The organism is Pseudomonas sp. FSL W5-0299 (assembly GCF_005930655.1).
Lineage (GTDB): Bacteria > Pseudomonadota > Gammaproteobacteria > Pseudomonadales > Pseudomonadaceae > Aquipseudomonas > Aquipseudomonas mandelii.
The window spans coordinates 226,455-283,780 of record NZ_RXHX01000005.1; the positions used below are offsets into that span (position 1 = coordinate 226,455).

A 57,326-nucleotide genomic window follows, 5' to 3' on the forward strand; every position below is an offset into this window, starting at 1 on the left:
ACTCGATCGCTGGGTGCTCGTAGGTTGAGGACAATACGGCGCTGAGTCGATCGCCCAACAGATTCCAGGCGCGTTTCTTCTCTTCGGCATAGTCGTGATGCAGGTAGTGGCGTCTCACCCGAGAGCCGGCCAGCACATGGTTTTGACAGCGATCGATGACGTCCAGGCTGACACTCAAGGCCTGCATCATGGTCGCTCCCGTTCGGCGCAGGTCATGCGGTGTCCAGTCACCGTTCTGGCCGTTGGCAAGGACCAGCGTATCGTCATGACGCCGCCTGGAGAGGGCCTTGCGGTTTTTGAACCGCGCCTGGCGATCGCCGACCTGTTTACTCACCACTTTTACGTCCACATGCCCATCATCCAGCTTGTTCGGGAAGCACCATTGGGAATGTCCCGTTAGGGTCTTCAGTTCCTGAAAGAAATGCAGGGCGAAGGGGGAGAGGAAGACATGGTGGTCCTGTTTCTTGCCCCGGGTACCTTTGACGTTTTCACTGGGGAGGAACCAGGTTTGCTGTTCCAGATCGACATTTTTCCATTCGGCCTGGAGCAACTCGCCAATCCGGCACAAGGTGCCCAGGCTGATCCAGAGCGCGAGCTGCGTTTCCTTCTTTAGCGGCCGAATGCCGTCGTATTTTTGGCCCGCGGGGAGGGCGTCGTAATCGGCGGTCATTTGCTGGAAGCGGTTGTGCAGTTCCAACAGCTCAGCCGGCGAAAGGATGCGGCTTCGTTCGGCTTCGTAGTCGGCTGGGATCAGAGGGGAGATGTCGACCAGCTCCGTCGGATCTCCCTCAACCAGCAACGCCCGCCAAGGTTGGCGCTTTCTGGCCCAGCTGAACATCTGGGTGAGGTCGGCGAAGAAGCTGATCGCTTGCCGGTGAGCGCCGCGGTTGACCACGGTGCGGATCAGCGCCCGAATATCGTGTTCGGAAACATTGTTCACCGCGGTCTTGCCGAGTGCTGGGTAAAGGTCCTTACTAAAGCGCCGTTGCAACTCGGCATTGCCATCTTTGCGCGCCACGCCGTCCAACAGCCAGGCTTTGGCCAGATCCTGGACGGTCAGCGTTTGCACCTTCGCCGTTTTTACCTGCTCGGCCTCTGCGTTCGTTGCGGCATGCGCCTGTGCCTTGGCGGTTTTCTTGTGTTCGTTGGGATTGATCTGCTCATCAATGAGCGCCCGGGCCTGGTTGCGGGCCTTGCGGATGTCCGTCAGGGATTTGCGCGGCCAGGACCCGCAGGAGTACTCTTTGTTCTGGTCGCCCCACCGATAGCGATAGAAAAAGCTGACCGACACGCCGTCCTTACGGATTGAGATTCGACCGGCGAGATTGCCGTCCTCCCTGAGGATCCGGCCGGCATCATCGGCGGTCAGCGACTCGAGTTCTTTGATGGTGATTTTGGCCATAAAATGAGTTCCCCCTACTTTTCCCCCCACAAAAACGTCGGCTCTTGATGGACGTTACTGGACTCTCGTAGAGCAGAACACCGCTGGAGCTCAAGTAAATACTAGCTTAGAAAAATCCAGAGTAAAATTTTGGAAGCTTTCAAGAAGTATGAAAAAGGAGATGGGGTGCTAGGGGTCGAGTGTTCGAATCACTCCGTCCCGACCATATTTTCTGAGTAGAATCAGACACTTAAGCCGATCATATAGATCGGCTTTTTTGCGTCTGCGCAAAACCCGCGCAAAACTGGCGCAAAACTACCCGGTGATTTCGCTGATATTCAGGTCCGGAATTGCTTCGGACCAGACGATTTCCTCGTGGTCTCGCTGGTAGTTTCTGGTCATGCCCTCGCTCGCATGGCCCGCAATTTTTTGACCATCCTTTCCGGCTTTCTTGTAAAGGTGCAGCGACAGCGCACTCGCACTTTGTGAAAGTCCGGCAACTCTTCCTCCTCCATCCCTTGTAGCAGTCTGCCGCCTCCCGGGCGTCCTTGAAGGCTCGAGTCAAATACCTCTCTTCAATCTTCGTCCAGTGGTCCTTCGTCTGCGCATGTTTCTATCAGCTTCTTATCTGGGGTTTCTCGGCCTCTTCCAGTGAACGGCGACGTCGCTGTATCGAACTCATACCACCGCTGAATACCTCAACGAGCCCTATGAGCGCGTCGAAGGCCTCCACTTCTGTTTCACAATCAACTGCACCAAACGCGCCGTTCTTTATCGTCGTAAACCAATTTCTTGTGTTGGCAGGAAGACGCTAGGCGTCGACTCATCCCCGTGGCTCCTTTTAGATGAGCCAGGCCATGTAGGCGAGGGCGACGATAGGGACGATCACGGAATCGACTGCTTGAACGGAACCGCCCAGACCCAAGGGTTGGAATCCCAGTTACCGCCAATTCGTTCCGGAGTGACCGCACTTGCGGGCGCGGTAACTGTAGGTTGTGCGTCGAAAGTCAGAGGAACAGCGGAAGGGTAGGCTTGGAGTGCAGGAATGCAGCACACTTTGGGCCATAAGTGGTCGGTGACAGGCCAGTGGCAAATCGAAAGCAAGCGGGGGGCGCTATCACCGAATTAACTAAATCTTATAGCGATGCCCTAACCACCAATGGACAATCAACTGGCTGGGCTCCCGATACGTCGAGGGTCTCTATCAGGTGCCGTGCAGCCTTGCGACCGATCTCGTAGTACGGCAGTTGCACCGTGGTCAGCGGCGGGATAAACAGCTCAGCAATACCGATCATATTGTCGTAGCCGAGCACGGCGACATCGTTGGGAATTTTCAGGCCACGGCCCAACAACAGCTGATAGGCACAAAAGGCAATGCGGTCATTGCCGCAGATCAGAATATCAAATTGGGGACGACCATCAATGACGTGCCGGTCGAGGATAGCTGCTGTTTCACAATAGGCATCATGATCGGAAAGGTCGTATTGCAGGAGCGCGTCAGGCGCCAGTCCGAATGCCTGACAGGCGCGCTGCATGCCTTTTTGTCGCAGGCCCCAGGCCAGACTCTGTTTTGGCAGATTGATACACAGAGGGCGCTTATAGCCGAGGTTCAACGCGTAGTGTACGGCCCGATACTGCCCCATTTCGTCGTCTGGTACATAGCTGACGAGACGGCTGTCATCTGCCAGGCAATTGGCGAGCACCAGCGGTTTGCTCTTCAATCGCTCGGGAATGCACACCTGGCGAAACCCCATGGCGCTGAAGATCAAGCCGTCCGGACGGTGCGATAGCATCAGGTCGATGTTCTGGTCGGTGGGCGGGTTGCTTAACAGGTTGAGGATAAATACATTCCAGCCGGCTTGCTGCGCGGTCTGCTCGATGGACAGCAGCAGCTCGACCGCGAATGGTGTGGTCGCGGTGTCCAGCGCGAACACACCGATGGTTCGCGACTGGAGGTTGTCGCCGCGCATCTTGCGTGCCGACAGGCTCGGTACGAATTGCAGTTCATCAATGGCACGACGCACCCGCAGAAGAGTTTCGGGGCTCAGTTTTTCCGGAGTGTTGAGCGCTCGAGAAACCGTCATCAGGGACACGCCGGCCAGCTGTGCAACGTCTTTCACTGAAGTCATGCGAAGTGAGGCCGGTCAGGTTGACGCAGAATCATGACACATGGCCCGCGCTTCTCGCGACCCGAATGACGCCGCTCATAGCCATCCCGAGTCGAGAGGCCATGCCTTGGGAATCGAGACACGCCCGCCACTCCCGCTTGCTAGCAGCTTCACGCCCAGACTGTCGGGCCGCGGATAGAGGCGACTGCTGAGGCTGAAGCGTCCGTTTTCGTCGAACACCTCGATGGACGAGCGATCGAGGAACACGCGCAGTTCCAGTCGATCTTGTATCGGGTCTATCGATACGCTGCGCTGGCCTGTGACTTGCGCACCCGAGCGGCTGCGGTCAAGCACCAGGCGATTCAGTGATGCATCGTAGTAGAGCAGGGTTTCTTCACGGCCATCGTCGCTGCAACGCAAGGCGACTCCCAAGTGGCCGTCGGTGCACCCGAACAAATCCAGATGCACATGGATTTCGAGCATATCGCCATTCACTTCCGGCACCCACCGGGTTCCCGACTCCTCCCACCACGGCGTACCAGGCAATTGCGTCATTCGCAGAGCGGTGAGCTCCCGTGCCGGATACACGAAAAGGCGATCTGCGCACAGTTCAAGTTCGCGTGGCAATCCGAGCATGCCGCACCAGTGATGGGCCTGGCTCGGCATCGGGCTTTCCCACATGTCGAGCCACGCCCACACGAGGCGTCGACCATCGGCGGCCAATAGCGTCTGCGCCGCATAGAAATCGTGGCCGTTATCCAACTCGATAAAAGGCCCGCCGGTGAAGTTCCACTCGTTGTCGAGTCGGCCCACTCGGTAACCAGTCTGGAACTTGTTAAGCCGTTCGTAGCCATGGGGTAGCATGCCTTGGGGGGAGTACAGCAGCACATCGCGTCCGTTCAGTCGAAACAGATCCGGGCACTCCCACATATAGCCATCGCCCTCGCTGCCGCTGGACACATAATCAAGGAACTCCCAAGTATGCAGATCCGTGGAACGGTACAGCGGAAGCAGCGGCATATCGCCCAGACGTGCGCCGACAATGAGGTACCAATAGTCATCCTCCTTCCATACCTTGGGGTCACGAAAGTGCATGATAGTGTCTTGCGGCGCGGTCTCGATGACTGCGCCATGCTTGACGAACCGGATGCCGTCGATGCTGGTGGCCAGGCACTGGACTTGTCGGATCAAGCGTTCATCACCCACTTCCCCCAGCCAGGTGTGTCCGGTGTAGATCAGTGCCAAGGTGTCTCCACACACCACTGCGCTACCGGAAAAACATCCGTCACGGTCGAAGTCATCGCCGGGTGCCAGCGCAATGGGCAGGTGCTGCCAATGAACCAGATCGGCACTCTTGGCGTGGCCCCAATACATCGGGCCCCATTTCGCGTCGAAGGGGTGGTGCTGATAGAAAACGTGATATTCGCCACGAAAGTACACTACCCCATTAGGGTCGTTCATCCAGCCTGCCGGCGGGGAAATATGATAACCGGGTCGATAATCCTGGATGACGCGAGACAGGCTGTCTCCCAGTGCGCGCTGCGCAAGGTCAAGGGACGAAGACATTGGATCGCTCATGGTATTCAAAGATAAGGTCATAGGGCGCCTGCTCGGACTGAGCGTGGAGAGACGTCATCCGGCAGGGTTTCAATGACTTGTGGGTGGCGCCTCAAGGCCGTGCCGTCGGCGTCGAACAGGTGCAGGTTGTCGAAGTCCAGCTGCAGTTCGACCCGATCGCCTGCCTGCCATCCGGCGTTGACTTCACAACGACAGATCAGTGGCTCGTCCTGACCTGTATCCAGGTGCACATAGGTTTCACTGCCCAGGTATTCGACCGCGGTAACGACGACGCCGGCAGTTCCCTGCGCCGCCTTGAGCGACATGTGTTCCGGGCGAATTCCCAGGCTAAGCGGGGCGTCTGCCGCCAGGTTCGAGCTGTCGAAGGGCAGGGAGGTCATACCCAAAACGGGAGTATCGACCAGGCTGGTTTCGCCCGGGGCATGCAGGCGCGCCGTCAGAAAGTTCATTCTGGGCGAACCGAGAAAACCGGCGACAAAGCGGCTGGCCGGGCGTTCATAGAGTTCGCGCGGTGAACCGACCTGCTCTACGCGACCGCCGTTGAGTACAACAATTTTGTCGGCCAGGGTCATCGCTTCCACTTGATCGTGAGTGACGTAGATCATCGTCGAGCCCAGTCGATCATGCAGCCGGGCAATTTCGTTGCGCATCTGCACCCGCAAGGATGCATCCAGATTGGAGAGCGGCTCATCGAACAACAAAATGTCCGGTTCGCGCGCCATGGCTCTGCCCATTGCCACTCGCTGACGCTGCCCTCCAGACAGTTCTTTTGGCTTGCGTTGCAGCAGTTTGTCCAACTGAAGGATTTGCGCTGTTTTCAGCACGCGCTCGCGCAGGCTGCTCTTTTCAGTCTTGGCCAGTTTGAGACCAAAGCTGATGTTGTCGTAGACGCTCATGTGCGGGTACAGCGCATAAGACTGAAACACCATACCGACGCCACGCTCGCGCGGTTCCAGGTCGTTGACCCGTCGCCCGTCGATCAGCAGGTCGCCGCCGCAGATCGAATCCAGTCCGGCAATCAGTCGCAGCAGGGTCGACTTTCCGCAGCCAGAAGGGCCAACGAACACCACGAATTCACCCGCAGCAATCTCCAGGCTAACGTCGCGAAGAATCCGCACGCCGCCCAATTGTTTGTTCACGTTGTCCAGTTTCAATTTGATCACGATGCTGTTCCTTGTACGTGTTGGGCATCAACCCTTTAACGCGCCGGTAGTGAGACCGGAAACGATTCGGCGCTGGAAGATCAGCACCAGAATCACCAGTGGGACGGTGACCAGCACCGAGGCGGCCATCAACAGCCCCCAAGGCAACTCATGGGGGCTACCGCCGGAAATCAAGGCGATGGCGACCGGTACTGTGCGTTGCGTGTCTGTGAGGGTGAAGGTCAAGGCAAACAGGAACTCGTTCCAGGCTGCGATAAAGGCCAACAGGCCAGTGGTGACCAGTGCAGGCCAGAGCAGCGGCAACAACACGCGGGTCAGCGTGACCCAGGGCGAAGCGCCATCCATGATTGCTGCTTCCTCCAGTTCATGGGGCAGTTGCCCCATGAACGTGGTCAGCACCCACACGGTGAAGGGCAGGGTGAAAATCGTGTAGCTCAGGATCAACGCCAAAGACGTGTTGTACAGACCCAGGGCGCGGATCACTTCGAACAGCCCCGACAGTACAGCGACTTGGGGAAACATCGACACGCCGAGAACCATCATCAATACCGTGCCACGTCCACGGAATTTCACCCTTCCCAAGGCATAGGCGGCGGTCAGGCTGAGAAACAGCGCCAGCGTCACCACGCACAGCGCGACCAGCAGCGAGTTACCGATAGCCCGTAGGAATGAGGCTTGATGGAGTACCGCCGCGTAATTGGAGAAGTCGGGGTTTTCGATCCAGTAGCTCACCTTGAACAAGGCACTGGACGGCTTTAGCGAAGTCACGATGGCGTAGTAGAAAGGGAAGACCGCATACAGCAGCAACACCCCGATCAGACACCAGAACCCGAGGCGCCACAGCGCTTTTTTCAGTAGGCGCTGGCTCATGACCGAACCTCCAGTTGACGGCGTCCGAGGTAGAGATAAAGCATGGCGATTACCGCAACGACCAGAAACAACAGAGTCGAGGCCGCGCTGCCATAGCCAACATCCTGGAACTCCACCAGGTGCTGGCGGGCATAGACCGACATGCTCATGGTGCTCGATGAGTTCGAGGTCAGCACATAGATGACGTCGAAAACCCGCAGCGAGTCGAGGATGCGGAAGATCGCCGCCACCAGCAGTGCGGGCATCAGCAGGGGAAGCGTGACACGCCAGAATACCTTCAGCGGATGAATGCCATCGACCCTGGCGGCTTCGTAGCAATCGCTCGGCAACATCTGCAAGGCCGCCAGCATCAGCAGCGTGACAAAAGGGACGGTCTTCCAGACGTCGACGATGATCACCGCCCACATCGACAGATCCGCGTCTGCTGTCCAGGCCAGGGGAGCGTCAATCAGGCCGATACTCAGCATCAGGTGATTGATGATGCCGAACTGGTCGTTGAGCATCCATGACCAGATCTTCGCCGAGACAATGGTAGGAATCGCCCACGGAATCAGAATCAACGCACGCACCAAAGAACGGCCGGTGAACTTGATGTTCAACAGCAACGCCACCAGTAGCCCTAGTACGACTTCCAGTCCCACCGACACCACAGTGAAATGCAACGTGTTGCGCACAGCGTTCCACCATTGTGGATCGACCAGGATGCCCGACCAGTTGGAACCGTTGTGGAACAGATAATTGCTCAAGCCTACGAAGGATCCACCACGGGTGTCAGTCAGGGTGGCGTCAGTCAGGCTGAACCAGAATGTACGCAGTAGCGGCCAGGCGGCCACGAGGGCCAGACACATCAACATCGGTGTCAGAAACAGCCAGGCGGCGCGTACTCGGCGACGCTGTACAGGCGTTTCCCTGGTGACCAGGAGCTCGTCACAGGGGGCATGGGTAATAGAGACAGACATGGTGAATTCCTTCCTTGTGGCTTACCAGTTCCGGCGTTTGATGCGCGTGAGTTCGCTTTCCAGTTCGGCCAGCGCCTGATCGACCGGCAACTCGCCTGCCAGCACGCCATGCACTCGATCGAAGAACGCGTTGGAGACCCGTGGATAGCGCTCGGCTGTTATTGAGGCGGGGCGCATGACCCCTTCGTTGAGAATACTGAGGAGTTGACTGTAATAAGGCATGGCCGCGAGCAGCTCGGGGTCTTGATATAGCGACTCGATAACCGGGTTATAGCCGCCTACTAAAGCTCGATGTTTTTGCTGCCGGGCACTGGTCAGGTAGGTCACCAGTTCTGCGGCAAGTTTTGGATGGGCGCTGTAACGCGATACCGCCAGGCCCCAGCCACCGAGGGTGGAGGCATGGGTGCCGGTCATGCCGCCTCGGGGCAGGGGAGCGACGCCGACTTTATCTTTTACGGCACTATCCTGGCTTTGTACCAAGGCCCAGACATAAGGCCAGTTACGCATGAACAACGCATTTCCCGACTGGAATACGCCTCGTCCTTCTTCCTCGGTGTAGTTGAGTACGCCACGCGGGGAGATGTCTCCTACCCAGCTTTTCGCCAGGGTCAAAGCAGTTCTCGAGGCCTGACTGTTGACCACGATATCTCCTGCTGGATTGACCAGTCCGCCTTCCGGTTGGCTGCTGATCCACTCCAGCGCATTACACGTCAGCCCCTCGTAAGCGCGTCCCTGAAAGATGTAACCCCATGCATTGGGGTTCCCGGCAGTGCGCTCTGCTTGTTGAACATCCCTGGCGGTAGCGGTCATTTCCTCCCAGGTCTGGGGAACCTGCTTGGCGTACTTCTCAAGCAAGTCCTTGCGGTAATACAGCAGGCCCGAGTCGGTGAACCACGGCATCGTCACCAGTCGTCCATTCACCGTGGCGTTATCCACCTGTGTCTGGAAGTAACCTTGAGTCGCGTTGGCGGGCAGCACCTCGCGCAGATCCATCAGATGTTTGGCCAGCATTCCTGGCCACACCATATCGATTTGAATGATGTCGATGTCGGTGGACTGAGCACTGAGGATCTGTTGGTAGAACGACAACCTCTCGGTTGCCGAGTTAGGCGTGGAAACTACCTCGACGTTGTTGCCGGTCTGTTTCGACCACGCCTCGACAGCCTCCTTGCACAGTTGTAATTCGGCCCCCACTGCACCGCACGAAATCGTCAAATCGGCTGCGCTCGAGACGGATGGAAGTCCGGCACAGAGGGTGATTAGTGCTGCAGGAAGGAGAGATTTCAGATGTTTCATTGAGCACCCTTTATTTTTGTTTTTAGAAAAGTTAACGTTAACATCGCCAAATGTAGCAGCGTATTTGCGATGAAGCATCCATTTTTTCGTCGATTACCACAATTTACAACTCACGAAAAATGGATGGTCGCGGGAATTACACAATAAAAACAAAACAGGGAATCCACATGCAGAAAGCATCAAGCTGGCTACTCGCAGGTGTGCTCGGCACCTCGGCGGCGACCTCTCAGGCCGCGACTCTGGAAGAACGCATGGCCGCGTTTGAAGTCCGTGCCAGCGCAGCGGAAAAGCGCGCAGCCGCAGCTGAACAACAAACCCAGGCACTCGCCAGGGAATTGCAGCAGATCAAACTCGCCACTCCCGCCGCGCAGCCTGTTGCGTCCACTGCGACAGCCATTGAGGCGCCTGGGTTGGACACCCGGCTGGCAAAACTGGAAGCCCGTCAGCAAAGCATGGAAAAGCAGGGCAGCAGCGGCCACCTCTCGGACGGCTTCAGCTTTAAGGGTTATGCCCGTTCCGGATTGCTGATCAACGATGGGCTAGGTGGTGGTCGTGGCGGCCCTTATACAACCCCGGCCGGTTCAGTCGGTGGCGCCGTCGGGCGACTCGGCAATGAAGACGACACCTACATGCGCATCGACCTGTCGAAAGAGGCCTATGCGCAGAACGGCACCCGTTCCAAATTCACGGTTTCCATCGCCGATGGAGTGGAAAGCTCCAATGACTGGACGGCCGACGAAAGCAACCTGAACGTGCGTCAGGTATTTACAGAGCTCGACCATCTCGCTGCATTCAAGGGTAATTCAGTGTTCGAGAACGCGACCTTGTGGGCAGGTAAGCGATTTGATCGAGATAACTTCGATATCCACTGGCTGGACTCGGACGTTGTCTATCTGGCTGGTACCGGGGGGGGAATCTACGATGTGCAGATGAACAAGAGTTGGCGCTCGAATTACTCCTTGGTCGGGCGTAACTACGGGGATTTCAGTGAAGGCGGCATCAACGCAGACGTGGAAAGCTACATTCTGACCTCCAACCAGTTCTTCGATAATGGTCAGTGGCAGTGGATGTTCAATGCCATTGGCTCCAGGAAAAACGACATTGGCACCCGCAGTAATGAAGCGGGGCTGACACCAGCAGATTCCGGGTTGCACAGCATGCTGGCCAATCACCAGAAAAACTTTTTCGGCCGAGAAGGCTTCTTCAAAACGGCACTGCTCTATGGGCAAGGTCTGGGGGCAGAGGTCAAGAACGTCGGCTCGGATGGTGAACTGATTGACGATGCCCGCGCTCTGCGCCTGGCACTTTACGGCGAGACACCCATAGCGCCTGGTTGGCGCATCGGCCCCAGCTTGTTGGTCGAACAGAGCAAGGATAGATACGTTAAAGGTGACAATTACCGTTGGATGACCCTGAACATGCGTTTGGCCAATGCAATCAACAGCAATTTCGAGATGGCCTACGAAATGAGCTGGCAAACCATGAACCTCGACCCGAAGGGCTATCTACAACGTAATGCGGTCGACGGTAACTTCTGGAAATTCACGATCGCGCCGACATTCAAACCTGACGTTGGAGACCTGCTCACTCGTCCCGAACTGCGTGTGTTCGCGAGCTTCATGAATTGGTCTTCGGATCTGGACAGATACAGTACCTCAGACTCCTTCGGCAAGACGGACTTCAACGCCGGAGGTGTGTGGCAATACGGGATACAAATGGAAACCTGGTTTTAATGTTTGAACGCGTCGGCCAACACGCCTTCAGCTCATCGATCCCTGCTTTTCACCAAGCGTATTGAGTAATTGATTACCGGTCAAAACTGATCAGCCAGCAGTTATCCCTAAAAAAAATGAGGAAATGACGATGGTATTACCTCGCGCAGTAGTATTTGGCGAAGCCCTGACCGACCTTGTCCAAGGCACTCCTGGACATTGGAAAGGTTACCCAGGCGGTGCTCCCTGGAACGTTGCACGAGCGCTAAGTCGCTTGGGTGTTAACAGCGTTTTTGCTGGGGCGGTGAGCATGGATTCACTGGGTGACGAGATAGTTTCGCAGTCGGAAGCGGCAGCATTAGATATGAGGTTTATCCAACGGGTAGACCGAGATCCTTTGGTCGCCATCGTTCCATCGAGCCGTCCTCCAAGATACTTTTTTGCTGGAGATGCTGATCTGTTTTTTGATCCGGATCTGATGCCAGAAGGATAAATCAAGGGTTGGTTGTGAAGGCGGGAGGCCAGATACTTCCACCTGTGGACCCATTCATTGTGGCGACTGGAATCCGACCTGACATGAGCCTGCTCGCCGAGTTGCGTATCGCACTTGATCCCGCAACTCAAAGCGTACCTCGCCGGTTTGCTGCAAAGGCCAGTGCGCAGCAACCTGACCCGCCCTCGATGACCGGGGCGGCATAGGGGCGACCTTCCTATTTTCTTTTGCACATCCAGGTAGTCCTTGAGCCAAGGGCGACCTATTTCTGCGTGAGTGACAGATTTATTACAGAAACCATATATACATCGTCGCAGATATTTTAAGAGGCACGGAAGGCTGGCTAGCGCCTTGATACAAAGCTTTCATTGAAGGTGCTCGGCGGCGTCCAATCGTTTTGATGGATTAATGTTCGTTGGCTCTTTACCTTACATACGGGAAAACATATATTCGTCAAACCGCATATGAGCTGAGGCTTCACAATGACCAGCAAAGCCCGTGTTCTGTTTGTCTGTACTGCCAACGCTGCACGCTCCCAGTTGGCCCAAGCGTTGCTGAGGCATACCGATTCGGAGCATTTCGAGGCGTTCAGCGCCGGCACAACTCCAACTCAGGTAGATCCGCGCACCTTCGAGGCACTTTCACACATCGGTGTGAGCACCGAAGGATTACGTAGCAAGTCGATAGACGAGTTTCGTGGTGAGCGTTTCGATTACGTCATCACCTTGTGTGATAAAGCCGCTGCGCAATGCCGGTCTTTACCTGGAGCGGGTGAGGCATTGGCCTGGAGTTTTGAAGACCCGGTCACCAGCACCAAACCCGATGCCTTCCGTCACACCCTTCACGAAATTCATGAGCGCATCAAGATGTTCGTCTTGGTCAAAAACAAGCACTGAGAAAACGATATGGCTGACCATCTGACACCGACCACTGTTTTCAAATGCCTTGCTGACGACACTCGGGTCCGCACGATGATGCTCATCACCCGTGAAGGAGAGCTTTGTGTTTGCGAGCTGACCTGCGCGTTGAACGAGAGTCAGCCAAAAATCTCCAGGCACCTGGCGCAACTGCGTACTTGCGGCCTGTTGTCGGACCGTCGGCAAGGCCAATGGGTGTATTACCGACTTCACCCGAATCTCCCTGATTGGGTTCATCAAGTGCTGACCACCGTGCTGGAAAGCAACAAACACTGGTTGAGCCCTGATGCCAAACGCCTTGATGAAATGGGTGACCGTCCTGAACGGGCAGCCGTGTGCTGTGAAAGCAAAATCGCCTGATTCCGTCTTCGACTATGAGATCACTCGATGAAAATCCTGTTCCTCTGCACGGCCAATAGCTGTCGCAGCATCCTTTGTGAGGCGGTTTTCAATCACTTGGCACCGCAAGGCATGAAAGCCTACAGCGCGGGCAGTCAACCCAAAGGCGACGTGCATCCGCTGAGTCTCAAAACTTTGGAAAACGCTGGTATGTCGACGCTCGGGCTGTTCAGTAAGTCCAGCGATGTCCATGTGAATTTGGCACCTGATTTCGTCATCACGGTGTGCGACAAGGCAGCTGGTGAAGCTTGCCCGGTATTTTTTGGACCCGCCACCAAAGCCCACTGGGGGCTGGCTGACCCTTCGGAATACCACGGGACGCAAGAAGAGATCGGGGCGGCTTTTGAAGCCACCTTGGAGCAGATCCAAACCCGTATTGAAGCTTTCTTGGCTTTACCGCTTGCCCGACTGAGTGCCGAACAGCTCAAGGCAGAACTGGCCCTGATTGGCAGGCTGTAACCACAGGAACAATGACCATGAGTAAAAATCGCCTTTCCTTCCTGGGCCGATATCTGGTTGAAGGGCCGTTGGTTCGATGACTCCAAGAGCGCTGTTGCGCAGGACAAAGACTATGTTTGAAGACGACATCCCCCAACTCGATACCGACCTGGTTGATCTTCCGTCGGCTGACAAGCTGGGCATCGAGAAGACCTCCATCCACAAGCCGCGCATTTTGCTGCTGTACGGATCGACCCGTGAGCGCTCCTTCAGTCGCCTGATGGTCGAGGAGGCCGCTCGACTGCTGGAGCACTTCGGCGCCGAGGCGCGGATTTTCAATCCGTCCGGTTTGCCGCTGCCAGATGACGCCCCCGACAACCATCCGCGCGTGAAGGAGTTACGCGAGCTGATGTTGTGGTCGGAAGGGCAGGTCTGGTGTTCCCCGGAGCGTCACGGTTCCATGAGCGCGGTCTTCAAGGCGCAGATCGACTGGGTGCCACTCGCAATGGGTGCGGTACGCCCGACCCAGGGCAAAACCCTCGCCGTCATGCAGGTGTGTGGTGGCTCGCAGTCGTTCAACGTGGTCAATCAGCTGCGAGTGCTGGGACGTTGGATGCGCATGTTCACCATCCCCAACCAATCCTCCGTGCCAAAGGCCTATATGGAGTTCGACGATAACGGCCGGATGAAACCTTCTCCGTTCTACGACCGCATCGTGGATGTGATGGAAGAGTTGGTGAAATTCACGCTGCTGCTTCGCGACCGTCAGGACTATCTGGTTGATCGTTATTCCGAGCGCAAAGAGTCGGCGGAAGAACTCATGAAACGTGTCAATCAGCGCTCCATCTGAGGATTTTTCACCGTGCAACACCACCCTTATTCGGTACTTCCCTTGGCACAGTTCAATGGCCAATTGATCTTCACCCCGCAGCGGCTGACCGAAGGGGACACCATCGCCATCCATTGCAAGGGCGGATCGGGTCGTACCGGTTTGGTCGCCGCTCAACTGTTGATCGAGAGCGATGTGCCATTCAGCGATGCCATCCGCGATGTTCAGTCGTTGCGTCCACGCGCCATTCAACATCCTGCCCATATCGAATACATCGGCCAGTTCGACACCCAGTCGAACTCCCACTGACAACAGATACAGAGCACAACAACATGACTATCAAAGTTGGCATCAATGGTTTCGGTCGGATCGGTCGCCTCGCGCTGCGAGCAGCCTGGGGCTGGCCAGAATTCGAATTCGTGCAGATCAACGATCCAGCGGGTGACGCGGCGACGCATGCACACTTGCTGAACTTCGACTCGGTGCATGGTCGTTGGCACCACGAAGCCAGCGCGGAAGGCGATCAGGTGGTGATTGGCGGCAAGCGCATCAAGGTGACCGCTAACAAAGCGATTGCCGACACCGACTGGTCGGGTTGCGATCTGGTGATCGAGGCCAGCGGCAAGATGAAAACCGTGGCGGTGTTGCAAGCCTACCTGGATCAGGGCGTCAAGCGTGTGGTGGTTTGCGCTCCGGTGAAGGAAAAAGGGGCGTTGAACGTCGTCATGGGCGTCAACCATCAGTTGTTCAAACCGGCTGAACATCGCATCGTTACCGCCGCTTCGTGCACCACTAACTGTCTGGCGCCCGTGGTGAAAGTCATCCACGAGAAACTGGGCATTCGTCATGGCTCGATCACCACTATCCACGACCTGACGAACACCCAAAGCATTCTCGATCAACCGCACAAGGATCTGCGTCGTGCGCGTGCTTCGGGCATGAGCCTGATTCCAACCAGTACCGGCTCGGCCACCGCCATTGCCGAAATCTTCCCGGAACTGCGCGGACGCCTGAATGGTCATGCCGTTCGTGTGCCGCTGGCCAACGCGTCGCTGACCGACTGCGTCTTTGAAGTCGAGCGTGCCACCACTGTTGAGGAGGTGAATCAACTCCTCAAGGACGCCTCCGAGAACGAGCTGAAAGACATCCTCGGTTTTGAGGAGCGTCCGTTGGTGTCCATCGACTACCGCACCGACCCGCGCTCATCGATCATCGATGCACTGTCGACGATGGTGATCAATGGTACTCAAGTGAAGATCTATGCCTGGTACGACAACGAATGGGGCTATGCCAATCGCGCCGTCGAACTGGCCAGACTGGTCAGTCTGGCGGACTAAGGAGCGGTCATGAAAGCGTTGTCAGCCCTCGCTCCGGAAGTGCGGCAGTACTTGCTCGTCACGGGCAACTATTGGGCCTTCACCCTCACCGACGGTGCCTTGCGCATGTTGGTGGTGTTGCACTTTCACGCGTTGGGCTACAGCCCATTGCAAATCGCGGCGTTGTTTCTGTTCTACGAAATCTTTGGCGTGATCACCAACCTGGTGGGTGGCTACCTCGGCGCCCGGCTGGGCCTGAACCGAACCATGAACATCGGCCTGGGTATCCAAGTCGTGGCGCTGTTGATGCTGACGGTTCCTGTCGCTTGGCTAACCATCCCATGGGTGATGGGCGCACAGGCGCTGTCGGGGATTGCCAAAGACCTGAACAAGATGAGTGCCAAAAGCTCCATCAAGCTTCTTGTTCCGGATGGGCAACAGGGAAAGCTCTACCAGTGGGTGGCAATCCTCACCGGCTCGAAGAACGCACTCAAGGGGGTCGGCTTCTTTCTCGGCGGAGCCTTGCTGGCACTGATCGGCTTCAAAGGTGCATTGCTGGCCATGGCGGGTGTTCTGGCGCTGATCTGGATCAGCAGCTTGATACTGCTGAAGAAGGACCTGGGCAAAGCCAAAGCCAAGCCCAAGTTTCGCGACATCCTGTCCAAGAGCCGGGCGATCAATATCCTCTCAGCGGCGCGGATGTTCTTGTTCGGAGCCCGTGATGTCTGGTTTGTGGTGGCCTTGCCGGTGTACCTGAGCAGCGTGTTCGGCTGGGACTTCTGGAAAGTTGGCGGCTTCCTTGCGGCGTGGGTGATCGGCTACGGCATCGTGCAGTCGTTTGCGCCCAACATCACTGGCAAGAAACGCGGCCACGTACCGGATGGTCGTGCGGCATTTCTGTGGGCCCTTGCACTGGCAGGCTTGCCTGCGGCAATTGCTCTCGGGCTTAACACTGCTTTGTCGCAGCAGATGATGCTACTCGGCGGATTGATGGTCTTTGGTGCGCTGTTCGCGGTGAATTCGTCGCTGCACAGTTACTTGATCGTGTCCTATGCCAAGGAAGATGGCGTGTCGCTGGATGTGGGGTTTTATTACATGTCGAATGCGATGGGAAGGCTGATAGGTACAGTACTGTCCGGGTGGGTTTATCAGGTGTATGGGCTGCAAGCGTGCTTGTGGATATCGAGCGCATTCGTTCTGCTCGCAGCACTGATTTCTATCGGGCTGCCAAGGCATGCCGAGGCGATATGAAACTGTCAGGCCGATGAGCCTCTTCGCGCTATGTGCGTTTGGGGGGGTAGAGCCTGAATCAGCAGCTGTCGGAGGTACGCCATGGGCAATTTATCCACATCCCCGCACTGTCTTTCGTGGTGATTGCAGCGTTCGCATTGAGCGCTTGTGATAAAGGCGAGACACCCTCCAAGCGTCCGTCCGGTATGGACAAGACGATTGAAGGGACATGATTTACAGGTGAGTGGCGCAATAACCAGGGGGATGAGGGATATCCTCCTTCAGCGCATCATTGCGCAGTCGAAATCCAGCCCTGGATATCCGCAACAGTCGGAATCTTCCCGCTGCTTACAACCTTCTCGTTGATCACCAGAGCCGGCGTGGCGAGGATGTCATAAGTCATCATCTTGCCCATGTCGGTGATCTTTTCGAATTCGGCCTGGATATTTAGATTCTGCGTGGCTTGACGGGCTACAGCCTCAAGCTTCTTGCAGTTGGCGCACCCTGAACCGAGGATTTTGATGTTCAGCATTGGAAGCTCCTTAGTGTGTAAGTCAGCTTGCTGTTTGTTTACGCTGATAACGTATCAACTGGTAAATTGCAGCGGTTATGGCCAGTGAGGCCGCCATTCCTGCACCAAGGGTAAGCCAGCCGGTGCCGTCGACCCAGGCACCAAATAGCAGGCCTGCCACGATGCTGAACGAAGCGACTAACCCAACATAGGCTGCGGTCTTCTTGCGACCAATCACCGCCGCCACCATGAGCATGCTCTGCAAGCTAAGTTCAGGATCCGCCATCAAGTAGGCCAAGAGCGGACCAGGATGCATGCCGAGATCAAGGAACATGCGGGCGACGGGCACTTCTACCAGGGTTGGGAAGTACATGAACACGCCGAACCCTACCGCTATGGCATTGGCGAGCACTGTGTTGCTGCCTGCAAGGCTTTCAATCCACTCGGGTTGAATCACCTGGCGAACCATGCCGACAATGAATACACCCACCACCAGCACAACAAATATCTGCTTGACGAAGCGCCAGGCTTCCCACAGCCAGCCTTGCCAGTCTTCGGCTGGCAGTTTTCGGGCAAAGTACCCAACAGACAGTATGGTCAATGCGACACCGAAAACACGACCCGTGAAGGTAAAGGCTAATGTGCCAGGTTCTGGCGTCAGTCGCATTGACGCGATCAGCAAGGTACTAGCGGTCAGACCCAGCGCAACCCATGTCCAGTTGTTGGCACCTTCAGTGATGTTATCCAGACCACGTTTGGCCGTGGCGGCAATCATCAGGAGTAGGGCGATGAGAACAGACCCTTGGAAGCTCACGCCTTCTTCTCCTTTACTGGCGTCGTATGGAACCCAGTCAAACAAGGTTTCCTGCCACGCCTGGGGCCAGAAAAGCGGGACTTTGAAACTGATCAGATCTGCGGTCAGGGGCCACAGTTTCAAGGTGCCCGCAATCAGCAAGGCCACCAAAGATAGCAGTACGCCCAGTGCAGGCCCGGAAACGCTGGCCTTCTCTGCGAACAGGGCATCCGCCTGTGCGTCGTGGGTCAGGTCGTCTTTCCAGAATAGGGTAGCCATCAGCAAGCCAATACCGATGCCGAAGATCAGGCAGAGGATCAGACGGGCGATTGCAAACTCCGCTCCCAGAATATTGCCGGTATAGGCCAAGGCCATGATGTTTCCTGCGGGAGCAAAAAACAGGAAGGTGATCGCCGGGCCGATACCTGCTCCTTTGCGGTAAACGCCCGCGAACAAAGGAACAATTGTGCATGAGCAGACGGCAATCAGTGACCCGGCTAATGCCGCCGCAGGGTAGGAAACGTAAACAGGTGCATGTCGACCTAGCCAGTGAGTGATGCTGGCTTTAGGAATAAGTGCTGTCATGGCCCCGGCGATAAAAAACGCCGGCAACAGGCAAAGAAGGACGTGGGCTGCCAAGTAGGAAGCCAGACTGCCGGCTCCGCCATTGAATAGCTTAAGTACGAGGTCCATGGAGAGCCCTCAATCCTTAGCGTTAAGGTCAGGTTTTATGGTATCCGCTGTGCGTTGACCGGGTTTGACTTCGATCAGTTGCACGCAGAAAAATTTTTCAAGGATGTGGTGCTGAAAGACCGATTCAGGGGCGCCTCCAGGGTGGCTATCACGATCAACCGGAATCGCTGCGCATAGCCTCCGTTGTGCAAGGTCGACCTCTGCCTCTATAGCGTGTGACGCAGGTGAAAAGGTCGGGTTATGACTTTTCGGGCTTGTTTTGCCGGCGGTCTGCTTTTTTATCCGAGTTCACACTGCCGTTCGTCCAGTGCCCGGCACTAGCAAGGCCTGGCTTCTCTCTGATGTTCATGCACCGACATCCCGTGCATCAGAACGGAGAGCCAGCATGGACATTGATGAAAATGCCCCAGGAAACAAATCCCAACAGGGCGTCACGGGCGGCACTGATAACGAAACAGGCCATGATCCAAAGGAAAATGAACCTGAGGTTCCGCTGCCAGGGGGCGATGAGGCGCCTGTCGATGAAGAAATGGCCGATGTGGATGCCAATAATTCAGTATCGAGCGAGCATCCCAAGCCTTAAGTCGATTGAAAGTTGATAAGCCCGGCCACTGCGTCGGGCTTTTTGGTTTGTGTAATTCAGTTTTATCCAGATATCCGTGTACCATCGCTTTGGCATTATTTGGCCATCATGGCGTGATAGGGATATGGATATGAACAAAGCTGCATTTGCGATTGTGCTTTCTATGGCGTGCGCTTCAGCGACAGCCGCGACCAACGAGTGGCAATCTGGCTGGGGCCAAGGGAAGACTGAGTTTTTTGCCGGCGATGAAGCTAAGAGTTATCTGAACTTCGCCTGTGACGAAAATGACGAGATGAGTCCGGTAAGTGGTTCGGCCACTATTTCGGGCAAGCCGTTCTACTCGCACAACGATAAAGGCGGTTTCGACGTCATCGTTGACGGCGTCGAGTACAGCAATCCGTTTTACGTTGAGTGCAACGCCTGTTCCAGTAACTTTCCTGCGTTCTGGGCTGCAATGCGCAAGGCAAAAACGATTGAATTGAGGGCTGAAGGCTTGACTAGTTCAATCCCGGCCAAAGGATTCAGCAAATTGACCAAGCCTTATGCTTCAAAAGAAAATCCTTGTGGCACGGGTACCTGGTAAGTCACCTGCTGTTTGCGAACCCCGCCAGAGTGCGGGGTTTTTTGTGTCCGGGTTTTGAGTGTGAGAGCCCATACAGCCGGCCGTGGCGCATCAATTGACTTGCGCTATGGCGCTGACCGGGTTTGCTAAGAAGGGGGCGCCAGGGGCCAATTGTCATGAAATGAAAAGCCATTGTCGTCTGATGAAAAGCAGCTGGCCAGGCGGCGTCCTACAGTCCAATCAGCGTAAATCGACGCTGCACAGACTGGAGAATAAGAAAAAATGGCCAAAGCCGTACGCTTCTACGAAACCGGTGGTCCCGACGTTCTTTGTTATGAAGAGGTCGATGTCGGCAAACCCGGTCCGGGCCAGGTCCGTCTTCGTCATGTGGCGGTCGGCCTGAACTATGCCGACACCTATTTTCGTAATGGCACTTACCCGATCCCGATGCCCAACGGCATGGGGGTTGAAGCGTCCGGTGTGGTCCAGGCCATCGGCGAGGGTGTGACTAACGTTCAGGTGGGGGATCGCGTCACCTACACCGGATTTCTCAATACCTTGGGCGCCTACAGTACCGAGCGACTGATTGCGGCCGCGCCGCTGATCAAGCTGCCGGAAACCATCAGTTTCGAGACGGCCGCCGCCATGACCATGCGTGGCCTGACGTCGTCGTACCTGATGCGGCGCATTTATGATTTCAAGGCCGGCGACAGCATTCTGCTGCACGCCGCTGCCGGTGGCGTGGGGCTGATCGTTTCACAGTGGGCCAAGCTGCTCGGCCTGACCGTCATCGGCACTGTGTCCACCGAGGTCAAGGGTGAAATTGCCCTGGCCCATGGCTGCGACCATGTCATCAATTACAGCCACGAAAATGTCGCCCAGCGCGTGCGCGAGCTGACTGCCGGCGTGGGAGTCAACGTGGTGTTCGACAGCGTTGGCAAAAACACCTTCATGGGATCACTGGATTCGCTCAAGCGTCGGGGACTGATGGTCTGCGTTGGCACCGCATCCGGTCCGATTCCGGCTTTCGACCCGGTGATGCTGGCGATGAAGGGCTCACTGTTCCTGACCCGTCCGGCGCTGGCCGACTACATCGCCGATCCGGCAGAGAAAGCTGCCCTGGCTGGCGAGCTGTTCGACCACGTCGGCAGTGGTCGGATCAAGATCGAGATCAACCAGCATTATGCGTTGGAGGACGCCGTACAGGCCCATCGCGACCTTGAGTCACGCAAAACGACGGGCTCGTCGATTTTCGTCATCTAAGGAGCGATCTGCCATGAAAGTCGAACAATTGACCTGCAACATTGGCGCCGAACTGATCGGCGTAAATCTTGCCGACGCGGTCCATGACGACGGTCTTTTTTGCGAGATTCGTGCTCAGTTGCTCAAGCATCGGGTGGTGTTCCTGCGCGATCAGGACATCACTCGCGCCGAGCACGTGGCCTTCGCCCGCCGCTTCGGTGAGTTGGAGGACCATCCGGTGGCCGGCAGCGATCCGGATCATCCCGGGCTGGTGCGCATCTACAAGAATCCGGACCAGCCGATGGACCGCTACGAAAACGCCTGGCACACCGACGCGACCTGGCGCGAGGCGCCGCCGATGGGCTGCGTGCTGCGCTGCGTAGAGTGCCCGCCGGTGGGCGGCGACACCATGTGGGCCAACATGGTCGAGGCTTACGCGCGTTTGCCGGAGGACGTGAAGGTGAAAATTGCCGACCTGCGCGCCCGCCACAGCATCGAAGCGAGTTTCGGTGCTGCCATGCCAATCGAAAAGCGTCTGGCGCTCAAGGCGATGTATCCCGATGCCGAACACCCGGTGGTTCGCACCCACCCGGAAACCGGGGAAAAGGTGCTGTTCGTCAACGCCTTCACGACGCACTTGAGCAACTACCACACCCCCGAGCGGGTGCGCTTCGGCCAGGACGCCAACCCTGGCGCGAGCGAGTTGCTGCGCTACCTGATCAGCCAGGCCTACATCCCCGAGTATCAGGTGCGCTGGCGCTGGAAGCCCAACAGCATCGCCATCTGGGACAACCGCAGCACCCAGCACTACGCCGTCATGGATTATCCGCCGTGCCATCGCAAGATGGAGCGTGCCGGAATCATCGGCGACAAGACCTACTGATCAACCCCTTCTGCATTCGCACTCGTAAACGCGTCTGCCCGGCATGATCCCGGGTGGGCGCGACAATCATAAGAACAGGAGTAACTCATGCAATTTTTTGACGATTCCCTGCACCCGGAAAACATGGAAAAGGTGGTCATCACCGTGGCCCCGTACGGCCCGGAATGGATGCCGGAAGACTTCCCCGAAGACATCCCGCTGACCATGGATGAACAGGTGCAAAAAGCGGTCGAATGTTATGAGGCCGGGGCCACCGTCTTGCACTTGCACGTGCGCGAGCTGGACGGCAAGGGTTCCAAGCGCCTGTCCAAATTCAACGAATTGATCGCCGGTGTGCGTGAAGCCGTGCCGGACATGATCATCCAGGTCGGTGGTTCGATTTCCTTCGCGCCGGAAAGCGATGGCGAAGCCGCCAAGTGGCTGTCTGACGATACGCGACACATGCTGGCCGAGCTGACGCCAAAACCGGATCAGGTCACGGTGGCTATCAACACCACCCAGATGAACATCATGGAGCTGCTGTATCCGCAATACCTGGAAGGCACGTCCCTGGCCAATCCCCTGTTTCAGGCCGCCTACAGCGAAATGACCGTTCCGGCAGGTCCGGCCTGGGTCGCCGAACACCTCAAGCGTCTGATGGACAACGGCATCCAGCCGCACTTCCAGCTGACCGGCATGCACGCGATGGAAACCCTCGAGCGTCTGGTGCGCAGGGGCGTCTACAAGGGCCCGTTGAACCTGACCTGGATCGGCATTGGCGGCGGTTTCGATGGCCCCAATCCGTTCAACTTCTTCAACTTCATCCACCGCGCGCCGGACGGTTGCACCCTGACCTCCGAGTCGCTGCTCAAGAACGTCATGCCGTTCAACACCATGTCGATGGCCATGGGTCTGCACCCGCGAGTGGGCAATGAAGACACTATCATTGATCACAAGGGCGATCGTTTCGGCTCAGTTGCGCAGATCAGGCAGACCGTGCGTATCGCCCATGAACTGGGTCGCGAAATCGCCACCGGCAAAGAAGCCCGTGAGATCTACCGCATCGGCGTGCAGTACCAGAGCATCGAAGAAACGCTGTTGGCCAACGGCATGGCCCCCAACCGCAAGGCTGGGCAGAAAGGTGTGCCGCAACGCGGCTGATCGGCAGACGCAGCGGGCGGTCAGGCCTCCCGCTCGCTGCACTGCAACACGCTTGATAACAACAATAAAACAAAGCTTTGAGGAGGCTGCATGGCCTTTCACCCAATCGCCGCAGACGATGACGACAGTGCTGTCGGTGTTGCGCGACCGTATGCCTGGATCGTCTTCGCACTGACGTTCGGGCTGTTGATATCCGATTACATGTCGCGCCAGGTCTTGAACGCGGTGTTCCCGATGCTCAAGGGCGAATGGGCTCTGAGCGACGGCCAGCTTGGCTTGCTCAGTGGCATTGTCGCGCTGATGGTGGGGCTGCTGACATTTCCCCTGTCATTGCTGGCAGATCGCTTTGGCCGGGTCAAGAGCCTGGCGCTGATGGCCTTGCTGTGGAGTCTGGCGACGCTGGGTTGCGCCGTGGCGCAGGACTATCAGCAGATGTTCATTGCACGATTCATGGTCGGCGTTGGCGAAGCGGCGTACGGCAGCGTCGGCATAGCAGTCGTCATTTCGGTGTTTCCCAAGCACCTGCGTGCAACGCTGGCCAGTGCCTTCATGGCGGGCGGCATGTTCGGTTCGGTATTAGGGATGGCGCTGGGCGGTGCAATCGCCGCCAAACTTGGCTGGCGCTGGTCGTTTGCCGGCATGGCGTTGTTCGGCCTGCTGCTGGCCGTGCTTTACCCGGTCATCGTCAAGGAGGCGCGCATTGCGCCGCAACGTGCCGCCCAGGCGGCGAACAAGGCGGTGGCAGCGGTCAAGCGTCCGTTGCGTACGCTGTTTTCCAGCCGTTCGGTGATCGCTGCCTACATCGGCAGTGGCTTGCAACTGTTCGTCGGCGGCACGGTGATTGTGTGGATGCCCAGTTACCTCAATCGCTATTACGACATGGCCACGGACAAGGCGGGCGGCGTCGCGGCCATTATCGTGCTGTGCAGCGGGGCCGGGATGATCCTGTGCGGCATGCTCAGCGATCGACTGTCGCGCCATTCGCCGGAACGCAAAGTCACTTTGGCCATCGCCTATTGCCTGGGCAGTTGCCTGCTGTTGTCGGCGGCATTTGCCCTGCCGGCAGGGCCTGTGCAACTGGCGCTGATCTGCCTGGGCATGTTGATTGCCGCCGGCACGACTGGCCCTTGCGGAGCGATGGTTGCCAACCTGACCCATTACTCGGTCCACGGCACGGCCTTCGCCACGCTGACCCTGGCCAACAACATGCTGGGGCTGGCGCCTGGGCCGTTCATTACCGGCAGGGTCTCCGACCTCATTGGCTTGCAGGCTGCTTTTCAATGGGTGCCGCTGGTCAGCATCGCGGCTGCGGCCGTGTTCTTTTATGCCAAGTGTCATTACCACAAGGACATTGCCCGGCTTAAGGGCGAGCAAGTCCACGATTCGGTTAGCAAAGCAGTGTTAGAGGTGAAGTTGTGAGTAGTCGTCGTTTACGTATTGATGTGTTCTTCGATTTCATCTGCCCCTGGTGCCTGATCGGCAAACGCCAATTGGAGCATGCGCAAGTACAGTTTCGCAGTCGCCACCCGGATGTGCAGGTCACCACGGTGTGGCATGGCGTGCAGTTGCTGCCTCAGTTGCCGGTACAAGGGGAGCCCTTCGCCGATTTCTACCGCAAACGCCTGGGCAATGCCGAGGCTATGACCATGCGCCAGGCCCAGGTACAGCAGGCTGCGGCGGCGGTTGGACTGACCATCGACTTCAGCCGCATCGAGACAATGCCCAACACCGCAGACGCGCACCGTTTGTTCGAACGCGTCAGCGTACTGGGCAATGCTACTCAGCGTGAAATGTTGCTCGAACGGCTGTTCGCCGCTTATTTCCGCAAACGCGAAAACCTGGGGTGCCGCGAGACCTTGCTCGCCATCGCCCGCTCCTGCGGCGTTGATGCGCAGGTGGTGCTCGATTGCCTGAAGGGCGACGCCACGCCATTTGACGGCTTTCCCGGCGCGACCAGTGGGGTGCCGGGCTTTCAGTTCGACCGTCGCATGACGATGGTCGGTGCACAACCTGCTCAGGCGCTGCTCGGGGCCATGAACCAGGCCCTGAAAGAAAGTGATCACGAGCGGCAACCTGCATGAACCGACGTATCCCCGTGCCTGCCGGAAAGCTCCCGCAGGCGGGCGGTCGTGCACTGTTCGAATTCGATGACAAAAGCCTGGCGCTATTCAACGTCGAAGGTGACGTGTTCGCCGTCGACGACAGTTGCCCCCATCAAGGCGCCTCGCTGTGTGGCGGGCGCCTTGAGGGGTGGGTGATTCAGTGCTGCGCCCATGGCCTGCGATTCGATTTGCGCAGCGGTTACTTGCTTAATTCCACCGCAGTCAAAGTCGCCAACTACCCGGTTGAGATCATCGACGGCCAGGCTTTCATCGTTATCGTTCCCGAGGAGGCCGCGCCATGAGCGCCATCGCTCTCACCCGTATCCACAGCCGAACGCGCGAACTGGCGCCGGGCTTTATCGTCAGTCTGATCGTTGCAGCGGCTGCGTCCTTTTTGTCCGAGCACTACGGCGCGCCGGTAATGCTGTTCGCTTTGTTGCTGGGCATGGCGCTGAACTTCCTGGCCGGTGACGGTGTTTGCAAGCCGGGCATTGAGTTCACCGCACGCACCGTGTTGCGCATTGGTGTGGCGCTGCTGGGCATGCGCATCACCCTCGAACAGATGGCTGCGCTGGGCTGGAAGCCTGTGGCGCTGGTGGTGATTCTGGTGGTAGTGACCATCGGCGTTTCAGTGATCGCAGCCAAGGCGCTGGGCTTTCAGCGTTTGTTTGGCATGCTCACCGGCGGCGCCACTGCAATTTGTGGGGCATCGGCCGCGTTGGCGCTGGCGGCGGCATTGCCCAATCATCCGCAGAAAGAACGCGCGACGTTATTCACGGTGATCGGGGTGTCGGCGCTGTCGACCCTGGCGATGATCGTGTATCCGATGATTGCCAACTGGCTGTCGTTGTCGCCACAAGTGGCGGGCGTGTTTCTGGGGGCGACCATTCACGATGTCGCCCAGGTGGTCGGTGCCGGTTACAGCATGTCGACCGAGACCGGCGATACGGCCACGGTGGTCAAGTTGATGCGGGTTGCCATGTTGCTGCCGGTGATCGTGTGTGCCGCCATGATCACCCGCATGCAGGGCGCCGACCCGGCAGGCAAACGACCTCCGCTGCTACCTTGGTTCGCCGTCGGGTTTCTGTTGTTGGCCTGTATCAACAGCACCGGCTGGGTGGCCCCGGTGGTGCAAGGGTCGGTCAACGAGTTGTCGCGCTGGTGCCTGGTGGTTTCCATCAGCGCCCTGGGTATGAAAACCCAACTCAAGGAGCTGGCGGCGGTGGGCATCAAGCCGATTTTGTTGATGGTGGGGGAGACGGTGTTCCTCGTCGTGCTGGTGCTGTTGTTGCTGCGCTGGGGAATGTAGGTACACAAACTTGTGGCGAGGGAGCTTGCTCCCGCTGGGGAGCGAAGCGCCCCACAAAGACCACCGTGCTTTTTCAGAAACTACTCGGCGTCTTTTTTGGGGCCGCTGCGCACCCCAGCGGGAGCAAGCTCCCTCGCCACAGGACTCCTCGGCCGGTGTCACAGACACCGGTTCTTTTGCGGCGACTGTACCAGCAGTCGCCGCTTTTTTTTTTGCAAAACGCCGGGTCTGTTGCGTTCGGTTCAGGGTTCGCTGGAGCCGGGCCGGGTGGTCAGCTCCGGCGGTGCTTTGACGGTGTGCTTTTGCGCACTGCGCCAAGCCGCTGGCGGCATGCCGAACTGGGTGATGAACCAACGGGTGAAGGAACTCGCCATCGAATAGCCGAGCATGTCGGCAATGCGCCCCAACGAGTAATTCGGGTTTTCCAGGTAGCGCAACACCAGGTCGCGGCGCACGTCGTTGATCAGGTCGTTGAAGGCGCAGCCGTCGTCTTTGAGGCGGCGCTGCAGGGTCCGAACGTTCATGCCCTGGGTCTGGGCGATCTGCTCGATGGTGGCGCGCCCCATCGGCAACAACAGGTAGATGGCTTTGCGCACCTCGAACAGCATCGAAGGGCCTTCGTGGCTGAGCAGCGAGTCAAGGTAGCTCTGGGCGTAGCGCGCCATGGCCGGGTCGGCATGGGGGTTGGTCATGTCGAGGCTGGCATTGGGGCAGACGATGCCATTGAACTCGCTGCCGAACTCCAGTTTGCAGCCGAACAGGCGGCGATGCAGTTGCAGGTTGTCGGGAGGCTGGTGCGTGAAGTTGACGCTGTAGGGATGCCAGTGTGCGCCGAGCAGGGCGGCGCACAGGCGGAACATCACCCCGATGGCCAGTTCATTGGCTTGTCGGCAGGGCATCGGCGATTCGGTGACCACCTCTTCGCGAATGATCACCATCTTGCCTGCCTCCTCGATGAAGAGGGCCAGCGAATCGTTCATCAGATGACGGTAGTGCACTAACACTTGCAACGCATCACGCAGCGTTCGCTGATGAGAGAGCAATAGGCTGACCACGCCGAAGTCCGAGAGCTGGCGCGACTCGGCCATGCTCAAGCCGAAGCTCTGGCAGCCGCTGGCGGCGGCTGAATCCTCCAGCAACCGCACGGCGGCGTCGATGGGGATGCGATGTTCAGGAGCTTGCAATATGGCTTTACTCAAACCGACGCCGGCCAGTACGTCTCGGGGGTTGAACCCCAGGTACTGGGTGACCTCCAGGTAGTTGGTCAAGACGGCGGCGCGAACAAGCTTGGGCATGCGAAGGTCTTTCCTGGGCCGGTTGCGATTCAAATGAGCGTGGCGACTATATCCAGCACTTCAGCAATTGAACAGTTGTGACAACGTCGAGGGCGCTCGCCCGGTGCTGGCCGGAATCACATCGTTGCAGTGTAAAAAACGACACGCACCCATTGATTACAGTGAGCTGGAGAGAAGCTGCGGGGATATTCGACCAATGGTCGATGCGCGACAACACGCGGAATTTTGTCATGAAAAGAAAAGTGCCTGACGTCCAATGAAAAGCGCCTCGGTCGGGCGCTCTTTAATGTCACTCCTACAAAAAGCCCCTGGCCAATAGAGCCAGTCGAGTCATCGAGAAAGCGAAGGTGTTGACGTGGACAAACTGCAAACTGCCGCAACCGTTGTGATCGTACCGGGTCTGCGTGAGCACGTTGCCGAGCATTGGCAAACGTTGCTTGAATCCAGGCTGTGCAAGGTGCGCAGTGTGCCGCCGCTTGATACCGACAAGCTTGATTGCAGCAAGCGGGTCGAAGCCATTCAGCACACACTTGCGCAGATCGACGGGCCGGTGATTCTGGTCGCTCACAGCGCCGGCGTGCTGATGGTTGCGCACTGGGCTGCGCGTCACAGTCGGCCGATCAAGGGCGCGCTGCTGGCCGCTCCGCCGGACCTTGATGCCCAATGGCCGCAGGGCTACCCCTGCGCTGAAACCCTGCGTACCCAGGGTTGGGACCCTCTACCCAAAGGCCGGTTGCCGTTCCGCAGTCTGCTGGCCGCCAGTACCAACGACCACCTCGCCAGTCTGGACGCCGCCACGCGCATGGCCGAAGGCTGGGGCAGCGAGCTGCTCAATCTCGGCGATGTCGGTCATCTCAATCCTGCTGCCGGGTATGGGCGCTGGCCACAAGCCGAAGCACTCATCCTCGAACTGGACCGCTGATTCAGGCGCCGGTTGGCCCGCGCCATCCGGCATTTGCCCTCACTCCTGAAAACGTAAACCCCTGGAACAAGGGGTTGCGCGAGGGCGGCTGCGCTTAAAACAAATACAAAAAGGCGGAGACAACGCAATGCACAACAATAAGAGTCATGGGTTCGCACCCTCGCGTTACACCTTGTTGGCCTCGGCCATTCTGGCCGCAGGCGTGCCGGTCGCGCAGGCGATCGAGCTCGACACCGGGAACCCGGACTGGACCGTGCGTTTTGATAACACTGTGAAGTACAACTACGGCGTACGCACCGAAAGCGCCGACAAGCGCATGCTGGCAACGCCGAACAACAACGACGGCGACTACAACTTCCGCAAGGCCGGGACCAACATCACCCACCGTGTCGACCTGTTGACCGAGATGGATGTGGTCTACCAAAACCACATGGGTTTCCGTGTGAGCGCTGCCAGTTGGTACGACAAGGCCTACGAGAACACCGGTTCCAATTCCAATCCGTTCGTCAACGGCAACGACGCAAGGTCGGGGCTGGTCGCCAACGACCCACGTCTGGCCGCGGTCACCCGTGACAACGTCGGCAATGGCAGCCCGCACCTGAGCAACTACGCCCAGCGTTATTACACCGGTCCTTCCGGCGAAATCCTCGACGCCTTCGTGTTCTACAGCACCGAAGTGGGCGAGGAGTCGCTGTTAAGCGTCAAGGCCGGTCAGCATAACGTGTTCTGGGGCGAGACTATTCTCAACCCGGTGCACTCGAACAGTTACGGTCAATCGGGCCTGGACCTGGCCAAACTGGCGGCCTCGCCCGGTACCGAAGCCAAGGAACTGTTCGTTCCGCGTAACCAGTTGTCGATGTCGTTCACCGTCAATCCCGAGTTGACCGTAGGCGCTCAGTATTTCCTGGATTGGGACGCCGCGCGCCTGCCGGAAGCCGGTACTTATTACGGCGGTTCCGATCTGGTCGGTTTCGGTGCGCAATCCTTCCTGCTGGGCAACACCAATGGCGTGGTGCCGGGCAGTCCGCTGGGGTGTGGTCTGGCACCCTGCAACGGTTTGACCAATGTGCGTCGCGGTCACGACCTGACGCCGGACAAGCGCGGAGACTGGGGGATTATGGCCAAGTGGTCGCCAGCCTGGCTGGACGGGACCCTCGGCGTTTACTACCGCGAAACCTCGGAAATCCTGCCGCAAGCCTGGCTGGATGCCAGAGGCCTGAGTTCGGCCAATCCCAACGGCACCCGGCCGGCAGGGCAAGTGCCTGCGGTGGTCAACACCCTCAACTCGCTGAGCACCGCCACCTATCAAATGGCCTATGCCGACAACATCAAGATCGTTGGCCTGAGCCTGTCCAAGGACGTGGGCGGGATCAGCGTCGGTTCGGACCTGAACATTCGTCACAATATGCCGTTGGCCAGTATTCCGGCGGTTGTCAGCACTAACAGTCCGCTGGGCCTGGGCGCAGGTCTTGGCCTGTTGCCTGCGCGCACGGCTGCCACCGGCGTGGTTTATGACACCCCGCAGAAGGGCGACAGCATGGCCGCCACCGGCGACACCTTGCACTGGACGCTCAACGGCCTGATGACCATTGCTAAAACGCCTGTGTTCGATTCGGCCACTCTGCTGGGCGAGCTGTATTACAGCAACCTGCTCAAGCTCGATAGCAACAACGAGGCGCTCTACAAGGGCAAGGACACCTATCGCGGCATCGACCAGCCGACCCGGGACAACTGGGGCATCGCGGTCAACTTCACCCCGACCTGGTACCAGGTGTTTCCCGGTGTCGACCTCAACGCCCCAATGTCCATCAACGTCGGTCTCGATGGTGTTTCACCGGTCTCCGGTGGCGGCGCCAAAGACACCGGTAACTACGCCATCGGCCTCGGGGCCGTTGTGTACAACAAATACTTTGTCGACCTGAAGTACGTGGACTCATTCGGCAAGGCCGACAAGTGCAACGTCAGCGGCGTGAGTACCGGCCCAACCGGAGGCGACGGCGCTGCGCCGAATGCCTTTAGCGGTAACGAAAACTACGCCTGTTACGCCGGTGGCTACTCCGCCTTCTCCGGTGGCGGGGCCACGACTGAGGACCGTGGCGCCGTTTACCTGACGATGAAAACCACTTTTTGATTCACCACTGATTTGCTCAATGCAAGCAGGAGAATAACAAGATGACATTCGCAAAAACCGTGTTGGCCGCTTCGCTGGCCATGGTCCTTGCCGCCCAGGCACAGGCCGCTGTTTCAACTCAGGACGCTGCCCGGTTGGGCACCAGCCTGACCCTGGTGGGCGCTGAAAAAGCCGGGAACGCTGATGGTTCCATCCCCGCCTACAACGGTGGCCTGACCACGCCGCCGGCCAGCTTCAAATCCGGTGACAGCATGCGTCCGGATCCGTTTGCCAGTGAAAAACCGTTGCTGCAGATCGACGGCAAAAACGTCGAGCAGTACAAGGGCATGCTCAGCGCTACCACCGTTGAACTGGCCAAGCGTTTCCCGACTTTCCGTGTCGATGTGTTCCCGACCCACCGCACCGTTTCGCTGCCCCAGGCCATTCTGGATAACGGCGTGAAAAACGCCAGCGGCGCCAAATCCCTCGAAAACGGGCTGGCCATCGACAACGTACTGCCGGGCGTGCCATTCCCGATCCCGCAGTCGGGCAACGAAGCGATGTGGAACTTCCTGCTGCGATATCAGGGCGTGAGCATCAGCTCCAAGTACGACTCCTGGAACGTCGATTCCGCTGGCGTGCCAAGCCTGGCGACCACTGGGCAGGCGTTCATTTCCTACCCGATCTACGAAAACCTCGCGCAGCCGATCAGCAGCGCCGACGTGTATTACCAGATGAAGTTGTCCTACACCGGCCCTGCGCGCCGGGCCGGCGAAGCGGTGATGCTCAAGGACGCCGCCAACCCGTTGCAACAACCGCGCCGTGCCTGGCAGTACCTGCCGGGCCAGCGTCGGGTCAAGCTGGCACCGAACCTGGCCTACGACACGCCTAACCCTGGCACCGCTGGCGCGGGCACATACGACGATGTCTTCGTGTTCAACGGTGCGCTGGATCGCTACGACTGGAAGCTGGTGGGCAAGCAGGAAATGATCGTGCCCTACAACACTTACAAGCTGACCTACGCCCAGGATCCCAAATCGCTGACCACGGCCAATCACCTGGCACCCGACTACGTGCGTTGGGAAAAACACCGCGTCTGGGTGGTGGAAGGCAACCTCAAGTCCGGCGCCCGACACATCTATCAGAAGCGTCGCTTCTACCTCGATGAAGACAGCTGGACCGCGCTGGCCTCTGATCAATACGACGCACGTGGTCAGTTGTACCGTGGCTCCTTCGCGTTCCTCAGCCAGAGCTACGACAAGCAGATCCCGGATTCCACGCCCTTCATGATCTACGACCTGGTGGGTGGTTCCTACAACATCAACGGCGTGGTCGGGCCTTATGGCGGCATCAAGTACACCGATCCGCTTTCCAAGGCGCAATGGTCGTCGGAGTCTCTGGCAGGTAGCGGGATTCGTTAAGCAAACCGTGACAAGCGTCCATTCGGTCCGCTGCCTGCAAGGCAGGGGATCGCGCGACGGTCGGCGCATACCGACCGTTTCGGACGCCAGGTTGGAACGTCAGGCACACGGACGTGTGTCCCGGCGCAGTTTTCCGAAGAGGACGCGGTATGTGTTCGTACAAAAGTTACCTGCAGCTGGCGCTCGGCGCTCTGCTTGCAGTGTTGCAGGGCCTGAGCCAGGCGTCCGCTTATGTCGACGTGCTGGATCTGCCGGCCAGGGTCAGCGCCTTGGCCGTCAACAGCCCGTTATCCGACATGGCCCGCGCCGGCGACCGCTTGGTCGCCGTCGGCCAGCGTGGCCACATTCTGTTTTCCGATGATGCCGGCCAGCACTGGCAGCAGGCCGCTGTGCCGGTCAGTGCCGACCTCAATGCAGTGAGTTTTCCTTCCGCCACTCAGGGCTGGGCGGTGGGCGGCGACGGCGTGGTGTTGCACAGCAATGACGCGGGTGCAACCTGGAGCAAGCAACTCGACGGCCGCGAGATCGGTGCCTTGCTGGTCAAGCATTACCAGGCGTTGGCCCGTGCCGAACCTGGCAATGAACAATGGCCACTGCGGGTCACCGAAGGTCAGCGGCTGGAGGCGCAGGGTGCCGACAAACCCTTGCTCGATGTCTGGTTCGCCAACGACCGCCTCGGCTATGTGGTCGGGGTGTTCAACCTGATCCTGCGCACCGAGGATGGCGGCCAGAGCTGGACGCCGTTCCAGGATCGCACCGACAACCCGCAAGGTTTTCACCTCAACGCCATCGCCGCCACCGGCGATGCGCTGTACATCGCCGGCGAGCAGGGCTTGTTGCTGAAGTGGGATGACGCCCAGCAGCGATTCGCCGCCCTGCAAACACCTTATCAGGGCAGCTTTTTCGGCGTTGTCGGCAAACCCGGCGAAGTGCTCGTCTACGGCTTGCGCGGCAATGTGCTGCGCAGTACCGATGCAGGCCTCAGTTGGACCTCGCTGGACACTGGCCTGCACGTCAGCATCACCGCCGGCCTCGTCGATGCCCATGGTGATTACCGCTTGTTTACCCAGGGCGGGCAGATGCTGGCGAGCCAGGGCACCGGTGCGCAACAGCGCTGGGTGCAGCAAGCCCAGCCGGTGCCAGTGACGGGCGTCACGCGCGCCATCAACGATGCGCTGGTGGTGGTCGGCAGCCGTGGTGCGCGGACGCTGTCCGTTGAATAAGTCCTCGAACCCTTAAAGCGAGAACCCAGACATGGGCAATATCAAACAAGACGCCATGCCGGTGATCCGCGATCTGCATGATTTCGACCGCGATTCCGGCAATCGGCTGGAGCGGCTGGTGTTCAACTACCGTCCGCTGTTCATGCTGTTGATGGCGCTGGCCACTCTGGTCTTCGGTTACATGGCCGCGACTCGGCTGGAGCTGCGTCCAAGTTTCGAGAAAATGATTCCGCAGAGCCAGCCCTACATCCAGAACTTCCTGGAAAACCGCCAGTCACTGCGAGGTTTGGGCAATTCGGTGCGGGTGGTCGTGGAGACCACTCAGGGCGATGTCTTCGACCCTGCTTACCTGGACGTGCTCAAACAGGTCAACGATCAATTGTTTCTCACCGAAGGCGTCGACCGCGCCTGGATGAAGTCGTTGTGGAGCCCGGCGGTGCGCTGGACCGAAGTGACGGAGGAAGGTTTCCAGGGTGGTCCGGTGATGCCTGATACCTACCAGGGCAAGCCTGAAGAAATAGAACAACTGCGCCAGAACATTTCCCGCGCCGGTATCGTCGGCAGTCTGGTGGCCAGCGACTACAAGTCGAGCATGCTGATCGTGCCGCTGCTGGACAAGGCCACGGCCAGCGGTCAGCGCATCGACTACCACGCCTTTTCGCAGATGCTTGAGGAGCAGTTGCGCGACAAGATCGAGTTTGCCGGCGACAGCGCTGCACGCAAGGCCGGGGAGGAGGGCAAGGGCCCGTACAAAGTCCGGGTGATCGGTTTCGCCAAACTGATGGGCGACCTGATCGACGGACTGATTCAAGTGATGATGTTCTTCGGCCTGGCCGTGGTCACTTCGCTGGTCATCATTTACGCCTATACACGATGCGTGCGCAGCACCTTGCTGGTGGTCGGCTGCTCGTTGATCGCTGTGGTCTGGCAACTCGGCATCGTCGCCTGGCTCGGCTATGCCATCGACCCGTATTCGGTGCTGGTGCCTTTTCTGATCTTCGCCATCGGTGTGTCCCATGCGGCGCAGAAGATGAACGGGATCATGCAAGACATCGCCCGTGGCACCCACAAACTGATCGCCGCTCGCTACACCTTCCGCCGTCTGTTTATTGCCGGCGTCACGGCGCTGCTGGCCGACGCCGTCGGATTCGCGGTGCTGATGCTGATCGATATTCCGGTGATCCGGGACCTGGCGATCACCGCCAGTATCGGTGTGGCGGTGCTGATTTTCACCTCGCTATTGTTGATGCCGGTGGCGCTGTCTTATGTCGGCGTCGGCGCCAAGGCGGCCGAGCGTGCGCTGAACATCGACACGCGCGCAGAAGGGCACAAAGGCTTCGGCAAACTGTGGGACGTGCTCGACCGTTTCACCACGCGCAAATGGGCCACGGGGGCGGTATTGGTCGCGGTGCTGATGGGCATCGGCGGCTTCATGGTCAGCCTGCAACTGAAAATCGGCGATCTGCAAAGTGGCGCACCTGAGTTGCGTGCCGACTCGCGCTACAACCGTGACAACGCCTACATCACCCGCCACTACGCGCTGTCCAGCGACCTGTTCGCAGTGATGATCAAGACCGCACCGGAAGGCTGTCTGAACTACAAGACGTTGATTCTCGCTGACCGACTGGCCTGGGAGCTGCAGCAGTATCCGGGCGTGCAGGCGACGGCTTCGCTGGTGAACGCGGTGCGCCAAATCACCGCTGGCACCTATGAAGGCAACCCCAAGCTCAACAGCATCCAGCGCAATCAGGACGTGCTCAATTACGCTGCGCAGCAAGCCTCGGTCAACTCGCCGGAGTTGTTCAACACCGATTGTTCGCTGATGCCGGTGATCACCTTCCTCAAGGACCACAAGGCCGAGACGCTGGATGCCGTGGTGGGCATCGCGGAAAAATTCGCCCGGGAGAACAACAGCGAAGATCGCCAGTTCCTGTTGGCGGCCGGGTCGGCCGGGATTGAGGCGGCCACCAACATTGTGGTGCGCGAGGCCAATCGCACCATGCTGTTGTACGTCTATGCGGCGGTGACGCTGTTCTGTCTGACCACCTTCCGCAGTTGGCGCGCGACCCTGGTTGCCCTGTTGCCACTGGTGCTGACGTCGATCCTCTGCGAGGCGTTGATGGTGGCCATGGGCATTGGCGTGAAGGTCGCGACCCTGCCGGTGATCGCATTGGGCGTGGGAATCGGCGTGGACTACGCGTTGTATCTGCTCAGCGTGCAACTGCATTACCAGCGCCAGGGCCTGCCGCTGTCTCAGGCTTACCGCAACGCCGTGTCGTTTACCGGACGGGTCGTGGGCCTGGTGGGCATCACCCTGGCGGCTGGCGTGGTGTGCTGGGTCTGGTCGCCGATCAAGTTCCAGGCTGACATGGGCATCCTGCTGACCTTCATGTTCCTGTGGAACATGCTGGGCGCGTTGGTGCTGATTCCTGCCCTGTCTTATTTCCTCCTTCGCGAACGAGCGCTGGAACCCGGGCCTGTTACGCAGGCCGACAACACCCCGATCTCTCAACGTCCCGGCATGCCACATGCCCTGACCACTTCCGAGTAAGCCAACGATGTCTGATTACAAAGCTCCTTTGCGCGACATGCGCTTCGTACTCAACGAGGTCTTCCAGGTGTCCCGGTTGTGGGCCAAATTGCCTGGCCTTGGCGAGGTGATCGATGAAGAAACGGCCGCTGCGATCCTTGAAGAGGCTGGCAAAATCAGTGGTGAGGTTATCGCACCGCTGAACCGCAGCAGCGACGAGCAGGGCTGCATCTGGAGCAACGGCACGGTCACGGCGCCGGACGGTTTTGTCGCGGCGTACCAGGCATTCGCCGACGGCGGTTGGGTGGGTGTTGGTGGTGATCCGCAGTTCGGTGGCATGGGCATGCCCAAGGCCATTTCGGCTCAGGTCGAGGAGATGGTCAACTCGGCCAGTCTGTCGTTCGGCCTGTACCCGATGCTGACCGCCGGTGCGTGCCTGTCGATCAATGCCCACGCCAGTCGGGAGCTCAAGGAACGCTATCTGCCGAACATGTACGCCGGCACCTGGACCGGTTCCATGTGCCTGACCGAGGCGCATGCCGGTACGGACCTGGGCCTGATTCGCACCCGTGCCGAACCTCAGGCCGACGGCAGTTTCAAGATCAGCGGCAGCAAGATCTTCATCACCGGCGGCGAGCACGACCTGACCGAAAACATCATTCATCTGGTACTGGCCCGGTTACCGGATGCACCGGCCGGTCCCAAGGGGATTTCGCTGTTTCTGGTGCCCAAGGTGCTGGTCAATACCGATGGCTCGCTGGGCGAACGCAACGCGCTGTCCTGCGGTTCCATCGAGCACAAGATGGGCATCAAGGCCTCGGCCACGTGCGTGATGAACTTTGACGGGGCGACCGGCTGGATCATCGATGCGCCGAACAAGGGCCTGGCGGCAATGTTCACCATGATGAACTACGAACGTCTGGGCGTGGGTATCCAGGGGCTGGCGTTGGGTGAGCGTTCGTACCAGAACGCCGTCGAATACGCCCGTGACCGTCTGCAAAGCCGTTCGCCGACGGGCGCGCAGAACAAGGACAAAGCGGCCGATCCGATCATCGTTCACCCGGATGTACGCCGCATGCTGTTGACCATGAAGGCCTTGAACGAAGGCGGGCGGGCGTTCTCCAGCTACGTGGCGCTGCAACTCGATATCGCCAAGTACAGTGATGACGCAGCGATCCGCAGTCGCGCCCAGGAACGGGTGTCGCTGCTGACCCCGGTGGCCAAGGCATTCCTCACCGACATGGGCCTGGAAACCACCCTCCACGGTCAGCAGATCCTCGGCGGCCACGGCTATATTCGCGAGTGGGGCCAGGAGCAATTGGTGCGCGATGTGCGCATCACCCAGATCTACGAAGGCACCAACGGTATCCAGTCCCTGGACCTGGTCGGGCGCAAAATCGTCGGCAGCGACGGGGCGCTCTACCGGCTGTTCGCTTCGGAAATCCGCAACTTTACCGCCAACGCCTGCGCTGACCTCGCCGAGTTCACCCAACCGTTGAACGCCGCCCTCGACACCCTCGACGAACTGACCGCATGGCTGTTGGACCGAGCCCAGAGCAACCCGAATGAAATCGGTGCGGCGTCGGTCGAGTACCTGCATGTATTCGGCTACACCGCGTACGCCTACATGTGGGCGCGAATGGCCAAGGCTGCCATGAGCACGCATTCCAAAGACGATTTCTACGCCAGCAAACTGGCGACCGCGCGCTTCTACTTCGCCCGCCTGCTGCCACGTATCCACTCGTTGAGCGCGTCGGCCAAGGCGGGCAGCGAATGCCTCTATCAATTGGATGCAGAGCAGTTCTGAGCCCACGTAAAAAGGACCGGGAACCACAACCATGATGGCGACAAAAATAATTCCGCCCGCCGACGGCGCCTATGCCTACCCCTTGCTGATCAAGCAATTGTTGCTGTCCGGCGTGCGCTACGAGCCGGGCCGGGAAATCGTGTATGCCGACAAACTGCGCTACAGCTACCAGACCCTCAACCAGCGGATCCGCCGACTGGCCAACGCCTTGACCGCTGCCGGCGTCAAGGCCGGGGATACGGTGGCCCTGCTCGACTGGGACAGCCATCGCTACCTGGAGTGCTTCTTTGCCATACCGATGATCGGCGCGGTGCTGCACACCGTGAACATCCGTCTTTCGCCGGATCAGGTGCTCTTCACCATGAACCATGCCGAGGATGACCTGGTGCTGGTGCATGATGATTTCCTGCCGCTGGTTGAACAGATTCACGGGCGGCTTGAAACCGTCAAAGGTTACCTGCAGCTCACGGACGACACAGCAACCGACACGTCGCTACCGGTGCTGGGGGAATATGAAAACCTGTTGTCCGGGGCCACAGACCAATACGACTTTCCCGATTTCGATGAACACTCGGTGGCGACCCTTTTCTACACCACGGGCACCACTGGCGACCCTAAAGGCGTGTATTTCACCCATCGCCAACTGGTCCTGCACACCTTGAATGCCGTGGGCACTTTGGGCGTCTATCAGGGGTTGCCGCTGCTGCGCTCGGATGATGTCTACATGCCGATCACGCCGATGTTTCACGTGCATGCCTGGGGTGTGCCCTATGTTGCCACCCTGATGGGAATCAAGCAGGTGTACCCCGGTCGCTACGAACCCAACAGCCTGGTCAGGCTGTATCGGGAGGAGAAAGTCACGTTCTCCCATTGTGTGCCGACCCTTCTGCAAATGATCCTGGGTTGTGAGGAAGCGGCACACACCCGTTTTGATGGCTGGAAAATGCTCCTGGGCGGCAGCGCGCTGACCTTAGGCATAGCCAGCGAAGCGAACGCCAAAGGTATGCAGGTGCACAGCGGTTACGGCATGTCGGAAACCTGTCCATTGCTGTGCCTGACGTACCTGCGTAACGAAGACCTCGAACAATCCCCGTTAGCCCAACTGACTGCTCGTATCAAGACGGGCACGCCGGTGCCGATGGTCGACCTGAAAATCATCGACGCCAGTGGCAAAGACGTTGCCCATGACGGCGAGTCGCTGGGAGAGATCGTGGTGCGCGCGCCGTGGCTGACCCAGGGCTATTTGAAGGAACCGGAAAAGGGTGCAGAACTTTGGCGCGATGGCTGGCTGCACACCGGCGACATGGCTTCCATCGACGGGTTGGGCGGTGTGGAAATCAAGGATCGAATCAAGGACGTGATCAAGACAGGCGGGGAGTGGATCAGCTCCCTGGAACTGGAGAGTCTGATCAGCGAGCACGCTGCCGTGATGTCGGTCGCGGTCGTGGGCATCGCCGATGAGCAATGGGGCGAACGGCCCATGGCGCTGGTGGTGTCCGAACCGGGGCAGTACCTCGACCGCAAGATCCTGGAGACGCACCTGCAAGGGTTTGTCGAGCGCGGCCGCATCAACAAATGGGCGATCCCCAAGCAGTTCAAGTTCGTCGCCGAAATCCCCAAAACCAGCGTCGGGAAGATTGACAAGAAACTCATCCGGAAAAGCGTATCGAGTTGAAAGGCGTGGCGGGTGCAACAGGTCAGCGCCTTGGGCGCTGACACGTCTTGATTTCAGGGTTATTCGTCCTGTCACCAGGCCTGTGTTTTTGGGAAATAAGCACCCTGACCAAGCGGCCCGCGCCTTGCCTGGAACTGGAGGCTGACTAACGTCGATCCGACGCGCCGTACGCAAAAAAGCCCGCCACAAAGAGTGACGGGTTTTGGGCCAATCACCGTCAGTGCCGGGATGAATTCGCGCCGTGGGGGATGCCCTTTATCGTACTCACGCCCGTGCACCACTCGCCTGCAGGCTTACTGTTGCGGCTTCGACTTGGCTCCTTCATTCCCTGAACCACTCGAACCAGCGGCGTCTTTTTCTATCTCATGCGATTCCGCGCCGGAATTGGAACCCGATGCTTCCTCGCCCTTTTTGTCAGCCTTTTCTGCATTCGACTCGCCTTGGTTGAGCCCGGGAAGTGCGCTGGGTGGGAGGGTGGCGTCTTCCGTGGTTTTCTCGGTTGCGAGCGAGTAGAGCGGGCAGATCGAGACAAGTCCGGCGAGCATGAGAGGGGCAATTTTGCTGTTCATCGTTTGCACCTGCTGTGCGAGTGGATGTACCCATTGGAAAAGCATGGAAGGTGAACGTGCCGAGGTCAGGACGAGCGGTACAGGATGCTCAAGGCGCCGGCTCAAGCGTTTCGAGATTCAGCAGGGTGAAATAGCCCTCCGCCGGCCTCCACCCCGCCGTGTCGATATGAATCACATTGCCAAGCCTGACGGGCACGGGAATGGGGCTATGCCCGACCACCAGCGCACGCAGGCCCGCAACGCCCTGTGTTTCCTGCTGTTCGAGGCGGCTGCGGGACCATAGGCAGCGGTTCTGGACTTGCATCAGGCGCTGGCTGCTCTTGGGCGATTGCAGTTCGTTTCGCAGTTGAGCCCATGATGGAAACGGACAATCGGCGTGCACGATGCCGATCAGGCCCTGGGCGGTTTCGACTTCGATTGCGATTGGCAACTCGGCGAACGTCGCGGCGAATGTTTTCTGTTCGGGCAGCGACAGGTGCGTGAACCATAAGCCGCCGTTGAAGATCCAGCTGTCGACGGCACAGGTATCGAAGTGAACCACGTAGTCATCATGGTTGCCGCACACGGCCTGGAACCACGGCTTGTCCAGCCAATCGAGCGCGGCGCGGCATTCGGGCCCGCGGTCAATCAAATCGCCAACACTGAACAGGCGATCGACCGAAGGGGTGAACCTGGCGGCATCCAGCGCAGCCTGCAGCCGAGTGAAGTGGCCATGGATGTCGCCAACCGCGAAATCCCGGCCGGCCGTGTTTGCGGCGAAGCGCTTAACCCGCGCCACCGCTGAGATTTCAAACATGACAGTGCCTCATCCTCCAATCGCAGGGCGAGTTCGTTGTCAGTTGAGTTTAGGCGCGTCGGCGCCAATCGTGGGCAAGGGCTTGGGTTGATTAACAGAAAAACCCGGCCATTGCGCCGGGTTTTATCGTCAGGGGACGGCGTTAGTAGCCAGCCGCCTGGGCGAGGTGGTTTTCCGGCGTCACGGTGATGAAGTGCAGTGGAACGTGCGGTTGTTCATCGCTGGTGCGGATTTCGACGCTGCCGACGATTTGAAGATGTCGCTCACTCAATCCGGTCGACTCTTGCGCCTTTGCCATAGCCATTCTCGCGTGGTTCGCTGCGATTTCATTGAGAGTTGACACGTTACATCTCCGGGGGGACTGACCAAGCATTGATTAGAGGGCCGCCGCGTCAGAATTACGTCGTTCCGGGGCTGCCAAGACCGGCTTGTGCAATCCCTAAGCCAGAGAGGGCCGCCTGTTGTGCGTCAGGTTTTCATAGGCGACGAATGGTTGTCGTGCTGCTGGGTTGTCGGCTTCAGCGCGACGGTTTAAACGCGTGGGCAGCGAGGTGATTGCCTTCGTCAAATCCACCGAGGTCTCCATCGCCAAGCTCTGAAGAGCGCGTTCGACATTCAACATCTGCGGCCTCGGCGGATGCCGTTAAGTCCACGAGCGACGAAAATCCAGTGGGAGCGAAGCTTGCCCGCGAAGCATGCACCGCGGTTTTTCAGGTATTGCGTGTCATCGTTCTTCGCGGGCAAGCCACGCTCCCACTGGTTCTGTGATCACGTTGAGGTTTTCAGGGGAATATTCGGGCGTAAGATAGAGGCGCTTCTTTCATCAGACGGTGCCCACGCAACCTGTCGATCAAGCGGGCCTAAGCGCTCGCTGACAAGATCCTGGAAACCAGGAAATAACCAAGGAACTCAAGGGGCCGAGGCGCCACTTGTTCGAAAACATGCAAGCACCTACCTACCAACTGCTGGAAGTCGCCCACGGCAAACCGATCAAGCTCTGGACCGAAGGCGTCCCGGTCGAAAACGAAGCCAGGCAACAATTGATCAACACCGCAAAGATGCCGTTCATCTTCAAGCACCTGGCGGTGATGCCTGACGTGCACCTGGGCAAAGGCTCGACGATTGGCAGTGTGATTCCGACGGTGGGTGCGATCATTCCCGCCGCTGTCGGCGTGGACATTGGCTGCGGCATGATCGCCGCGCGCACATCGCTGACCGCCGCTGACTTGCCGGATAACCTGCATGGATTGCGCTGCGCAATCGAAAAAGCCGTGCCCCATGGCCGCACAGTCGGGCGTGGCGTGCGGGACAAAGGGGCTTGGGATAGCGTTCCGAAACAGGCCGATCAGGCTTGGGCCGCACTGAACCCGCGGTTCAAGGCGATCACCGACAAATACCCGAAACTCGCCAACACCAACAATCGCGGGCACTTGGGCACGCTGGGCAGCGGTAACCACTTCATCGAGGTGTGCCTGGATGAAACCAACCGCGTCTGGTTCATGCTGCACAGCGGTTCACGCGGGGTTGGCAACGCCATCGGCAACCTGTTCATTCAACTGGCTCAGGCCGACATGCGCCAGCACCTCGCCAACCTGCCGGACCGTGATCTGGCCTATTTTGAAGAAGGCAGCCGGCATTTTGATGATTACGTCGAAGCCGTCGGTTGGGCCCAGGACTTCGCCAGACAGAACCGGGCCTTGATGATGCACGCGGTGATTCAGGCCACACGTAAAGTGATCAGCAAGCCGTTCGAAGTTGCTCTGGAAGCGGTCAACTGCCACCATAACTATGTGCAGAAAGAACGGCACTTTGGCCAGGATATTCTGGTCACCCGCAAGGGCGCGGTGTCGGCGCAGAAGGGCGAATTGGGGATCATCCCAGGCTCGATGGGCGCGAAAAGTTTCATCGTTCGCGGGCTCGGCAACGAGCAATCGTTCTGTTCCTGCAGCCACGGCGCCGGCCGCGTCATGAGCCGCACCAAAGCGAAAAGCCTGTTCACCGTCGAAGATCAGGTCCGCGCCACCGCCCACGTCGAGTGCCGCAAAGATGCATCGGTGATCGATGAAATCCCCATGGCCTACAAAAACATCGACCACGTCATGCACGCCCAGCGCGAACTGGTGGAAGTGCTGCACACCTTGCGGCAGGTGGTGTGCGTGAAGGGGTAGGCGCTACTGCGCCAGCCCAACCTTTTCTGGTCGGGCTGTTGGATGTCTGGAACTCGTCACTGATCCTTTTCGCAATTCACCATCCACGACACACCAAACCGGTCCACCAGCATTCCGAAGCGTGCCGCCCAGAAAGTCTCTTCCAGTGGCATTTGCACCTTGCCGTCTTCTGATAACGCGTCGAACACACGTTGCGCTTCGGCAATGCTGTCGACGTTCAGCGAGACCGAGCAACCGCTCATGTCATCCGTGGGGCGATCCGGTGTGGTGTCCGAACCCATGATCGCCTGATCACCCACGGCCAGACGGGTATGGATGATCAGGTTGTGCAAGTCTGCGGGGAAGTGTTCGCGCGCCGGGCTTTCGCCGAAGGTCATCATCATTTCGATCTGGCCTGGCAGGGCTTGCTCATAGAAGGTGAAGGCAGCTTTGCAGTCGCCGTTGAAGATGAGGTAGGGATTGATTTTCATGTTTTGCTCCCGGTAACCGTGGGTCTGGAGACCCACATTGGCCTTTGAATGGACTCCAAGTAGCAAAGCGTTAGACGTGAAATCGTGCCGGGTTTGTTTAGACGTTTTTTCTATGGAAGAAGCTAGGCTTATTGCTTGAACACTCAGGCCGCCGCACGCGTGGCGGGCGATGGGCGCAGCAAGCGCTCGACGGCGCCGATCACCAGGCTTTCCAGCAACTCATCGCGCTGCGCTTCCTCCAGCGGGTGATGTGCCAGCCAGCCGGGGGCGCTGTTGAGCAAGTTGGCGATGGCGTGTCCGGCGGCGATCAAACCCTGTTCGCCGAGGCGGGACGGGGCGCCGAGCATCTTCAATAGCGTGCGCTCGTATTGCTCGCGCAACTGTCGAACACGCGCTTGCTGCTCGGCGTTCAGGCAGCCGCTGTCGCGCTCCGCCAGGCGAAAATGCCACGGCATTTCCCGGTGCAGATTCAAATGCGCGCGGATCAGGTTGGGCAGTTTGTCGCGTTTTGCCGAGCCTTTTTGGTCGATGCGCCCCAGGGTCGACAGCAGTTCTTCGTAGAACTCCTCGATCAGGTCGAGCAGCAAGTGCTGCTTGCTCGGGTAATGGTGATACAACGAGCCCGGGGACAGCCCCAGGCACGTTGCCAGCTCACGCATGCCGACCTGCCCGAAACCCTTGCTGGCGAACAACTCCAGCACGATGTCCCGGTACTCGGCGAAGCGCGAGCAACGCTCAGGCATAGGCATGGAAGCCACGTCCTGTCTTGCGTCCCAGGTAGCCGGCGGCGACCATTTCCTTGAGCAGTGGCGCGGGGCGGTATTTGCTGTCGTTGAAACCGTCGTAGAACGCTTCGAGAATCGCCAGCACGGTGTCCAGGCCTATCAGGTCGGCCAACGCCAGCGGACCGATCGGCTGGTTGCAGCCCAGGCGCATGCCGGCGTCGATGTCGTCGGCGCTGGCCAGGCCTTCCTGGAACACCAGAATCGCTTCGTTGATCATCGGCACCAGAATCCGGTTGACCACGAACCCCGGACGGTTGCCAGCGGTGATCGCGGTTTTGCCGAGGGTGGTGGCCATGTCCAACGCCAGGGCGTGGGTCGCGTCGCTGGTTTGCAGGCCGCGAATCACTTCGATCAGGCCCATCACCGGCACCGGGTTGAAGAAGTGCAGGCCGATGAAACGCTCAGGCTGGCTGACGCTGGCGGCCAGTTGAGTAATCGACAGCGACGAGGTGTTGGAGGCAATCACGCACTCGGCGCTGACCTGCGCGACGATCTGTTGCAGCACGCGCAGTTTCAGGTCGAGGTTTTCGGTGGCGGCTTCGATCACCAGCTGCACGTTGTGCAGGCTGCTGTAATCGGTGCTGGTGCGGATCCTGGCGAGGGCGTCGAGCTTTTGCGCTTCGGTCAGGGTTTCCTTGGCAATCTGCCGGTCGAGGTTTTTGCCAACGGTGGCCAGGGCTTTTTGCAGCGCGCTCTCGGAGATGTCGATCAAGGTCACGTTGAAGCCGGCCACTGCGCAGACTTGCGCAATGCCGTTGCCCATGGTGCCCGCGCCGATCACGCCGATGTTTTGCAGATTCATGTTCCGTCCTTCCGATCAAACCCTGCGATACCTTGGCCGACGTAACGGCCGAAGGCGTACTATTGGCCGCGAGTCTAGAACCGGCAGGGCGGTTGTCCTATGCCGCAACTGTTCAACGGTGCTGGTGTTTTTTGCCATTCGGGCGATGGGGAGAGAAGCGTTCAAATGCGGGAAAAGGACTCGGTGGCGGCCTACTTCGTGCAGGCGATGATCCATGGGCAGAGGGACAATCCGCAGCGTTCGCGAGCTGCGCTGGAAGAGGCGGGCATCGACCCGGCATTGATCGAGCAGCCGACCGCCCGCGTGCCGGCGAGCGCGTTTGCTGCGCTATGGCTGATTCAAATCCGCGAATTGAACGATGAGTTCTTCCGACTCGACTCCCACGGCATGCCACCCGGCAGCTTCGCGCTGATCTGCCGCGCCTTGATCCAGGAACCCGACCTGCACAAAGCCATGCGCCAGTGCCTGGCCAACTTCGCGCTGTTCCTGCGCGACTTTCGCGGCACCCTGACCGTGCGCGGCAAACGCGCCATCATCAGCCTGGACAGCCACGCGCAAAACGAAGACGCCAGCCGTTTTGGTGAAGAGACGTTCCTGGTGTTGATGATCAGCCTGCTGTGCTGGCTGGGCGGGCGGCGCATCCCGATCGACCGCGCGGACTTTCGCCACGAGCGCGTGTCCCTCAGCGACGACCGACTGCTCTGGGGCCCCAACCTGACCTTCGGCGCCGAACGCACCGAAATCGAATTCGCCAGCCACTACCTGCGCCTGCCGGTGGTCCAGGACCTGGCTTCACTGAAAGTGTTCCTGCGCACGGCACCGCAATGGCTGGTGATCCGCTTCCGCAACCAGCATGGCCTGGCATCACAAGTCCATCAGCGCTTGCGCAACAGCCATTACAGCCAATGGCCGACCTTACAGGCGTTCGCCCTCGAACAACACCTGAGCCCCAGCACCTTCCGCCGCAAGCTGGAGCGGGAAGGCTGTTCGTATCAGGAGATCAAGGACGAAGTGCGGCGTGGGGTGGCGTTTGAGCAGTTGCGTGAGAGCCGGGCGAGTATTAGTGATATTGCTGAGCAGCTGGGGTTTCAGGAACCGAGTGCGTTTCATCGGGCGTTCAAGAAGTGGACGGGGGAGAGTCCTGGGCGGTATCGGGCGCGGTTTCAGGATTCCCAGTGAGCGTTTTGAGCGGGCATTTTGTAAGCCACCTGACTCGGTTGTTTAACCATGAAACGGGGCTTGTTTAAAACCCGTCAAGGTTACGTCCTGAAAGCTACAAAACCTTGCGCCGTTGCCTACGGCTACGCCAGAATCCGCCGGCTTGTGCGGTTTGACCCCGGACTCTATCGTTTCCCTGCCACTGCTCATCAGTGGTCGGGTTTAGTCGCCTGTTGTAGTCAAGTCGCACGATGTCTCTATCAGTCGGGTATCTCATCCTGCTCCTGATGGTGGCTGTGCGCAGGGCGCCTTCGGGCGCGCCGATTTCTTGGCTCATCGGTCGACTAACCTGTGCACAGCTGCCTCCATTTCGTTTAGTCGCGAACGGGTTGCAGCCTCACTCTTAGATGAGGTTAGAGCCAATGTTCAAGGTAACACCCAACCCACCGGACACCGATCCGGTCTCTCCCTACGAACCTGATTCAAAGAAGCTCAACGAAGCCGCCGAGCGCGCGCTCGACTTCCACTTCCCGTCGAATGCCGACATCAAAGCCACCCCGCGAACACGCAGTACCCTGTTTTCCGTGGACCCTGAAGCCACGGCCGAAACGCTGGCGGTGTATCTGGTCGAGACGCTGGCCTCGGTCGATGTGATGGTTCACCAGTTGGTGGATCATCTGGAGGGTGAGTCGCGTTATGCGCTGTTGGGTATTTCCAACAGCATCATGACGGCGGAGATCACGGCGAACCGGGTGTTGGATAAGATTGATCTGCCCAAGTAGGTGCGGTTTGCCGGGGTGAGTGGTAACTGATGTTTGGTGTGCAGCGGTGCCTTTTTTGGGGCCGCTGCGCGACCCGGCGGGAGCAAGCTCCCTCGCCACAGGTGTTTCTCGCCTGCGGGATTTCTGGCTGAAGTACCATGACGTCTTTGTAGTGTTCAGCGACTTCCTTTGCCGAGTTCATCAATCCATGCCTGCGGCACTTTCCCGTTTCACCTCATTACTCGACCAGGCCCGGCGCGCCTTGCTGCTGGTCTGGGGCACTTCTCGCGGGCTGTTTCTCGGCCTCGTGCTGGCGACCCTGATCGCCGGTGTCCTTCCGGCGCTGGCCGCGTGGCTGGGCCAGCGCATCGTTGACGCAGTGGTTTTCGCCATGCAATTGCACGCGCAGCAGGGCAGTGCGCCGTTGTGGCCGGTGGTGCGTTACGTGTTGTTCGAGGCTGGCGTGCTGGCGTTGTTGTCCGGGACGCAGCGGGCGTTGTCGGTTCAGCAGTCGTTGTTGCGGGTGCAGTTGGGGCAGAAGGTCAACACGATGATTCTGGAGAAGGCCCAGACGTTGTCGCTGGTGCAGTTCGAGAATTCCGAGTTTTACGACAAGTTGGTGCGGGTGCGGCGCGAGGCGTCGACCCGGCCTTTGGCGTTGGTGATGAAGTCGTTGGGGCTGGTCCAGAACCTGATCGTGTTGATCAGCTTCGGCGTGTTGCTGGTGCATTTTTCGCCTTGGGCACTGGTGTTGCTGGTGGTGGGTGCGTTGCCGGTGTTTTTCGCCGAGGCGCATTTTTCCGGGGATGCGTTCCGGCTGTTCACGCGGCGGGCGCCGGAAAGTCGGCAGCAGAACTACATCGAGACGCTGCTCTCCCACGAGGGCTACATCAAAGAGGTCAAACTGTTCGGCTTCGCGCCGCTGCTATTGAAGCGCTATCGCGAGACGTTTGCTCGCCTGTATGCCGAAGACCGGCGGCTGACCTTGCGCCGCGATGGCTGGGGATTTGTGCTGGGGTTGCTCGGCACGGGGGCGTTTTACCTCGCCTATGCATGGGTGGTGGTCGATACCGTCCACGGCCAGATCAGCCTCGGGCAGATGACCATGTACCTGGTGCTGTTCAAGCAGGGGCAGACGGCGGTGAGCAGTAGTTTGAGCGCCATCAGCGGTCTCTACGAGGATGGGCTTTACCTGTCGAGCCTCTACGAATACCTCGCCGAGCCGGTGGTGGCCGATGCCGGGCATCTCACGGTGGGCGCCGTGCCCGGCGATGGTTTGCGATTCGAGAACGTTGGTTTTCGTTATCCGGGGGCGAGCCGCGCGGCCCTTGAAGGCATCGACTTGCACCTGGTGCCGGGGCACAGCCTGGCGCTGGTGGGGGAGAACGGTTCGGGCAAGACCACGCTGATCAAGTTGCTGACCCGTCTGTATCGCCCCGATCACGGGCGCATTCTGCTCGACGGCAGCGATTTGCAGGCCTGGGAAGAAGACGCGCTACGCCGGCGCATCGGCGTGATTTTTCAGGATTACATCCGCTATCAGTTTTCCGTCGGCGAGAACATCGGCGTCGGCGACACGCTGGCGTTCAACGATGAGCAACGCTGGAAAGAAGCGGCCACCGAAGGCATGGCCGCGCCGTTCATCGAGGGGCTGGATCGAGGCTACGCCACTCAACTGGGCCGCTGGTTTGCCGGTGGCCAGGAGTTGTCCGGAGGGCAGTGGCAGAAGATTGCCTTGTCTCGCGCTTACATGCGCCGTAACGCCGATATCCTGATTCTGGACGAGCCGACCTCGGCACTCGACCCGGCAGCGGAAGCGGCGGTGTTCGAGCATTTCAGCCAGCACACCGAAGGCCGCATGACGTTGCTGATCTCGCACCGGTTTTCCAGCGTGCGCAACGCCGACCACATCATCGTGCTGGATCAGGGGGCGATCCTTGAGCGCGGCGATCACGGCAGTTTGGTGGCGGCGGGCGGGCGCTATGCGCAGTTGTTCAACCTGCAAGCCCGGGGTTACCGCTAGGCCCGGCGATCTGCGGTGGTTTTGCTTTCATCAGGCCTTCGAGTGCCTGGCGGTATTGGCTGCCACCCCGGCTCATGCTGTTGTTGTGCGTGCCGCCGGGGATCAACAGCAGACGCTTGGGTTCGCTGGCGGCGTTGAACAGCTGCTGGCTGAACCGCGAGGGCATGAACGGGTCGGCCAGGCCATGCACCACCAGGAGCGGCATGTCGATGTCGACGATCTTGTCGATGGAATCGAATTTCTGCGACAGCAGCCAGCGCACCGGCAACCATTTCACCGGCAGGTTGCTGTCGGCCACTTGCGCCACGGCATCGCCTAGCGAGGTGAACGTGGACTCGATCACCAGACCGCGCACCGGTATCGGGTTGCGTTGTTTTTTCGCCTGCGCCGCCAGGTCTGCCGCGAGGTCGATGGCCACCGCGCCGCCCAGTGAATGGCCATAGATCAGGCGCTTGTTGGCGTCCGGTTGCATCGTCTTGAAGCGCTCCCAGGCGACGCGGGCGTCCTCGTAGACACTGGCTTCCGACGGCAGGTCCCCCTTGCTCTGGCCGAAGCCGCGGTAGTCGATGGCCAGAACCGAATAACCCATCGCCCGCAACTGCTCGATGCGGAACGCCTGGCCCGTCAGGTTCCAGCGCACGCCATGCAAATACAGGATCGACGGTGCATCGCGACGCGCGGCCGGCCACCACCAGGCATGCAGGTTTTGCCCGGCCTTGAAGCTGGCAGGCTTGATATCGAATTCCTGGACGTCTGTTGGCAAACCGCGATACCAGCCGGCGGTGCCCGGCTCGATGCGGAACAACAGCTCACGCTCTTTGTATTTAAGTGCGCCGCACCCGACGGGCAAGCCGACGACCAGCGTGGCCATGCACAGCCAGGGCAACCAGCGGCGGCTTATGCGGCTCTTCAGGTTTGAAAACATGCAGGCGGCCTGAGGGTGAAAAGGAAAGTTCGGGTTTTAACAGATGCGTGGGGGAGGTGGGGATAAATTCGACAGTCGTATCAAGGGCCCGGATCAGTCGGTGATGCGTAGGGCCCCATCGCGAGCAGGCTCACTCCTACAGGGGAACGCATTCCAATGTGTAAGCGAGCCTGCTCGCGATGACGTCCCTTCTGCCCACGCATCTCGCAAAGCCATTCGTCTTTGCCTCAAACCCCGCTCAACAAAAAGATTGAATAATCACACAAAATGTTATTTAAATAACAAAACAACAACGTCCAGCATCAGTCTGGCAAGCCGGATCAAGGTGGGATAGCAATGAGCAAGATCGCAGTCATCGGCAGCAATATGGTGGATCTGATCACCTACATCGACCGCATGCCGGCCCAGGGTGAGACGCTCGAAGCGCCGGGGTTTGCCCTCGGGTGCGGCGGCAAGGGCGCCAATCAGGCGGTTGCCGCGGCGAAGCTCGGGGCGGATGTGCTGATGCTCACCAAGGTCGGCGATGACATGTTTGCCGACAACACCCTGGCCAATTTCCAGCGTTTTGGTATCGACACCCGTTACGTGCAACGCGTGCCCGGCGTGTCCAGCGGTGTGGCGCCGATCTTCGTCCAGGCCGACTCGCACAACAGCATCCTCATCGTCAAAGGCGCCAACGCGCACCTGGTTCCGGCGGATATCGACGCGGCGGCCCAGGCGTTGCGCGAGTGCTCGCTGATCGTTCTGCAGCTGGAAATCAATGTCGACACCGTTTACCACGCCATCGAATTCGGCCGCGCGCACAACATTCCAGTCTTGCTCAACCCGGCGCCAGCGTTGTCCGGCCTGAGCCGTGAGCATTTGGCGCACCTGGATTTCCTGGTGCCCAACGAATCCGAGCTGGCGCTGATCACCGGCCAGGTCGTGGACTCCCCGGCGTCGGCCCATAAAGCCGCCCAGACCTTGGTCGCCGACGGCATTCGCCACGTCATCGTGACCCTCGGCCAGCAAGGCGCGCTGTACGTCGGCGAGGAAGGCGAGTTCCAGATTCCCGGCCTGTCGGTTGCCGCGCGCGACACCACCGGCGCAGGCGATGCCTTCATCGGTTGCTTCATTCATCACTGGAGCCGCGACCGCGACATCCGCGCCGCCATGACCCAGGCCGTGGCGTATTCCGCCTGCTCGGTCACCGGCCTGGGCACCCAGACCTCCCGGACGCCACTGCATTCGCTGAGTTCCAGCGCCAGCTCGGCGCTTGAAATCAAGCTGATTCACCCCTCAACACTCACCACGGAGAACAACAATGACAAAGCCTCCGCTCCAACAGACGGCCGATGGTTTCTACCTGAACCGCACGCCCTGGTTCGCCTTCATTTTGCTGTGCAGCATCTTCGCGCTGTGGGCGGCCGCCGCGAGCATGAACGACGTGCTCATCGCGCATTTCAAGAAGGCCTTTCTGCTCAGCGATTTCCAGACCGCGTTCGTGCAATCGGCGTTTTACCTGGGCTATTTCTTCGTGGCGATCCCGGCCGCGCTGGTGGTCCGCCGTTTCAGTTACAAGACCACCATCCTCATTGGCCTGATGCTCTACATGTTCGGTTGCCTGCTGTTCTTCCCGGCGGCGTCGACCGCCAAGTACGGCATGTTCCTGCTGGCGCTGTTTGTGATCGCGGCGGGGCTGTCGTTTCTCGAAACGGCATGCAACACCTATTCGACGCTGATGGGCCCGCGTGAAACCGGCACCCGTCGCCTGAATATTTCCCAGACCTTCCATCCATTCGGCGCGATGGCCGGGGTCTACGTCGGCAGCTTCGTGATGTTCAAGGACACCGACGCCACCCCCGAGCAGCTCACGCAAATGAGCGCTTCGGACGCGGCGGTCCAGCAACTGCAAATGATCCAGTCCACCTTGCTGCCGTACAAATGGATGATCGCGGTGCTGGTGCTGATGTTCATCCTGATCGCCATCACCCGGTTTCCGAAGTGCAAGGGCAATCAGGTGACCAGCAAGAAATCCGCCAGTCTCGGCCAGAGCCTGTCGCGACTGTGGCGCAACAAGCGCTTCACCTTTGGCGTGCTGGCGCAGTTTCTGTACGTCGGCGCCCAGGTCGGCGTGTGGAGTTTCACCATTCGCCTGGCGATGCAGTTGGGCGGCATGAACGAACGCAGCGCGTCGTGGTTTTTGCTGACCACCTTCGCCGCCTATTTCGTCGGCAAGCTGATCGCCAACGTGCTGATGCGCAAACTGCACCCGGCCAAGGTGTTGGCGGTGTATGGCGTGCTGTGCATCGTGTTGCTGGCGTATACGATCCTGGTGCCGAACATCACGGCGGTGTACGCCGCCGTTGGCGTCAGCGTATTCCTCGGTCCCTGCTGGCCGACCATCTACGGCTTGACCATTGACGGCCTGGGCGAAGACACCGGCGTCGGCGGTTCGCTGCTGGTGATGAGCATTGTCGGTGGCGGGGTGATCCCGATCTTCCAGGGCCTGCTGTCCGATTACAGCGGCGGCAACATGCAACTGGCGTACAGCGTGCCGTTGCTGTGTTTCATCGTGATCGTGATGTACGCGGTGCGTTGCCTGCGTCATTCCGACAGCGAACGGAGGCCAGTAGGTGCGGTGGTGACCTCATGAACACGCGGATCAACCTGCAGCCGTCGCAGTTCGGCGAGGCGCGCAAAACTTTGCTGGAGTCGGAGGCGTTCACGGTCAGTTCCTGGGTCTATCCCAGTGGCGTGCTGGCGCTGGAGTTGGCCAACAGTCGCGGCCGTCTGGTGGTGTTGCCGTATCTGGGGCAGATGATCTGGTCCGCCGTGTTCGACGGTTGCGACCTGACCATGAGCAACCTGTTCAGCCAGCCCCGACCGAGCCCGACGGTGATCGGCACTTACGGCTGTTTCATGTTTCACAGTGGCCTGTTGCGCAACGGTTGCCCGAGCCCCGAGGACGATCATCCGCTGCACGGCGAAATGCCTTGCGCGGCGATGGATCGTGCCTGGCTGGAGGTCGGTGAAGACAGCGCTGGCGGTTTCCTGCGACTCGGCGGCGAGTATGAATATGCGCAAGGGTTTGGAGACCGATACCTGGCCACGCCCAGCGTGACCTTGCGCGCTGATTCCGGGCTGTTCGACATCGCCATGCAGGTGACCAATCTGGCAGGCAAGCCGATGGACCTGATGTACATGGCGCACATGAATTACGCCTATGTCGACGGCGCCCGCTTCATCGAGCCCTTGGGTGTCGAGCGCGTGCGCTTGCGCAGCAGCGTGCCGGCCCACGTCAAACCGACGCCGGCCTGGACTGAATACATGCAGGTGCTGGCCAAAGACCCGGAGCAGTTCACCTGCCTGGATCAGCCGAGGCTCTACGACCCCGAGATTGTGTTTTTCTTCGACGGCGTGCGGGCGGACGACAGCGGTCATGCGCATTTTCTGCTGAGCCATCCCGACGGTGCGGCGTTCTACACCCGCTACCGTCCAGACCAATTCGACCACGCCGCGCGCTGGATCCTGCACAACCCCGATCAGCAAGTGGCAGCGTTTGTGCTGCCGTCCACTTGCGAGCCGGAAGGCTATCGCGCCGAGTCCGCCAAGGGCCATGTGCGTTCGCTGGCGGCAGGGGCGACGGCGGATTTTTGCGTCACCACCGGTTACCTGAGTGCAGCGGAACAACAGGCCTTGATCAGATGATCAACTGCGCGCCGCTGGCGGTGATGGCGTCGCGGTAGGCCTTGGGGATTTTCTTGTCGCTGACCACGAACTGGAAATCCCCGAGGTTGGCGAAATGCGCGGTACGCACCGTGTCGAACTTGCTGTGGTCGGCCAGCAGCAACCGCTGTTGCGCCTGGCGCAGGACCTTCTGCTTGACCTCCACTTCATTGAAATTGAAGCAGGTCACGCCGAAGTCCTGGCTGATGCCGGCGGCCGACACGAAGGCCCAGGTCAGGCGCACGCTGTCGAGGATGCCGGTTTCGCGGGTGTTCTCGAACACCTGGTTCTTGCGATGGAACGTGCCGCCGCACACCACGATGTGGCAGTTGGGTTTTTGCGACAGTTTGGTCAGCACGTTCAGGGAGTTGCACACCGCGGTGAACTCGAGCTCGTCGGGAATGAAGTCGATCACGAAAGGCGTGGTGGTGCCGCAGTCGAAGAACACCGTGTCGCCCGGCTGGATAAACCCGGCGGCGAGTTTGCCGATGCGGCGTTTTTCTTCGACGTGGCGGGTGTCCTGTTCGGCCACGCGGTAATCGCCGGGCTCGTTGCCATCGTGGATTCTGGTGATGTAGCCACCGAGCAGGCGCAGGTGGTCGGTGTATTTGCTGAGGTCGCGGCGCAGGGTCATCTCGGACACGTCCAGCAATGCCGCCATCTCGCGCAGATGAATGGCGCTCTGGTCTTGCAGGGCTTGTTGAATCAGCTTGAGACGCTCGGCTTTTTTACTGTCCACAGGCATTCCGGGGTTGATTGTTGATGTTATTTAAGTAACATTATTTGTGAGTTTTGTAACGTTTTTGCGCGAATCACCCTCGATTGTGGCGCAGGGGCATTTGAATATACAAACAGGAGTTTTTGCGATGGCACACCTCGAACCCCAAGCGCTGGCGCAGTACATCGATCATACCTTGCTGGCGCCTGATGCTTCCCGCGAGCAAATCGCTGCGTTGTGCCGCGAAGCTGCCGAACACGGCTTCTATTCGGTGTGCGTGAATTCGGGTCAAGTCCCTCATGCGGCTCAGTGCCTTGAAGGGCAGCGCGTGAATATCTGCGCGGTGGTCGGCTTCCCGCTGGGCGCCGGCCTGAGCGACACCAAGGCCTTCGAAGCCGAGCGGGCGATTGCCGCCGGTGCCGGGGAAGTCGACATGGTGTTGAACATAGGCTGGTTAAAGGACGGCTTGTTTGATCAGGTGCGCGACGACATCGCCCAGGTGTTGCAGGCGTGCGGCCAGGTGCCGCTGAAAGTCATCCTGGAAAACTGCCTGCTCACCGATGCCGAAAAGGTGAAGGCTTGCGAGATTTGTCGTGAACTGAAGGTCGCGTTCGTCAAGACTTCGACCGGTTTCAGCCGCAGCGGCGCCACCGTGGAAGACGTTGCGCTGATGCGTCGCACCGTCGGCCCCGACATCGGCGTCAAGGCCTCTGGTGGCGTGCGCGATTACCCGACCGCCCTGGCGATGATCGAAGCCGGCGCTACGCGACTGGGCACCAGCTCGGGCATCGCGATCATCGGCGGCGCATTGGCGGCTGGCGAGGGTTACTGATCAGTCCACCTGCAACACAATCTTGCCAATGTGATCGCCGGCTTCCATCCGTGCATGAGCCTGCGCGGCCTCGGTGTACGGGTAAACCTTGTCGATCATCGGCAGGCAACGCCCGGCAGCCAGTACCGGCCACACGTACTCGCGCAGCTGTTCGGCGATCGAGGCTTTTTCTTCACGGGTGCGCGAGCGCATCAGCGAGCCGGTGATCGTCGCGCGCTTGCCCATGATCGCCATCAGGTCGACATCGTTGGCGCGGGCTCCGCCGAGGAAGCCCAGCATCACCAGGCGACCCTCCATGCCCAGTGCCGCGATGTTCTGATTCAGGTACGAACCGCCCATGATGTCGAGGATCACGTTGACGCCTTTGCCAGCGGTTTTTTCCGCGATGACCTGGACGAAATCCTGGTCACGGTAGTTGATCGCCTCGGCGCCCAGCTTGCGGATTGCCGCACACTTTTCCTCAATGCCCGCCGTGGCGAACGCCTTGACGCCGAATTCGCGACAGAGCATCAGCGCCGTGGTGCCGATGCCGCTGGTGCCGCCGTGAATCAACGCGCGCTGGCCTTTGCTGGCGCCGCCCATGTCGAACAGGTTGGCCCACACCGTGAAGAAGGTTTCCGGGACGGCCGCTGCGTGCACCCAATCCATGCCCTCAGGGATCGGCAACGTCTGGCTGGCCGGTGCAACGCAATACTGCGCGTAACCACCGCCATTGGTCAGCGCACAGACGTTGTCGCCGACGATGAATTCGCTGGCGCCGGTGCCGACGGCCACCACTTCACCGGCCACTTCCAGCCCGGGAATCGGGCTCATGCCGGGTTTCATCGGGTACTTGCCGGCGCGTTGAATCACATCGGGACGGTTGACCCCGGCGGCGTGCACACGGATCAGCACTTCGCCTGCGCCGACCGTGGGCACCGGTTCCTGGCGCGGCTTCAACACCTCGGGGCCGCCGGGCTCGGTGATTTCAATCAGGGTCATGGTGTGGGGCAAAGTCATGTTGGAGTCCTGTGGAGAAAGTCGTCTGTAAATGGGATCGCATCAGTGAACCAATAATTCAGTCCAAACCACCGACCCCCTGTAGGAGCGAGCCTGCTCGCGAAGCGGTGTGTCAGTCACATTGCTGCGGGATCTGCCTACGTCTTCGCGAGCAGGCTCACTCCTACAGTGGGTCTGTTCAGCAAACGCATGGCCTGTTCCAGCAACAGTGCAATCACAATCGCGCCCGCCGCAATCACAAACAACAACCCATGCTGACCACCGCTGGCATTGAACAGCGCCGAATACGCAAACCCGGCAATCGCCTGGAAGGTGGCGAATGAAACCGTCGCACGGCTCCAGGCAATCTGCTGCTGGTGATGGTTCGGCAGCAGTTCATGCACCCGCGCCAGCGCCAGTGGAACGATGCCCGGCGGGAACGAACCGAGGATCACGGCCAACACGGCCAGCGCCGTAAACGAACTGGAAATCGACAGCAGGCCGACGGCAATCGCCTGCACCACCAGCACCAGGCGGATGCTCAGCTTTGCGCCCAGTTGATCGGCCAGAAAACCGTAACTCACCGGCCCGATGATCGCGCCCAGTCCGTACATCACCCAGATCAGCGCTCCGATGTGCGGGCCGGCGCCGAGGCCGCGGGCCACGTAATCCACCAAAAACACCATGGCCGGCACCAGCCCGGCCGCCATGAAGGCGTATTGAGCGAACAGCAGGTACACCCCCGGGTCGGTTGGTGTGGTGGTTTTCTCGATCGACACCGCAGCGGCTTGATGATGCGCCTCTTTCGGCCAACCGAACCAACTCGTGGCTGTCAGAAGCAGTGACAGCAGCCCCAGGCCAAACCAGGTTTGCTGCAAGCCAAGGCTCAGCAGCGGCGGCACAATCGTCCCCGAGCCGGCGATGCCCAGGCCGATGCCGAGGAAAATCGCACCGCTGGCCAGACCTCGGCGGGACGCCGGCACGTGGGGCAATACCGTCGCGGCCACCAACACCATGATTGCGCCACCGGCAACCCCCGACAGCAATCGCCAGCCGAAGAACCAGCTCACCGACAATGGAAAACCGCAGGCGAAAAACGACAAGGTCACGGCCAGCATCATCAGGCGTAACGCGGTTTTGTTC

51 protein-coding genes and 3 pseudogenes (2 of these 54 cut by a window edge) are annotated in these 57,326 nt (G+C 59.3%); 33 read left to right on the plus strand and 21 right to left on the minus strand.

Annotation, left to right across the window (positions count from 1 at the left end):
• The 8 genes and pseudogenes from FHL16_RS09695 to FHL16_RS09735 form a co-directional block, all read right to left on the minus strand.
• Positions 1-1,402: the 5' portion of a tyrosine-type recombinase/integrase gene (locus tag FHL16_RS09695; protein WP_077748103.1), read on the minus strand. It extends 53 nt beyond the left edge of the window; only the first 1,402 of its 1,455 coding nucleotides appear in the window; it begins with the start codon at positions 1,400-1,402; its stop codon lies beyond the left edge, outside the window.
• 294 nt (positions 1,403-1,696) lie between these two features.
• A pseudogene (locus tag FHL16_RS34395) lies at positions 1,697-1,994 on the minus strand (integrase); the annotation flags it as partial.
• 523 nt (positions 1,995-2,517) lie between these two features.
• Entirely contained in the window at positions 2,518-3,510 is a 993-nt protein-coding gene (locus FHL16_RS09710) for a LacI family DNA-binding transcriptional regulator (protein WP_077748104.1), read from the minus strand.
• A gap of 75 nt (positions 3,511-3,585) precedes the next feature.
• Entirely contained in the window at positions 3,586-5,088 is a 1,503-nt protein-coding gene (locus FHL16_RS09715; protein WP_077748105.1) for a glycoside hydrolase family 32 protein, read from the minus strand.
• Positions 5,085-6,230 carry an ABC transporter ATP-binding protein gene (locus tag FHL16_RS09720; RefSeq protein WP_077748106.1) on the minus strand — a complete coding sequence of 382 codons (1,146 nt, stop codon included), beginning with the start codon at positions 6,228-6,230 and terminating at the stop codon, positions 5,085-5,087. Before FHL16_RS09720 ends, FHL16_RS09715 begins: the two co-directional genes overlap by 4 nt.
• Before the next feature lie 27 nt (positions 6,231-6,257).
• Complete coding sequence (locus FHL16_RS09725) at positions 6,258-7,100, minus strand: carbohydrate ABC transporter permease (RefSeq protein WP_077748107.1); 843 nt, start codon at positions 7,098-7,100, stop codon at positions 6,258-6,260.
• Complete coding sequence (locus FHL16_RS09730) at positions 7,097-8,059, minus strand: carbohydrate ABC transporter permease (RefSeq protein WP_077748108.1); 963 nt, start codon at positions 8,057-8,059, stop codon at positions 7,097-7,099. Before FHL16_RS09730 ends, FHL16_RS09725 begins: the two co-directional genes overlap by 4 nt.
• Before the next feature lie 21 nt (positions 8,060-8,080).
• The gene (locus FHL16_RS09735; protein ID WP_077748152.1) at positions 8,081-9,355 is read right to left on the minus strand and encodes an ABC transporter substrate-binding protein; all 1,275 of its coding nucleotides are present in this window, start codon (positions 9,353-9,355) and stop codon (positions 8,081-8,083) included.
• A gap of 167 nt (positions 9,356-9,522) precedes the next feature.
• Between FHL16_RS09735 and FHL16_RS09740 the strand changes: the two genes are divergently transcribed.
• The 9 genes and pseudogenes from FHL16_RS09740 (at position 9,523) to arsJ (ending at position 16,710) form a co-directional block, all read left to right on the plus strand.
• Entirely contained in the window at positions 9,523-11,088 is a 1,566-nt protein-coding gene (locus FHL16_RS09740) for a carbohydrate porin (RefSeq protein WP_077748109.1), read from the plus strand.
• 130 nt (positions 11,089-11,218) lie between these two features.
• Positions 11,219-11,557 (plus strand): annotated as a pseudogene (locus tag FHL16_RS09745) (PfkB family carbohydrate kinase); the annotation flags it as partial.
• 485 nt (positions 11,558-12,042) lie between these two features.
• Positions 12,043-12,456, plus strand: a complete 414-nt coding sequence (locus FHL16_RS09750; protein ID WP_077748111.1) for an arsenate reductase ArsC — start codon at positions 12,043-12,045, stop codon at positions 12,454-12,456.
• A 9-nt stretch (positions 12,457-12,465) separates the two neighbouring features.
• Positions 12,466-12,837: a metalloregulator ArsR/SmtB family transcription factor gene (locus tag FHL16_RS09755; protein ID WP_010455862.1), complete on the plus strand. Its 372-nt coding sequence runs from the start codon at positions 12,466-12,468 to the stop codon at positions 12,835-12,837.
• A 27-nt stretch (positions 12,838-12,864) separates the two neighbouring features.
• On the plus strand, positions 12,865-13,335 hold the full coding sequence (locus FHL16_RS09760) for an arsenate reductase ArsC (RefSeq protein ID WP_077748112.1): 471 nt from the start codon (positions 12,865-12,867) through the stop codon (positions 13,333-13,335).
• 112 nt (positions 13,336-13,447) lie between these two features.
• A complete protein-coding gene (gene arsH / locus FHL16_RS09765) occupies positions 13,448-14,164 on the plus strand; it encodes an arsenical resistance protein ArsH (RefSeq protein WP_010455860.1) in 717 nt (238 codons plus the stop codon).
• Between the two features lie 12 nt (positions 14,165-14,176).
• A complete protein-coding gene (locus tag FHL16_RS09770) occupies positions 14,177-14,452 on the plus strand; it encodes a protein-tyrosine phosphatase family protein (RefSeq protein ID WP_077748113.1) in 276 nt (91 codons plus the stop codon).
• 23 nt (positions 14,453-14,475) lie between these two features.
• Positions 14,476-15,480 carry an ArsJ-associated glyceraldehyde-3-phosphate dehydrogenase gene (locus tag FHL16_RS09775; protein ID WP_077748114.1) on the plus strand — a complete coding sequence of 335 codons (1,005 nt, stop codon included), beginning with the start codon at positions 14,476-14,478 and terminating at the stop codon, positions 15,478-15,480.
• A gap of 9 nt (positions 15,481-15,489) precedes the next feature.
• Positions 15,490-16,710 (plus strand): organoarsenical effux MFS transporter ArsJ, encoded by a 1,221-nt coding sequence (gene arsJ / locus FHL16_RS09780; RefSeq protein ID WP_077748115.1) that lies wholly within the window; start codon positions 15,490-15,492, stop codon positions 16,708-16,710.
• A gap of 268 nt (positions 16,711-16,978) precedes the next feature.
• On the opposite strand, the gene FHL16_RS09785 is transcribed toward arsJ, so the two are convergent.
• Both FHL16_RS09785 and FHL16_RS09790 read right to left on the minus strand, forming a co-directional pair.
• A complete protein-coding gene (locus FHL16_RS09785) occupies positions 16,979-17,221 on the minus strand; it encodes a thioredoxin family protein (RefSeq protein ID WP_010455847.1) in 243 nt (80 codons plus the stop codon).
• 22 nt (positions 17,222-17,243) lie between these two features.
• Positions 17,244-18,686 carry a permease gene (locus FHL16_RS09790; RefSeq protein WP_077748116.1) on the minus strand — a complete coding sequence of 481 codons (1,443 nt, stop codon included), beginning with the start codon at positions 18,684-18,686 and terminating at the stop codon, positions 17,244-17,246.
• A 385-nt stretch (positions 18,687-19,071) separates the two neighbouring features.
• Between FHL16_RS09790 and FHL16_RS09795 the strand changes: the two genes are divergently transcribed.
• From FHL16_RS09795 to FHL16_RS09835, 9 genes are all read left to right on the plus strand, one after another.
• The gene (locus tag FHL16_RS09795) at positions 19,072-19,269 is read left to right on the plus strand and encodes a hypothetical protein (RefSeq protein WP_010455843.1); all 198 of its coding nucleotides are present in this window, start codon (positions 19,072-19,074) and stop codon (positions 19,267-19,269) included.
• 130 nt (positions 19,270-19,399) lie between these two features.
• Positions 19,400-19,852, plus strand: a complete 453-nt coding sequence (locus FHL16_RS09800; protein ID WP_077748117.1) for a hypothetical protein — start codon at positions 19,400-19,402, stop codon at positions 19,850-19,852.
• Between the two features lie 261 nt (positions 19,853-20,113).
• Positions 20,114-21,094, plus strand: a complete 981-nt coding sequence (locus FHL16_RS09805; RefSeq protein WP_077748118.1) for a quinone oxidoreductase family protein — start codon at positions 20,114-20,116, stop codon at positions 21,092-21,094.
• 13 nt (positions 21,095-21,107) lie between these two features.
• Positions 21,108-21,956, plus strand: coding sequence for a TauD/TfdA dioxygenase family protein (locus FHL16_RS09810; protein ID WP_077748119.1), 849 nt, complete (start codon positions 21,108-21,110; stop codon positions 21,954-21,956).
• 87 nt (positions 21,957-22,043) lie between these two features.
• Positions 22,044-23,096: a 3-keto-5-aminohexanoate cleavage protein gene (locus FHL16_RS09815; protein WP_077748120.1), complete on the plus strand. Its 1,053-nt coding sequence runs from the start codon at positions 22,044-22,046 to the stop codon at positions 23,094-23,096.
• Between the two features lie 90 nt (positions 23,097-23,186).
• The gene (locus FHL16_RS09820; RefSeq protein ID WP_077748121.1) at positions 23,187-24,515 is read left to right on the plus strand and encodes an MFS transporter; all 1,329 of its coding nucleotides are present in this window, start codon (positions 23,187-23,189) and stop codon (positions 24,513-24,515) included.
• Positions 24,512-25,177 (plus strand): DsbA family oxidoreductase, encoded by a 666-nt coding sequence (locus FHL16_RS09825; protein WP_077748122.1) that lies wholly within the window; start codon positions 24,512-24,514, stop codon positions 25,175-25,177. The genes FHL16_RS09820 and FHL16_RS09825 overlap by 4 nt, the downstream gene beginning before the upstream one ends.
• Complete coding sequence (locus tag FHL16_RS09830; protein WP_010455834.1) at positions 25,174-25,500, plus strand: Rieske (2Fe-2S) protein; 327 nt, start codon at positions 25,174-25,176, stop codon at positions 25,498-25,500. Before FHL16_RS09825 ends, FHL16_RS09830 begins: the two co-directional genes overlap by 4 nt.
• Positions 25,497-26,507 carry a YeiH family protein gene (locus FHL16_RS09835; protein WP_077748123.1) on the plus strand — a complete coding sequence of 337 codons (1,011 nt, stop codon included), beginning with the start codon at positions 25,497-25,499 and terminating at the stop codon, positions 26,505-26,507. Before FHL16_RS09830 ends, FHL16_RS09835 begins: the two co-directional genes overlap by 4 nt.
• Positions 26,508-26,749: 242 nt before the next feature.
• On the opposite strand, the gene FHL16_RS09840 is transcribed toward FHL16_RS09835, so the two are convergent.
• Positions 26,750-27,802: an AraC family transcriptional regulator gene (locus tag FHL16_RS09840; protein WP_010455830.1), complete on the minus strand. Its 1,053-nt coding sequence runs from the start codon at positions 27,800-27,802 to the stop codon at positions 26,750-26,752.
• A gap of 355 nt (positions 27,803-28,157) precedes the next feature.
• Here FHL16_RS09840 and FHL16_RS09845 point away from each other — a divergent pair, with 355 nt between their 5' ends.
• The 7 genes from FHL16_RS09845 (at position 28,158) to FHL16_RS09875 (ending at position 39,490) form a co-directional block, all read left to right on the plus strand.
• On the plus strand, positions 28,158-28,724 hold the full coding sequence (locus FHL16_RS09845) for an RBBP9/YdeN family alpha/beta hydrolase (protein ID WP_077748124.1): 567 nt from the start codon (positions 28,158-28,160) through the stop codon (positions 28,722-28,724).
• 127 nt (positions 28,725-28,851) lie between these two features.
• The gene (locus FHL16_RS09850; RefSeq protein WP_010455827.1) at positions 28,852-30,855 is read left to right on the plus strand and encodes a DUF1302 domain-containing protein; all 2,004 of its coding nucleotides are present in this window, start codon (positions 28,852-28,854) and stop codon (positions 30,853-30,855) included.
• 41 nt (positions 30,856-30,896) lie between these two features.
• On the plus strand, positions 30,897-32,255 hold the full coding sequence (locus FHL16_RS09855; protein ID WP_010455826.1) for a DUF1329 domain-containing protein: 1,359 nt from the start codon (positions 30,897-30,899) through the stop codon (positions 32,253-32,255).
• Between the two features lie 149 nt (positions 32,256-32,404).
• Positions 32,405-33,478, plus strand: a complete 1,074-nt coding sequence (locus FHL16_RS09860) for a WD40/YVTN/BNR-like repeat-containing protein (protein ID WP_077748125.1) — start codon at positions 32,405-32,407, stop codon at positions 33,476-33,478.
• Positions 33,479-33,509: 31 nt separating this feature from the next.
• Positions 33,510-36,029: an efflux RND transporter permease subunit gene (locus tag FHL16_RS09865; RefSeq protein ID WP_077748126.1), complete on the plus strand. Its 2,520-nt coding sequence runs from the start codon at positions 33,510-33,512 to the stop codon at positions 36,027-36,029.
• A gap of 7 nt (positions 36,030-36,036) precedes the next feature.
• A complete protein-coding gene (locus FHL16_RS09870) occupies positions 36,037-37,815 on the plus strand; it encodes an acyl-CoA dehydrogenase C-terminal domain-containing protein (protein ID WP_077748127.1) in 1,779 nt (592 codons plus the stop codon).
• Positions 37,816-37,846: 31 nt separating this feature from the next.
• A complete protein-coding gene (locus FHL16_RS09875; RefSeq protein ID WP_077748128.1) occupies positions 37,847-39,490 on the plus strand; it encodes a fatty acid--CoA ligase in 1,644 nt (547 codons plus the stop codon).
• Between the two features lie 293 nt (positions 39,491-39,783).
• Here FHL16_RS09875 and FHL16_RS09880 read toward each other — a convergent pair whose 3' ends face one another.
• From FHL16_RS09880 to FHL16_RS09890, 3 genes are all read right to left on the minus strand, one after another.
• Positions 39,784-40,059, minus strand: a complete 276-nt coding sequence (locus tag FHL16_RS09880; protein WP_010455793.1) for a hypothetical protein — start codon at positions 40,057-40,059, stop codon at positions 39,784-39,786.
• Positions 40,060-40,147: 88 nt separating this feature from the next.
• Entirely contained in the window at positions 40,148-40,855 is a 708-nt protein-coding gene (locus FHL16_RS09885) for a metallophosphoesterase (RefSeq protein ID WP_077748129.1), read from the minus strand.
• Positions 40,856-40,997: 142 nt separating this feature from the next.
• Positions 40,998-41,198 carry a hypothetical protein gene (locus tag FHL16_RS09890; RefSeq protein WP_077748130.1) on the minus strand — a complete coding sequence of 67 codons (201 nt, stop codon included), beginning with the start codon at positions 41,196-41,198 and terminating at the stop codon, positions 40,998-41,000.
• 598 nt (positions 41,199-41,796) lie between these two features.
• Between FHL16_RS09890 and FHL16_RS09895 the strand changes: the two genes are divergently transcribed.
• The gene (locus FHL16_RS09895) at positions 41,797-43,023 is read left to right on the plus strand and encodes an RtcB family protein (protein WP_077748153.1); all 1,227 of its coding nucleotides are present in this window, start codon (positions 41,797-41,799) and stop codon (positions 43,021-43,023) included.
• A 56-nt stretch (positions 43,024-43,079) separates the two neighbouring features.
• Here the strand turns inward: FHL16_RS09895 and FHL16_RS09900 are convergent, their stop codons facing one another.
• The 3 genes from FHL16_RS09900 to FHL16_RS09910 form a co-directional block, all read right to left on the minus strand.
• Positions 43,080-43,493, minus strand: a complete 414-nt coding sequence (locus FHL16_RS09900) for a VOC family protein (protein WP_010455786.1) — start codon at positions 43,491-43,493, stop codon at positions 43,080-43,082.
• A gap of 143 nt (positions 43,494-43,636) precedes the next feature.
• The gene (locus FHL16_RS09905) at positions 43,637-44,242 is read right to left on the minus strand and encodes a TetR/AcrR family transcriptional regulator (protein WP_077748131.1); all 606 of its coding nucleotides are present in this window, start codon (positions 44,240-44,242) and stop codon (positions 43,637-43,639) included.
• Positions 44,229-45,080: a 3-hydroxybutyryl-CoA dehydrogenase gene (locus FHL16_RS09910; protein ID WP_077748132.1), complete on the minus strand. Its 852-nt coding sequence runs from the start codon at positions 45,078-45,080 to the stop codon at positions 44,229-44,231. Before FHL16_RS09910 ends, FHL16_RS09905 begins: the two co-directional genes overlap by 14 nt.
• A gap of 165 nt (positions 45,081-45,245) precedes the next feature.
• On the opposite strand from FHL16_RS09910, the gene FHL16_RS09915 reads away from it, so the two are divergent.
• From FHL16_RS09915 to FHL16_RS09925, 3 genes are all read left to right on the plus strand, one after another.
• On the plus strand, positions 45,246-46,259 hold the full coding sequence (locus FHL16_RS09915; protein ID WP_077748133.1) for an AraC family transcriptional regulator: 1,014 nt from the start codon (positions 45,246-45,248) through the stop codon (positions 46,257-46,259).
• 401 nt (positions 46,260-46,660) lie between these two features.
• Complete coding sequence (locus FHL16_RS09920; protein ID WP_010455778.1) at positions 46,661-47,020, plus strand: DUF6124 family protein; 360 nt, start codon at positions 46,661-46,663, stop codon at positions 47,018-47,020.
• Positions 47,021-47,207: 187 nt separating this feature from the next.
• Positions 47,208-49,022, plus strand: a complete 1,815-nt coding sequence (locus FHL16_RS09925) for an ABC transporter ATP-binding protein (RefSeq protein WP_077748134.1) — start codon at positions 47,208-47,210, stop codon at positions 49,020-49,022.
• Here the strand turns inward: FHL16_RS09925 and FHL16_RS09930 are convergent.
• On the minus strand, positions 48,994-49,947 hold the full coding sequence (locus FHL16_RS09930; RefSeq protein ID WP_077748135.1) for an alpha/beta hydrolase: 954 nt from the start codon (positions 49,945-49,947) through the stop codon (positions 48,994-48,996). The genes FHL16_RS09925 and FHL16_RS09930 overlap by 29 nt on opposite strands.
• A gap of 336 nt (positions 49,948-50,283) precedes the next feature.
• Between FHL16_RS09930 and rbsK the strand changes: the two are divergent.
• The 3 genes and pseudogenes from rbsK to FHL16_RS09945 form a co-directional block, all read left to right on the plus strand.
• Positions 50,284-51,159: pseudogene (gene rbsK, locus FHL16_RS09935) on the plus strand (ribokinase); the annotation flags it as partial.
• Positions 51,160-51,250: 91 nt separating this feature from the next.
• Positions 51,251-52,582, plus strand: a complete 1,332-nt coding sequence (gene fucP, locus FHL16_RS09940) for an L-fucose:H+ symporter permease (protein WP_077748136.1) — start codon at positions 51,251-51,253, stop codon at positions 52,580-52,582.
• Positions 52,579-53,637 (plus strand): aldose 1-epimerase family protein, encoded by a 1,059-nt coding sequence (locus FHL16_RS09945; protein ID WP_077748137.1) that lies wholly within the window; start codon positions 52,579-52,581, stop codon positions 53,635-53,637. Before fucP ends, FHL16_RS09945 begins: the two co-directional genes overlap by 4 nt.
• Here the strand turns inward: FHL16_RS09945 and deoR are convergent.
• Complete coding sequence (gene deoR / locus FHL16_RS09950; RefSeq protein WP_010455758.1) at positions 53,630-54,394, minus strand: DNA-binding transcriptional repressor DeoR; 765 nt, start codon at positions 54,392-54,394, stop codon at positions 53,630-53,632. The genes FHL16_RS09945 and deoR overlap by 8 nt on opposite strands.
• A gap of 127 nt (positions 54,395-54,521) precedes the next feature.
• Between deoR and deoC the strand changes: the two genes are divergently transcribed.
• Positions 54,522-55,205 carry a deoxyribose-phosphate aldolase gene (gene deoC / locus FHL16_RS09955; protein ID WP_077748138.1) on the plus strand — a complete coding sequence of 228 codons (684 nt, stop codon included), beginning with the start codon at positions 54,522-54,524 and terminating at the stop codon, positions 55,203-55,205.
• On the opposite strand, the gene FHL16_RS09960 is transcribed toward deoC, so the two are convergent.
• Together FHL16_RS09960 and FHL16_RS09965 are read right to left on the minus strand one after the other, a co-directional pair.
• Positions 55,206-56,204, minus strand: a complete 999-nt coding sequence (locus FHL16_RS09960) for an NAD(P)H-quinone oxidoreductase (protein WP_077748139.1) — start codon at positions 56,202-56,204, stop codon at positions 55,206-55,208.
• Positions 56,205-56,341: 137 nt separating this feature from the next.
• A protein-coding gene (locus FHL16_RS09965; protein WP_077748140.1) for a YbfB/YjiJ family MFS transporter crosses the window boundary here: on the minus strand, positions 56,342-57,326 show its 3' portion. The gene runs 233 nt beyond the window's last position; 985 of the gene's 1,218 nt are visible here — the last part of the coding sequence; the start codon falls outside the window, past its right edge — the gene reads right to left on this strand; its stop codon occupies positions 56,342-56,344.

Bases quoted from the DNA above. Each gene is read 5' to 3' on its own strand.
- FHL16_RS09710 (WP_077748104.1), bottom strand. From the start codon at position 3,510: ATGACTTCAGTGAAAGACGTTGCACAGCTGGCCGGCGTGTCCCTGATG.
- FHL16_RS09715 (WP_077748105.1), bottom strand. From the start codon at position 5,088: ATGACCTTATCTTTGAATACCATGAGCGATCCAATGTCTTCGTCCCTT.
- FHL16_RS09725 (WP_077748107.1), bottom strand. From the start codon at position 7,100: ATGAGCCAGCGCCTACTGAAAAAAGCGCTGTGGCGCCTCGGGTTCTGG.
- FHL16_RS09730 (WP_077748108.1), bottom strand. From the start codon at position 8,059: ATGTCTGTCTCTATTACCCATGCCCCCTGTGACGAGCTCCTGGTCACC.
- FHL16_RS09735 (WP_077748152.1), bottom strand. From the start codon at position 9,355: ATGAAACATCTGAAATCTCTCCTTCCTGCAGCACTAATCACCCTCTGT.
- FHL16_RS09740 (WP_077748109.1), top strand. From the start codon at position 9,523: ATGCAGAAAGCATCAAGCTGGCTACTCGCAGGTGTGCTCGGCACCTCG.
- FHL16_RS09750 (WP_077748111.1), top strand. From the start codon at position 12,043: ATGACCAGCAAAGCCCGTGTTCTGTTTGTCTGTACTGCCAACGCTGCA.
- FHL16_RS09755 (WP_010455862.1), top strand. From the start codon at position 12,466: ATGGCTGACCATCTGACACCGACCACTGTTTTCAAATGCCTTGCTGAC.
- FHL16_RS09760 (WP_077748112.1), top strand. From the start codon at position 12,865: ATGAAAATCCTGTTCCTCTGCACGGCCAATAGCTGTCGCAGCATCCTT.
- arsH (WP_010455860.1), top strand. From the start codon at position 13,448: ATGTTTGAAGACGACATCCCCCAACTCGATACCGACCTGGTTGATCTT.
- FHL16_RS09775 (WP_077748114.1), top strand. From the start codon at position 14,476: ATGACTATCAAAGTTGGCATCAATGGTTTCGGTCGGATCGGTCGCCTC.
- arsJ (WP_077748115.1), top strand. From the start codon at position 15,490: ATGAAAGCGTTGTCAGCCCTCGCTCCGGAAGTGCGGCAGTACTTGCTC.
- FHL16_RS09785 (WP_010455847.1), bottom strand. From the start codon at position 17,221: ATGCTGAACATCAAAATCCTCGGTTCAGGGTGCGCCAACTGCAAGAAG.
- FHL16_RS09790 (WP_077748116.1), bottom strand. From the start codon at position 18,686: ATGGACCTCGTACTTAAGCTATTCAATGGCGGAGCCGGCAGTCTGGCT.
- FHL16_RS09795 (WP_010455843.1), top strand. From the start codon at position 19,072: ATGGACATTGATGAAAATGCCCCAGGAAACAAATCCCAACAGGGCGTC.
- FHL16_RS09800 (WP_077748117.1), top strand. From the start codon at position 19,400: ATGAACAAAGCTGCATTTGCGATTGTGCTTTCTATGGCGTGCGCTTCA.
- FHL16_RS09805 (WP_077748118.1), top strand. From the start codon at position 20,114: ATGGCCAAAGCCGTACGCTTCTACGAAACCGGTGGTCCCGACGTTCTT.
- FHL16_RS09810 (WP_077748119.1), top strand. From the start codon at position 21,108: ATGAAAGTCGAACAATTGACCTGCAACATTGGCGCCGAACTGATCGGC.
- FHL16_RS09815 (WP_077748120.1), top strand. From the start codon at position 22,044: ATGCAATTTTTTGACGATTCCCTGCACCCGGAAAACATGGAAAAGGTG.
- FHL16_RS09820 (WP_077748121.1), top strand. From the start codon at position 23,187: ATGGCCTTTCACCCAATCGCCGCAGACGATGACGACAGTGCTGTCGGT.
- FHL16_RS09830 (WP_010455834.1), top strand. From the start codon at position 25,174: ATGAACCGACGTATCCCCGTGCCTGCCGGAAAGCTCCCGCAGGCGGGC.
- FHL16_RS09835 (WP_077748123.1), top strand. From the start codon at position 25,497: ATGAGCGCCATCGCTCTCACCCGTATCCACAGCCGAACGCGCGAACTG.
- FHL16_RS09840 (WP_010455830.1), bottom strand. From the start codon at position 27,802: ATGCCCAAGCTTGTTCGCGCCGCCGTCTTGACCAACTACCTGGAGGTC.
- FHL16_RS09850 (WP_010455827.1), top strand. From the start codon at position 28,852: ATGCACAACAATAAGAGTCATGGGTTCGCACCCTCGCGTTACACCTTG.
- FHL16_RS09855 (WP_010455826.1), top strand. From the start codon at position 30,897: ATGACATTCGCAAAAACCGTGTTGGCCGCTTCGCTGGCCATGGTCCTT.
- FHL16_RS09860 (WP_077748125.1), top strand. From the start codon at position 32,405: ATGTGTTCGTACAAAAGTTACCTGCAGCTGGCGCTCGGCGCTCTGCTT.
- FHL16_RS09865 (WP_077748126.1), top strand. From the start codon at position 33,510: ATGGGCAATATCAAACAAGACGCCATGCCGGTGATCCGCGATCTGCAT.
- FHL16_RS09870 (WP_077748127.1), top strand. From the start codon at position 36,037: ATGTCTGATTACAAAGCTCCTTTGCGCGACATGCGCTTCGTACTCAAC.
- FHL16_RS09875 (WP_077748128.1), top strand. From the start codon at position 37,847: ATGATGGCGACAAAAATAATTCCGCCCGCCGACGGCGCCTATGCCTAC.
- FHL16_RS09880 (WP_010455793.1), bottom strand. From the start codon at position 40,059: ATGAACAGCAAAATTGCCCCTCTCATGCTCGCCGGACTTGTCTCGATC.
- FHL16_RS09885 (WP_077748129.1), bottom strand. From the start codon at position 40,855: ATGTTTGAAATCTCAGCGGTGGCGCGGGTTAAGCGCTTCGCCGCAAAC.
- FHL16_RS09895 (WP_077748153.1), top strand. From the start codon at position 41,797: ATGCAAGCACCTACCTACCAACTGCTGGAAGTCGCCCACGGCAAACCG.
- FHL16_RS09900 (WP_010455786.1), bottom strand. From the start codon at position 43,493: ATGAAAATCAATCCCTACCTCATCTTCAACGGCGACTGCAAAGCTGCC.
- FHL16_RS09905 (WP_077748131.1), bottom strand. From the start codon at position 44,242: ATGCCTATGCCTGAGCGTTGCTCGCGCTTCGCCGAGTACCGGGACATC.
- FHL16_RS09910 (WP_077748132.1), bottom strand. From the start codon at position 45,080: ATGAATCTGCAAAACATCGGCGTGATCGGCGCGGGCACCATGGGCAAC.
- FHL16_RS09915 (WP_077748133.1), top strand. From the start codon at position 45,246: ATGCGGGAAAAGGACTCGGTGGCGGCCTACTTCGTGCAGGCGATGATC.
- FHL16_RS09920 (WP_010455778.1), top strand. From the start codon at position 46,661: ATGTTCAAGGTAACACCCAACCCACCGGACACCGATCCGGTCTCTCCC.
- FHL16_RS09925 (WP_077748134.1), top strand. From the start codon at position 47,208: ATGCCTGCGGCACTTTCCCGTTTCACCTCATTACTCGACCAGGCCCGG.
- FHL16_RS09930 (WP_077748135.1), bottom strand. From the start codon at position 49,947: ATGTTTTCAAACCTGAAGAGCCGCATAAGCCGCCGCTGGTTGCCCTGG.
- fucP (WP_077748136.1), top strand. From the start codon at position 51,251: ATGACAAAGCCTCCGCTCCAACAGACGGCCGATGGTTTCTACCTGAAC.
- FHL16_RS09945 (WP_077748137.1), top strand. From the start codon at position 52,579: ATGAACACGCGGATCAACCTGCAGCCGTCGCAGTTCGGCGAGGCGCGC.
- deoC (WP_077748138.1), top strand. From the start codon at position 54,522: ATGGCACACCTCGAACCCCAAGCGCTGGCGCAGTACATCGATCATACC.
- FHL16_RS09960 (WP_077748139.1), bottom strand. From the start codon at position 56,204: ATGACTTTGCCCCACACCATGACCCTGATTGAAATCACCGAGCCCGGC.